Origin of the sequence: Acinetobacter sp. 102 (genome assembly GCF_037028485.1) — a bacterium.
GTDB lineage: Bacteria > Pseudomonadota > Gammaproteobacteria > Pseudomonadales > Moraxellaceae > Acinetobacter > Acinetobacter higginsii.
Window position 1 is genome coordinate 1 of record NZ_JAZEZK010000016.1, and the last position, 57,671, is coordinate 57,671.

Sequence of the window (57,671 nt, forward strand, 5' to 3'; positions counted from 1 at the left end):
CTGAATGTCGAATAAAAATCACTTTTAACTCTTTCTTTAGCAAAGACACTTTCACAATCTTGAAACTTTCCTTGAAATGATAAGTTTTTTTATAGAAATGATAATTTTTTTATTGAATTTTAAAGTAGATTCTGAGCATTATCTGTGACTAATATCACAAAAAATGGATTTTTTTGCCGCATTAGTTTGAACATGAAAAACTGGATTATCGTTAATTTTTAAGATTGATTAAATAATGTACTTGCATAACTGGTTTTTGATTCCTTCTCTGAGGTGGGCTTTTGGATATGATATGAGTGGGTAGAAATGGTTTTGAGTAATCCTAATCAGGTTAAATTAGTATCTAGTTCGATGCTCAATTTATTGCTTTATTTTTGTGTGGAAAATAATCTTAAAAATGCAAAATATTTGAGTGATTATAAAACAAACGAACTGATCCCAATTGGGGAGTGGACAGAATTATTGGAGGAAATTAATCAAAAAAAACCTAAACCTACACTTGGACTGGAAATATCAAAATATACTCAGCCTAAACACCTTGGTATTTTAGGTTATATTGCTTCATCATGCGAAAATATATTAGAGGTTTTGAATCTTTTTATAAAATACCAAAGACTTTTTTGTGAAACAAAACCTGCAAAAATGTCTATTTCTGATCAATTTATTATCATTAGTTGGGGGGTAGATCCTTATATTAAGAATAATCAATTGGTAGATGAATTATTAATGGGTGTTTTTTATACATTTTTAGGTCAATTAGTTCACCCCAATAAAGTCGAAGTACATAAAGTAAGTTTTAGCTCAGAGAAAACAAAATTTTTTTATAACTATGAAAGTTTTTTTGGATGTCCTGTCGAATTTGAAAGCGAGGATGTTGAGATATATATTCCAATGACGAGTCTTGATCTCGAAGTTTCAAATGCTGATCCTGTATTGAATGATATTTTAATCAAACAAGCAAATCTATTGTTATCAAGACGTCCTAAACTTGATCTTTTTGATGAGCTAATTCAGAAAACCATTATTCAAGCGGTGAGTAAGGGAAATATCAGTGTAGATTATGTTGCAAATAAATTAGGCTTACCCGCCCGCATATTCCAACTTAAATTAAAGCAGCAAGGATATACCTTCAAAGAAAGATTGAATCAGGTTCGTAGAGATTTAGCTTTTGATTATCTTGCCGATCTCAATTTGAGCATTCTGGACATTTCAATGTTATTGGCGTACCAAGAACAGACCTCTTTTATCCGGGCATTCAAGTCATGGACTGGCATGAGTCCGTTACAATATCGGAAGAAAAAAATTTTAAATCATCGTTCGTGATTCTGGCATGTTCCTACTGCAATGTTGCTATGCACGAGGTTCAACTTTAGCTCATCTAGCCAATGCTTGTACCAATCATCATTTATTGGCTATATATCAAGATCATTATAAGTGAGGCATGGATCAAATTCTGAAAATATTCAATCTCTACTTCAATGATTGAAACAAAAACAATTGCAGTACAATACGGATGAGAGCGTTTTAGATGTCTTAAAATTTTTAAGCATCCATTTACATTTATCTAAATGTAAATGATAATTAATATTATTTGTGTAATTTTGCCTAATTAAATGAGATATGTTCCTTCTATCCTCCCAGACAGCAGTTGATTCTGTATTGTTATCTCCCTGTGACTATGCCGTGCTGCTGTCAGACGCTAGTCAATTATATTTGTAGTCTGAATGATTTGGCGTTTGCTGCAAGCGCTTTATTGAAGCTTAATTTTTATTATTTTTTATATCGTTAAAACGTCGATTATTTTAGGACCTTGTTTAGGTTACTGATGATTTTTATCTTCTGGTGAAGTTTATGCCCCAATCTCCCTCTCAAACAAAGGTGATTAAGCCTCTGGTACTGGCTATTGCTTTATCTATGTACACTGTAACCACGCCTGCCTATGCAGATAATACCAAGGTTGTTCTGGCAAACACCGTCACAAAAGTACCGACCGTACAAGACACATTGTCTAAGGCCAATGCTCAGAATCAAATTTATCAAATGACGCCAATTGTCGTGCAGGCAGATAAGGAAGATACCATCCAGTTTGGTCAGAGTGTGTTAAATCAAAAGGCCATAGACCGTTATCAAGCCAACAATGTTGCACAATTGCTGGACCATATGCCAAGTGTGGGTTCGGCAGGTTCACCGCGACCAGGTGGGCAAACCATTAATATCCTTGGTATGGGCGGGGTTGAGGATGTTCCGATTACTTTGGATGACTCGGTCAAAAGTTTTGATAAATATCGACAAGGTTCAGTTTTTATTGAACCTGAACTGTTAAAGAAAATTACGGTCGATAAAGGTCCACATAATGTTGAGGTTGGAAATGGTGGTTTTGGAGGGAAAGTCACCTTAGAAACCAAAGATGCCACTGATTTATTGGTTGATGATAAAAATATTGGGGCTTTTTTGAAATATTCGCGATTTTCCAATAATTCACAAAATACCTATACAGGTGCTGTGTATGGAAAGAGTGAAAATGGTGTCGTTGATGGGATGTTCTACTATACCAATCGAGATAGTGGCGATGTTCAACGCCCTGATGGCAGCAAGTTTTTGTATTCTGCGCAGCAGCAGGATACTTATTTGGCCAAACTCAATTTTCATCCGACAGACAGCCAAAAAATTAGTTTGAATGCGATGCAAAGTGGGCATAAAGGCTGGGAACCATTTGCGGCAATGCGTGATCAAGATGCTGTTCCAACAGAAGCGGATATTAAAAAATATGGATATGAGGAGGCATGGAAACGTCGTTTGGTCTATCGCGATCAAAACGATAGCAGCTATTCAGTCGGATATGAATTAAATCCTGAATCAAACCCCTATGTAAATTTAAAGGCTACAGCATCGTATTCAAAGACCGATCAACATGATCAGAGATTACCGAGCGTGACTGGATCGGCGGCTACACTGGGCAATGAAAGCTGGGTAACTTATACCAATACAGCGTTTAAGCTCAGTAATATCAGTGATATTGTAACTGATTATGGTACGCATAAATTAAAGGTTGGGGCTCAATATCAGAAGATGGAGCAGAACTCTCTCATTTATGATAAGAACAACACCAAAAAACCAGACTATAATTTTGGTTATTATGAGCCAAATTATATGCCTTCAGGCAAACAGCAAATGTTGAGTACCTTTGTGGAAGATCAATACCAGATTGATAATTTCACGATTACACCATCGCTTCGCTATGATCATGTTACCAATACAGGTCATCCAAACCGAGCATCACGTTATAATGATCCGAGCGCAGGGCATGATTATTCCAGCAAGACCTATGCAGGCTGGTCACCACGTTTGGCCTTGGCGTGGAAGCAAGCAGATTATCTCACCTGGTTTGCCAATATCAGTAAAACATGGCGTGCTCCTCGTGTCGACGAGCAATATTATGTGCAATCGGCAATAACCTCTGTACCATCAACCAGTCGTTATTTATTGCCTGAAAAAATGCGCGCAATTCGCCTCGGCAATGAGATGAATTTTGATGATGTTTTTTCAGAACAAGACCATCTACAAGTTCGGTTGACTTATCACCATAATCGGGGTGGCGATGAAATTTTCCGAAATCGATCAACCTTCTGTAAGGCACAAGCGGAAAATAATGCCAATGGTGGAAATGGCAGCATTAATGATTGTAATGGAAACTATAAGCATGGCTTTTATCGTAATGTCACTGACTATACCATCAAAGCCTATGAGACCGAGATTTTCTACAATCAGCCGACTTGGTTCACAGGTTTAACCTATTCTTATATCCGTGGCCAACGCGACAATTCACCTGTAAACCCATGGTTTGAACAAAAAACATGGATGACGGATATCCCTCCGAGAAAAGCAACAGCAACCTTAGGCGTGAATGTGCCTGAACATCATTTAACGATGGGCTGGCGAGGGATCTTTGTTGCTAAACAGGATCGTAGCTTGTCTGATAACGATAAATCGATTGCAGCATCCTCTTTTTCTTTACCCAAAACCAAGGGCTATTCACTGCATGGAGTTTATGCGGATTGGCAACCTGTTGGAGAAAAAGGGCCTACTTTAAATTTCTCAATCGACAATCTATTTAATCGAGACTATAAAATGTATTTAGGTGAATATATGACCGGCACAGGTCGTGATTATAAACTCAGTATTTCACAGCGATTCTAGTGGTCGTGCAGTGTCGTATTTAGCGTAAATTTTTAGCATTTATCCAGCGGGTACAGATGTGAATGGGGATCTAAGCATCTGTACTTCCCCTTAAGAATATAAACATGTCCTGATATGATTAAATATTTAAATTTTCACTAAATGATAATTTTTTAATGCTTTGCTGTTAATTTTTTAATGCCTGCTTTTTATACAATAAAGGGAGCTTTTTGCAGAGCATTGATAATGAAAAAATGGATTTGCTTGACCTGTGGAAAGTACAAAAAAATTGACCCAGATAATTTGAAAACAGGCCAAATTGTTTTCTTTTATCAGTTTAAAATTGATGCAGAAGAAATTCAGAAAATAATAAAACACGGCATTATCTTAAAACGGAAAAACAAAATTTTAACCATATTGGATGAAGGAGAAATTTTCTACTTACTTGATCGGGATGTATATCCGATCGATGCACCTGTTGACTTTATTTATAATATGTTCGGAAAATGTAGCTGTTCCCTATATGACAAATAAGAATAATAGTATTTTGATATTAAATAACATTATTTGGGATGACTGGATTCAGAAAAAGAACTACCTAGTCGCTTAATGCTGGATGTAGTCTGTGCCGTAATCGCGGAATTGAAAAATCTAAAAAGAGTTTTGTTGCCAATAAAATATTTTCTCGTGTTGGTATAAGTGCATTCACTAAAGATGCTTGAGGTGACCATGGCGAATCAGGTTTAAAGACATTTACAAATTGGCCAGAATTCAGTTCATGAGCACATAAATACCAGGGCAGAACAGCAGCTCCCATGCCTTGTTGCACAGCCGATTTGAGTACCGACATATTGCCACAACTGATATAAGGCTCGAGCAATACTGTATTTAAGTCATTATTTTGACTGGTGAATATCTGAGAAATCAGGTTTTTTTGCACGCCTAAAGCAATAAAACTTAACTGTTTGAGTTGTTCTGGAAACTCAATTTTTTCTTTATCACTCATATAATCCTGACTGGCAACCAGTATCATCGGTAAATCGCAGACAGGGCGAATAATTAAACTCGAGTCAGTGAGGAGCTTGGAGGAGATTCGAAAAACCAGATCGACTTGCGCACTGATCAAATCAATATTGTGATCTGATGTGTTGATGATCAGGCGTATCTTAGGATATTTTTGTAAGAACAAATCAAGAATAGGCAGCAATGCTTCTTGTGCAAAGGTTGAGGAACATCCGATTCTTAATGTTCCTTTTGGGTCACCAGCAAGGTCTGTTGCAACCGCAAAAGCATTTTGTGCGGCCTGTTTTAATGCTTTTGCATGAATATAGACTTCTTCACCTGCTGGCGTCAGAACAACATTGCGTGTATTGCGATGCAATAAACGAACACCAATTCTATTTTCCAGTTCTGCAATATGTCGACTGAGTTTAGAGCGCTGTACGCCTAAATCACGTGCCGCAGCTGAAAATCCAGCATGCTCGACCACCTCAACGAATAATAAGAGATCATCCAGTTTTTGCATGGCGGCCCAATCCATTATTGTTGCTAATTTTAGGACAGTATATTGTGGATTTTGTGGGTTTTGTCAGAGGCCTGAACTTGTTAGATTGATCTCCGTGAAATCTATGCAGGGTTTGTCGGTGAGCACGTTTAAAAATCAAATAATTAGGGCATTTTTGAGCTATAAATTTTTTGTAGCATTATTGCTGTCATTGCCTCTAAGCCCTGTTTTTGCGAAAGATAATGGGATTGCCGTAGATCAATCGATCTATCGGAATCGTGCTGTGTTAGCGGATTTTACCGCGGCATCCTGTCCAGATAATCCAAGAAGCTTAACGCAAGTCAGAGGCAATCTGTACCGACATACTACGGGTGCAGGCTTAGCTGTACATAGCGGTTTAGTTTTGATCACTAAAGAAGGTGCTTTGGTGATTGATCCAGCGATGACCTGCACATCGACATGGCTAAAAGATGAAATCAAGAAACGTTTTGATGTGCCTGTAAAATATGTGGTCTATACCCATGCACATGCGGACCATATCAGTGGTGGGCAGATCTTTAAAGCGGATGGGGCAACTATTGTTGCCAATCAACGTAGTCTTGAACCGATCGTGGGGGAAAAGTTAGCCACAGCATTACCAGATCGCGTTTTTGATCAGGACATGAAAATTAGCTTAGGGGGTGAGGAGGTTTTATTACATTACGTTGCACCGAGCCATTCAGACAGTATGGTCATGGTACTGTTTCCAAAATATAAAGCACTGCAATGTACCGATGTGTGTGAAAGTAAAAGCATGCCATACAATGACTTTTTAGATTTTTATTACACTGGCTGGATTGATAGCTTGGATTGGGTGATCAAGCAAGATGTCGATTTTATTGATGTTGGACATTATAGCCCTGCCACACGTGAAGATCAGATCGCATTGCGTCATTATATTGTCGACTTGCATCAACAAGTTTTGGATTTGGTTCGTGCAGGACAGTCGTGGGATCAGCTCTATCGTAATGTCAAATTTAGCCCCGAAGTTCAGAACTGGATTGGTTTCAGTACGATGAAAATACCGAATATTCAAGGCATGTATCGTTGGGTAGCCAATCATCGTCGGGGGAACTGGTAGACCATTTGACCAGATAAAATAATGGCTTTTCTGTTGAGATAGAGCAGCAGCCACTTATATCAAGTTGATGATTTCGTATGAAAGGGCAAATTCATGTGATGCATTATGTTGAAATGTAAAACCAGTGATGGAATTGATTTGGAACGCGTCTGAACAACAGATGAATGAGTATTAAAGTGTTAGAAATTAAAGATTTAGAAACGTTTATATATGCTGTTGAAAACTCTTCTTTAACTGTAACTTCAGAAAAGCTAGGTATTGATCAATCTACGGTAACCAAACGCATCAATAATATTGAGAAAAAACTAAAAGGAAAGCTATTCAATCGTAAAAGCCGACCTTTGCAGCTTACGCATTTGGGAGAGCAAGTATATTTTAAAGGTCGTTATATCCTCGAACAAATGGAACAATTAGAGTATTTTCATCAGCAAGAGGTTCTTCCAAATCAAGAAAAAATGAGCATCGGGGTTCCAATTACCTTGGTGGATGATCTCTCGGAGTATATTTATGAAAGGTATAAGCACGACCATTATTTGGCAGGGGTAGAAATACAAAGTGGTTGGGGGCGAAGTCTAATTCAGCGAGTCGCTGAGAGTGAGTTACCGCTTGCAATTGTAATGATTCCTTCCAATATTAATCTTGCGAACCATTTATTTTTCTTGAGCATTGGGACTTTACCTTTGGTTGTGGTTTCGGCCAGAACTGGCGTGAAAGAACATACTAGTTTGGAGCGATGCAGTAAGAAAGGTTGGGTGATCCACCCTGAAGGATGTTGCTTTAGAGAATGCTTAAATAAAGAACTAAAGGAACGAAAGTTGTTCCTATATGCCAATAAAGAAATCTTCGGGATAGAACCGCAGTTACACAGTATTTTAAATGGAGATGGTTTGGGGATTTTCCCAAAGCCTTTTATCGATCAGCACTCGGCATTTAACTCTGACCTTGAAATTGTGGCGCTCGAAGATTTTAATGTTAGTGTTAATGTAGGCATTATTTATGCTGATCAGCGTCATTTAAATGAAGTGAATTATTTCGCAAAAATTGTGAAAGAGCGGTACTTCTAGCCAGTTAGCATGGCAAAGATTGGACTTGCTCTTTAAAAAAAAAGCTCAAATGCTGCAAATTGGGGGATAAGATTTAACGTAATAAGCGTGAGTACACATGTTAAGATAAAGCATCAAAATTCAAAACAAGCTAGGGCTTGAGCATGAGAAGAACATTAGGTTTGATGTCTGTTCTGATCGCATCAACGGGGATTTTTGCAACTGAACTACCAGTGGAACAGCAGAGTGAGCGAGTTGCTCCTATTAATTCAGCATTACAAAAAAGCAAGGATTCTTTGATTAAACAGTCTACGAAAAAAGCAGATATTGATGAAGAAGTTGATACTCAGGCTTTGAAATTAGGTGGGATTCATCGTCGAGAAGATGCCAGACAATACCTTGAGTTAAAAAATGAAATAGAAGAGAGCCGTGAACAGCCCGGTGATAAAACCAAAAATCAGAAAGAAATATCTAATGTGGTGACACAGAAGTAGATTTTATTTGATGTTTGGGGACAAATTAATTCTGTAGCTATCACGCTGTTCGCGCCAGTGCCATAATCACCAGATAATTTTTCATTTCGCTGATGCTGGAGTGTCCGATTAGCGCTGAGAAGGAACTCTAATGAGCAGAAATTATTGGGAAGAAGTGTATCAATCCAAACAAGCTGACCAAGTCAGTTGGTATCAACAGCAGCCAAGTCAAACACTTACTTTTATTGAGTCTCTAAATTTACCGCTTGATGCCAAGCTGATTGATGTGGGCAGTGGCGCCTCTCTTTTGATTGATCATCTGCTTGAAGCCGGCTATCAATATTTGCATGTACTTGATTTATCTGAAACTGCATTAGATATAACCCGAGCAAGGTTAACTGCAAAGAGCTTAGACAGTCGCCATGTGCATTGGTTAGTTGCAGATGTGTGTACGGTTGCGCTTGCGTCTCAATTTTTTGATGTGTGGCATGATCGTGCGGTATTTCATTTTATGCTGACAGAGGGGCAACAGGAACAATATCTACACAATGTACGTCAAACATTAAAGCCAAGCGGATATCTGATTTTGTCTACTTTTGCTGAAGATGGGCCAACACAATGCAGTGGCTTAATGGTAGAGCGTTATAGTTTGGCTAAGTTGAGTCACAAACTGGACAAAGATTTTATATTGTTGCGCCATGAGTTTGAGCTACATATTACCCCTTGGGGCACAGAGCAAAAATTTCTCAATACAATCTGGCAATTCAGAAACTAATATTTTTAAAAAATCTGCCTCTCATTTAAATCATAAAGAGAGGTGAATTATTTTGAAACGTTTTAAGCGTTAATGTAACTCGATGGTTAATTAAATATTAACGAAATTTATAAATTAAAAGTTAATTTCAATGGCTTAGCGGTTTAAACAATAAAAAGATAATACTTATAACTCTTGTTACAACGATTTTATCGACAAGTTATCGAAAATTTCCCATAGTCCTATGAACCTATAGATATTGGGAGAACTGTTATGGATAAGATTACAGTCATCGTCAAGGACCAAGAAGAAAACGAATCGATTGTCGTTGCACAGCTGAATGATTTAGAAGACCGTGATATTCCTTTTTTTAAACGGGTTGAACATATTGAAGTAGAAGGAAATATCATTTTTCCGAATATTGACTTATTGTTTGAAAGTGGTACTGACGGTAAAATTTATAAGTTGGTTGCACCTGTGAATGACAAAAGATTTATCTGAATTTAAACCGATGATTCAACCTTATAAAAAGGCCCACTGATGCGATTGCAATCTGTGGGTTTTTTATTTGAGAGTATTAAAATAATGTACAAGTTGAAGCGTATTTAAGTTGAAAATAAAGAGCTTGTTGAGTGAGATCATGGTACAAGCTCTTTTTATAGCGCAAGGTCATATTGAATCGATATGTTTTTATCAATGAATGGGGTTAAGACCTTTAACAATGTCATTAAACTCTGAACCATTTAACCAAAAAGATTTCTTTAAAAAAAGTGTGGTCATAATACTTTCTGCGGCTTCACTATTTTGGTTGTCACAAAATAGTCCGTAGCTATCACCTAACACAGTATTGTTCTCGATCAGGCGAATAAAGAAAGCATGTTGTTCGTCAGCATAACCAAGAATAGCATCACGTCGATTGTTCATTTTTCATGTCTCCACATCAAAAATATTTGAATAAAACCTAACTGCTGAGAGATCAAATAGATTAATGAATTAGATCAATGGCTTAACATTTTTGAACTGAGTAAAAATAAGATAAGTCATTCATTTAAAACATTAATTTTAGTTTGTCTTATACATCCTTGTCTAAGTTAAACAAGCTAAAATCTGATCTATGGATTCATTGTTATGCAAAATTAATTGTACGTCAACTTGAATTTGTAACTTTTTCAAGTTAAATTATTTGAAAGTATTTTAAGCTTGGGTAGGGGGAAGTTATGTCCAAAAAAACTGAATTTGAACATGGGGGGGCAAGAAGCAATGCAGGGCGGAAGGCACAGTTCACTGAGCCAACCAAAGTCATCCGTGTTCCCGAATCTCAAGTCGATTTCATCAAAAATTGGTTACTGAATAATGTCAAAACGGGTAATCAAACTGATTTGACGACATCAATGAAAATACAGAATGTCCAAGCTAAGAATGATCGACTTTATCACATTCCACTGGCAACGGAACGTGTTGCCGCTGGTTTTCCGTCGCCTGCCCAAGACCATGTTGAACAAGCTTTAGATTTAAATGAATTTTTAATTCGTAACGAAAATTCTACTTTCATTGTGAAAGCAAATTCACTTTCAATGTTAGATGCAGGCATTGATATCGATGATCCTTTGGTGGTAGATCGTAGTCTTCCTGCCAAATCTGGGGATATTGTAATTGCCTTGATTGACAATGATTTTACCGTGAAGCGTTTAATGGTTGATCACCATTTCAGCCCACCTAAAGTGTGGTTAAAAGCAGAGAATCCTGACTACCAGAATATTTATATTAGCGAGGGACAAGAGTTACTAATCTGGGGTGTTGTGACCTATAACTTGAAACCAATGAGATAAGCCTATGAGCCTGCCTCAACGTATTTTTGCTTTGATTGACGTGAATAACTGCTATGTCAGTTGTGAGCGTGTGTTTAATCCAAAGCTGGAAAATCGTCCTGTGGTGGTGTTGTCCAATAACGATGGTTGTGTGGTTTCTCGTTCCTATGAGGCGAAACAGCTTGGTATTCGGATGGCGGTGCCTTTTTTTCAGATTGAAGAGATTATTCAACGGCATCAAGTTGAAGTTTTTTCAAGTAATTATGCCTTGTATGCGGAAATGTCGCGCCGTTTCATGAATATATTGGGCAGCTTTGTCGATCCATGCGAGCAGGAAGTATATTCGATTGATGAATGCTTTCTAGAGTTAACCGCCTATCAACAAAGTTATGATTTGACTGCGTACGCTCATCAGATTTTAGATACCGTCAAAAACTGGTTAGGCTTGCCGTGCTGTATCGGCATTGGTTATTCCAAAACTCAGGCCAAACTTGCCAATAATCTCGCCAAAACCAATGCCTGTTTTAATAGTGTCTGTAATATTGTTGCGGAAGATCCCTGCGTGATTGAAGATTTGTTGCAGCATATGCCCGTAGGGGAAGTGTGGGGTGTGGGCCGTAAGATTAGACAACGCCTAGAAAAAATGAATGTCTACTCGGTGATGGATTTGCTGCAAGCAGATGCGAAAATGATGGGAAAGTATTTTTCAGTGCTGATGGAAAATACCGTCAAAGAATTACAAGGTATGGCTTGCTTAGAACTTGAGGATGTTGTGACAGACCGTCAACAGGTGTTGAGTAGTCGTTCATTTGGACAGCCGATTCAGGAGAAAAGTGATTTAAGTGGCGCACTGACTGAATTTAGTTTACGTGCCATAGAGCGCTTACGCCATCAGAAATTATTATGTAAGGCGGTTGGTGTAAGTATTCGTACCAACCGCTTTAATAAGGACCAGTATTACCGACCTTATACAGTGGTGTATTTGCCTGACTACAGTGATGATCGTTTAGAGATTATCAAAGCGGTACAGCAGGGGCTTGATCGAATTTATCAAGCTGGACATCGTTATAAAAAAGCGGAAGTGATTTTGTTAGACATCATTCCGCAACATAGTCATGCTGTTGATTTATTCCATGATACTGATGAACTGATTGCTCGAAGAAATCTTTCGATAGCATTTGATGGAATTAATGAAAAGTTCGGACGCGACACTATGACGTTGGGGCGTTTAATCACACCTCATGGGCGGGCATGGCGTATGACGCAAAATCATAAATCACCAAGTTATTTGACTAACTGGGATCAAGTTTTAAAGATCGGATAAGCTGGCTATTTACTGTTAATCATTACTAAACCCTTATTTACTCATTTTGAGCTGCATGATAAATCTTGAGTCAGTGCATTTTATTGAAGCGAAAAGTGTATTTGATCCTATAGGCTAATGTTTTATTATCAATGAATTGCTTCTATTTTTAAACTTCATCGGGATAAATAAATTTGCTATGGCGACCTCTGTTGAAAGAAATGTAAGTATGGATCAGTTGACTCAGGTAGTTTCGAATTTTGCTGAGCAATCTGGTGATCACATTTCTGCGATTCCTCAACTTTCGTTTCACAGTCGAATGCATCCGACTGACAGTACGCATTGTATTTATAACTTGGGAATTGGCATTATTTTGCAGGGGCAAAAACAAGTTGTAATTGGTGATCAAGTCTATCAATGCGTTGAAGGGCAAAGTATGTTGACCACCATTGATTTACCCGTCACCTCGCATATCGTGCAAGCATCACCACAGAAACCATTTTTAGCGGTTCTATTATTGCTTGATTTACAAATGGTGAATCAGGTTGTGGCAGAAATGCCTACACAAAACAGCACGGCTGTAGAAGATATACATCATTCTTTTACGGTGGAAGCTGTTGATACACCTTTGATTGATGCTTTTTTAAGATTGATTAAGGTATTAGATGAACCGCTGATGTTGCCTCATTTAGCACCTTTGATTCAGAAAGAAATTATTGTCCGTGTGCTCAATGGTCCGCATGGCACATATTTACGTCAGTTGGTGAAATCGGGTTCGGCCAATCAAAAGATCCACCAAGTGGTGAATTGGTTAAAGCATAATTATGTGCAGCCAATGCGTATGGACGATCTAGCCAATCAAGCATTTATGAGTCCATCGACATTTAGGCAACATTTCCGTGCCGTAACGGGGATGAGTCCGTTGCAATACCAAAAGCAGTTACGTTTACAGGAAGCACGGCATTTGATGTTTAACCAAAATGTTGATGCAGGGCGAGCCGCTGGTTTGGTCGGTTATGAAAGTGCCTCACAGTTTAGCCGTGAATATAGCCGTTTATTTGGTGAGTCTCCGCAACGCGACATCCAACGTATGCGACAAGGTTTATAAACGGCTCTTTTGTATGAAGGCAGATGTGGGATTAGATAGGTTGAGTTATGTATGCATCAGATCAAACAAAAGATTTGGTTAAAATATTAGCTGATAAGGTTGATGGGCTTATCCATGCTGATGACTTCTCAACTGAAATCACAGGTTTTTCTTTACATCGACGTACAGCCAAACAGTCTATTCATTGCATTTATGGACTTGGTCTAGGCATTGTTTTACAAGGACAAAAAGAGGTTCTTATTCGGGATAAAGTATATCGCTATGGTGCTGGTCAAAGCATGCTAACCACTATTGATTTGCCCGCCATTAGTCGAGTGACACAGGCATCTTATCAAGAACCTTTTCTCGGAATGATGCTGTCACTGGACTTGAACTTGATTATTGAAACTGTACAGGCATTAGATGACAAGATTAAGCTAAAAAATCTGCCTGCATTTTCAATTGAGTATCTCGATAGCGCTCTGGTGAATACATTGACTCGTTTGGTGGATTTAATCGAAGAACCCACAATGATTGAGCAACTGGCACCGATCATCAAGCAAGAAATTATTCTTCGTTTACTGGTCGGACAACACGGTGTTTATTTGCGTAATTTAGTCAAGGCAAGTGTCTCGGATCAAAATATTTTTACCTTGATTCAATGGTTGAGACATCATTTTCTTCAGGAAAATTGCATACAAGATGCCTTTGAACAGGCCAATATGAGTGCTGCGACATTAAGAAATCATTTCAAACAAATCACGGGTATGACTCCGCTGCAGTATCAAAAACAGTTGCGCTTACAAGAGGCCAGAAAGCTGATCTTATCCCAAGCAATGAATATGCAGCAGATTGCCGATTTGGTTGGTTATGAGAGTCAGTCGCAATTTACTCGCGAATATTCACGATTATTTGGCAGTACGCCCAGTCGAGATTTACAACAATAAAACCTCAGAATAGGCAAACTATTTTTAAAAATAGGCAACTTTGATTTGCAGCGAGTCTCTAAACTGATGTTATCAGCAAAGAGATCTTTGCTTACTCTTTCCTACATTCAAGAGGTGAAGAAATGGAAGCAGTCAAAATCAAAAATACCTATTGGGATATTGCCGCAGATTTATATTTTCCACCTGAATTTGATCAAACTAAAAAATATCCAACCATTATTAGCGCACATCCGATTGGTAGTTGCAAAGAACAGACCTCAGGCAATGTTTATGGTGAAGCACTCGCTAAAGCGGGTTTTGTGGTGATTGCATTCGATGCCAGTTTCCAAGGCGAAAGTGGAGGAGAACCACGTTATATTGAAGATCCATCACTCCGTGTTGAAGACTTTCGCGTTGTGGTTGATTATCTGGTCACACTCAATTATGTCGATGAAAATCGAATTGGCGTCTTGGGCATCTGTGGGGGTGGAGGTTACTCGATCAATGCAGCCATGACTGAACGCCGTATTAAAGCTGTAGGAACCATTACAGGTGCGAACTATGGACGGGTCATGCGTGAAGCCAGTGGCGGTAATCCGATTGCATTCTTAGAAGCCATTGCTGCTCAAAGAACAGCTGAAGCAAGAGGTGCAGCACTTCGGGTTGATCAAGGTCTATATCCAACGGTAGAAGCAGCAAAAGCCGATCATGCCGATATCGACCCATTAGAAGCAACCGAATATTACCGTACAGCACGTGGCGAAAAGCCGAATGGTGTTAATAAAACAGTGTTCTCTCACAATGCTGTTGCTGTGGGTTGGGATGCTTTCCACTTGGCCGAAATCCTATTAACTCAGCCCCTGATGATTATTGTGGGGAGTAAACCTGGTGGTTTCGGTGCTTATCGTGATGGTTTTGAAATCATCAATCGTGCTGCATCAAAAAATAAAGAGTTGGTGGTTGTCGAAGGGTGGTCTCATTACGATCTATATGACAAAGCCGAGCCAGTCAAAATTGCTTTAGATAAGCTCATTCCATTCTATCAAGCCAATCTTTAATTCTGACTTGTTGTTCAAAAAACGGTGTTTTTGAGTTGGTCAGGTGACTGATCAACTTTCTATTTTTGCAAAATCTCCTGTTGGAGGTGAATCATGGTGTGTTCAGTGAATCCTAAATTATTCCAGTCTTTTCAATTAACCCCAGATTTGAGTTTACGGAATCGAATCGTCATGGCGCCAATGACCACTTGGTCAGCAAATGAAGACGGCACGATTTCAGCTCAGGAGCTTGAGTACATGCGTAAGCGTGTGAAAGAGGTTGGCTTGGTGATCACAGGTTGTACCCATGTGCAAGAAAATGGGATTGGCTTTACCCGCGAGTTTGCTGGCTTTGATGATCGCTTTATACCCAGTCTGACCCAATTGGCTCAAGCCGCTAAAAGTGGCGGAGCGCCTGCAATCCTACAAATTTTTCATGCAGGTATCAAAGCGATTCCAAACTTGATTGCTGATGCAGATGTTGTCAGTGCAAGTCGCTTGGCAATTACTGCGGGTCCGTTTAAGGCTGAACAACTTTCCAGTCGAGCATTATCTCACGATGAAGTTTTGCAGTTGATTGATGATTTTGGTGAAGCAACCCGTCGAGCGATTGAAGCTGGATTTGATGGGGTTGAGTTGCATGGTGCACATGGCTTTATCATTCAAAACTTTTTTTCACCTTTATATAACCAACGTGATGATGCATGGGGCGGTTCACTCGAAAAACGAATGGCATTTCCGTTAGCCGTGGTCGCGGAAGTGCAGCGTGTTATTCAACAACATGCGCAAGGTCCTTTTGCATTGGGTTATCGTATTTCTGTTGAAGAGTACGAAGACAATGGTTTGTCTATTGCAGACAGTCTGGAGCTGATTGATCAGTTAATTGCAACTGAGATTGACTATTTACATGTGTCTTTAGCCGATGTACTGCATTCGGTGCCTAAACATGATCTTCAGCAGCAGCTTAGTATTCAACATGTATTAAAACGGGTGGCAGATCGAATTCCTGTGATTGCTGCAGGTTTGTTACGCACACCTCAACAGGCTGAACAAGCTTTAGGTCTCGGGTTACCGCTGATTGCCATTGGTAAAGCCTTGGTGATGAATCCGAACTGGGTCGCGTTGGCACAGCTTGGACAATTCGATGAGATTGCCCTTGAACTAAATCCTGCTGATGTTCCTGAATTGAGTATTCCTGAGCATCTCTGGCAGGAAATACAAGTCAGGGAAGGTTGGTTCAAACTACGTAGCACTGAAACGATTTAAGCCACTCGAGAGGATCAAACGATGATTGCAGAAAACACCCGTGATGTAATCGCCTTATTATCAAATAGCGTAAATCGTCTGATTCAAACCGATGGCGATCATCAAACAGCGATTCCTGCCTTATCTTTACATCGCCGTTCAGCAGCCAGTGCGACACATTGTATCTATAACTTGGGGCTGGGGATTGTATTACAGGGTGAAAAGCAGATTATGATTGGGGACCAGATTTTGACCTATAGCGCAGGTCAATCCATGTTGACCACAATCGATATTCCTGTGATTAGCCATACACGTCAAACTAGTCACCACCAGCCTTTTTTAGGTTTAATGTTGTTACTTGATGTGCCGATGATTACTGCCATGGTTGGCGAGATGGGGCAGATCCATTTGAAAGAAAAAGTTCAGCCCTCATTTGGTATTCAAACAATGGATTACACACTGCTTGAAGCGATGAGTCGATTGGTAAATTTACTGGATGAACCCGTGTTATTGCCACAGCTTGCGCCAATCTTGCAACAAGAGATCATGATTCGTTTATTGACTGGGCCGAATGGGGTGTATCTGCGTCAATTGATTAAAACTGGTTCAGTCAGTCAAAAAATTGCGAAGGCTGTCGCTTGGTTAAAGCACAATTTCGTACAGGTAATTCGTATGGATGATTTGGCTGAGCAGGTCTATATGAGCCCCTCAACCTTTAGGCAGCATTTTCGTGAAATTACAGGTATGAGCCCGTTGCAGTATCAAAAGCAACTTCGTTTACAGGAGGCTCGACATTTAATGCTGAATCAACACTTTGATGTCGGGCATGCCGCGGGCTTGGTTGGTTATGAAAGTGCATCACAATTTAGCCGTGAATACTCACGTTTATTTGGTACTGCACCGCAACGAGATATTCAGGAATTACAACTCATTTAAATGTTTTATCTTTTATAAAGATTTAGCCTGATTTCTTATGGGGAGATAGGCTTTTTATTTTATATGTAATTGAAAAATATTGTTAAAATCTTAATAAATATGAATAAACAAAATAGGCAAAATTCCTGTTGGAATAGGCAATTCAATCACATTCGATCCTCCTATACTGAGTACATAGAAAGATAGAAATCCAAGCTGAAACGGATTGTCATCATGCATAATTTACGAGTGAGGTACTCAGTATGCAAACTGTGAAATATAAAAACCTAGCATGGGAGTCGGCAGCTAATATCCTGTTCCCAAATGATTTCGATAAAAGCAAAAAGTATCCTGCCATTGTCAGTGTTCACCCAATTGGAAGCTGTAAAGAACAAACTTCAGGCAATATTTATGGTCAAGCCTTAGCGGATGCAGGCTTTGTGGTACTGGCCATCGATGCATCATTCCAAGGTGAAAGTGGTGGTGAACCACGTTTTATCGAAAATCCATATCATCGCGTTGAAGATATTCGTTATGCCGTCGATTATTTGGTCACTCAAGATTTTGTCGATGAAAATCGTATTGGTGCTTTAGGTGTCTGTGGTGGAGGTGCTTATGTACTCAACACGGCGATGACCGAGAAACGGATCAAAGCCGTGACCTCAATCACGGGCGTGAACTTTGGCCGTATGACCCGTGAAGGTTATGGTGGCACAGGTGAAGCTTTAATTGCAGGGCTTGAAGCCATTGCCCAACAACGTACTGCTGAAGCTCGTGGTGCAGCATTGTTGGTGAATGATTTACTGCCACCATCCGTAGAGGAAGGCAAAAAAGCGGGAATTACCGATATTGATCCACTCGAAGCGACTGAATACTACAAAACTGCGCGTGGTCAGCAACCGAATGGTGCAACCAGTGCCTTATTCTCCCGCATGAGTGTGGCTTTGGGCTGGGATGCATTTCATTTGGCTGAAGTCTTATTAACTCAACCGATTTTAGTCGTGATCGGTGACAAACCAGGTGCATTCGGTGCTTATCGTGATGGCCATGAAATTGTACGTCGTGCAGCATCGACGCAAAAAGAGTTGTTTGTTTTAGAAAATACCTCGCATTACCAATTATACGATCAAGCTGAGCCTGTTGCTAAAGCACTGGCAAAAGTAATCCCATTTTTTAAAGCACATCTTTAAGTTTGAAACACAAAAAATCTCAATAGAGGAATATGAAAATGTCAAAAGAAATCAGTATCCAAAATCATAATGGTCAAGGGATTACCCTTGCAGCAGTGATCAACTTCCCCGAAGGTTTTGATGAAACTAAAACCTATCCTGCAGTGGTGGTGAGTCATCCTGGTGGTGGTGTCAAAGAGCAAACGGCTGGTTTATATGCGCGTAAGCTGGCTGAACATGGCTTTGTAACAATTGCCTACGATGCTTCATATCAAGGTGCGAGTACAGGTTTACCACGTCAGTTAGAAAACCCGTATATCCGTACTGAAGATGTTAGTGCCGTGATTGATTATTTAACAACACTGCCTTATGTCGACAATAACCGTATTGGTGCGATGGGGATTTGTGCGGGTGCAGGTTATACCGCAAATGCAGCCATCAATGATCGTCGTATTAAAGCGGTGGGTATGGTGAGTGCCGTTAACATTGGTCAAATGTTCCGTAATGGCTGGGAGAACAATGTTAAAGATGCAGATGCGATCCCTTATATCCAAGCAGGTACAGATGCTCGAACTTCAGATGCCAGTGGTGCCGAAATTGCAACGATTCCGCTTGCGCCATTGAGAGAAGAAGATGCACCGAATGAGGAATTGCGTGAAGCATGGGAATATTACCATACCCCACGTGCGGAACATCCCAATGCACCAGGTTTTGCCACTGCACGCAGTTTAACTCAAATCATTACTTACGATGCCTATAACAAAGCTGAAGCATTTTTTACTCAACCTTTATTGGCCATTGCAGGCAGTGTAGCAGGCAGTAAATGGATGAGTGAGGACTTGATCAATCGTGCAGCAAGTACCGATAAGCAACTTTATGTAGTAGTCGGAGCCAACCATATGTCTCTCTACGACAAACTAAATTTTGTTGATGAAGCGGTAGGCCAATTGGTTCCATTCTTTAGCACAAAACTTTAATCACACGCATTTAAAGTATTCCAACAGGTCACTTTAAAGTGGCCTGTTTTTTTTCGAGATATTGGAGTAGCACAATGAAACGTATTTGGTTTGTGACAGGTGCAACACGTGGAATGGGTGTTGAAATTGTTAAAGCAGCGATTCAGCAAGGGGACTCAGTGATTGCGACAGGGAGAAGTTTAAGCAAACTCAAAGCGATTTATTCAAATTTACCGAGTGATCAGATTGAGTTGGTGGAACTTGATATTCGCGATGAACAGCAGGTTAAAACTGCTGTAGAGATTGGTCTAAAGCGTTTTGGACAGATAGATGTTCTAGTCAATAACGCTGGTTATCCATTACTCGGACGTTTTGAAGAGGTGACCGCAGCACAAATTGAACGGCAATTTGCCACTAATGTCTTTGGCACATCCAACGTACTTCGTGCGGTGTTACCGATTATGCGTGAGCAACGCTCAGGTCATATCATCAATACGTCTTCAATTGCTGGAGTAAAAGCAGTGGCGAATGCCGTGTTTTATTCAGCTTCAAAGTTTGCAGTCGAAGCGATTAGTTTGGCCTTATTAGATGAGGTTGCACCATTTGGAATTAAGGTTACTGCGATTGAGCCCGGCTTTTTCCGTACTGAGTTCTTAAGTGAGCATTCAACAGAATACGGGATGCAGTTACATGACGATTATGAAGTATTGGGTAATACCAAGTCTTTGATGTCGGCTGCAGATGGACAGCAACAGGGCAGTCCTGCCAAATTGGCACAGGTGGTGATGCAAGTCGCCGCAATGAACAATCCACCGAAACAGCTATTGATTGGCAATGATGCGATTGACTATGTGATACCAACCTTAACGGCTCATTTAGATGAAATTAAGCAGCACGAAGCTTTAACTCGAAGTACTGATTATTAATTCAATAGGTAAGACTTAAAATGAAAACAGCATTAATTACAGGTGCCAGTGCGGGTATCGGTAAAGCACTTGCTTATCAATTCGCTCAACAAGGTTTCAATTTGATCTTAGTTGCACGTCGCAGTGAAGCTTTAGAGCAAATGAAGCAGGATTTAGAAAACCGTTATTCCATTCAAGTCGAAAATCAGATCTTTGATTTAGCTGTATCTGGGCAAACGGCTGCGTTATATGACACCGTCAAACATCATAAAATTGATGTACTGATTAATAATGCAGGCTTTGGTGACTATGACTTAGCTTGGGATGCAGATCTAAACAAAGTGATGAATATGGTGGATTTGAATGTTCGTGCATTAACAGACTTATCTTTGCGTTATATCAAAGACTATGTGGATGAAGATGCGGTATTAATCAATGTGTCATCTGTAGGGGGGTACGCTGAAGTTGATGTCGCGATTCCTTACTGTGCCACTAAATTCTATGTCTCTTCATTTACAGAGGGGATCGATTTTAGCCTGCGAACGCAGGGTAAAAATATGCGAGCAAAAGTGCTTGCCCCTGCTGGAACGCAAAGTGAGTTTCATAACGTTGCCGCAGATGGTAGTGGGATCGACATCAATAAATTGTATAACGGTGCAGTGTTGATGACGGCTGAACAACTTGCTGAAAGTGCTTATCAACTTTATTTAAGTGATAAAACCGTAGGGATAGTCAATCCTAACAATGAGTTCGAATTCAAAGATGCAATTTTCCCACAGCTTGCTTTATTGTAAGCAGAAAGAGATCGCGGTATTGAGATGAAGCAAAGGCTAAAGGAATTTAGCCTTTCTTTTTTCTCAGGAGATATTTCGATTGTTTGATAGGGTTGGCGGTAAATACTGAATGAGTTGATCAATTGCCAAACGTGTTTTTAATGGCATATAAGACAAACTCGGCCAGACCACATGGATTGGGAAGTCGACACTGGAAAACTCGGGTAAGACTTGAGCTAAACTGCCATCCTGTAGTTCTTTATGAATGAGCCAATCGGGAAGCCATGCGATACCATAATGTGACAACACGGTATTTTTAATCACCAGCATATCATTTAATAGCAATTTTGCTTGGGGTCGGATGGTATACAGTTGTTTGTGTTCATCTTGAAGATGCCATTTCGGTGGGGACCCAGAATAAGGATAAGCAATGGCCGTGTGCTGTTGTAGATCATCCAAGTCCTTCACTGTGCCTGATTGCTGTAGATATTCGGGTGTGGCACAGAGTAGCATCCGATGATCACCTAACTTTCTCGCAATCAAATGATGGCTATCTGGTAAAGCACCGATACGAATCGCTAAATCAAAACCATCTTCGACCAAATCGACAGTTCGATCATTAAATGAAAGTTCCACCTGCAAATCAGCATGCTGTTGTGCCAGTTCAATCATCATTGGGGCAACATAGAGTTGTCCAAACAGAACTGGGGCCGAAATTCTTAATAAGCCCGTTGCACTGATTTTACCCTGATCCAACAAGCTTTCAGCAGCATGGATTTCTGCAATAGCACGCTGACTGTGCTCATAAAACAGCGTACCTTCGGCTGTTAAGCTGAGGGTTCGAGTAGTACGTTTAAATAAAGTCACGCCCAAACGTTGTTCTAAACGCGCAATGCTTTTACTCACCGCCGAGCGGGTCAGATGTAGTTGTTCAGCAGCATTGCTAAAGCTTCCTGCCTCGACCACTGTCACAAAGATTGAAATCGTACTCAGCTCTGTTTGCATGATTGTAGAATTTTTGGAATCAATGGATTGAAATAGTATCACTACTGGCGATTAAAATGTAATAGTAAGATAGCTCCATCAAGATATGGAGAGCAAACATGGCGAAAGTGTTGGTATTGAAATCAAGCATTATGGGTGATCAATCACAGACGAGCCGTTTGATCGATGCATTTTTAAAACAACGTGCAGAAGCAGGCGTACAGGATGAAGTGATCATTCGTGATTTAACCACGCTTAACTTACCTGTACTGGATGCTGAAATTTTCCATGCGCTGCGTGGTGCAGAACACGTTGCAGCGCCGATACAAAAGATTGTCCAGTTATCGGATGAGTTGATTGCAGAACTTAAAGCAACGGATCTATTGTTGATCGGTGCGCCGATGTACAACCTGAATGTGCCAACACAGTTGAAGAACTGGTTCGATTTGGTCGCGCGTGCTCGCCATACTTTTAGATATACCGAAACTTATCCTCAAGGTCTGGTTGAAGGTGTCAAGGCAATTGTGATGAGCAGCCGTGGTGGTATTCACCTTGGGCAAGTGACGGATGCAGTAACGCCTTATCTACAGTCTGTTTTAGGCTTAATGGGTATCCATGACGTGCGCTTCGTTTATGCGGAAGGTCTGGATATTCCTGCTTTAAAGGTGGATGCATTAAAAGATGCGCATCTAAAAGCCCAACAGGTTGCTGTTTAAAAAAATACCCCTTACTACCGAGACTTGGTAGGATCGGACACGCAGGGTGCCTGTTTGTCCGATTTTTTCATATTTAGATGAAATAAGGTTGATCGGCATCTGAGTGTGGTTTATTGAGTCCTAAGTTTTTTCTAGAGGCTAATGCGGGTGTTTGAATAATTTTAACCACGAAGGCAGCGACACTTTTACGTGAAATGACCGTGCCTTTAAAATGCTCATGGCGTTCCGTTGTTTCATAGTCAATTTCATCTTCATCCATGAGCCACGCTGCACGTAAAATACTATAATCCAGATCAGAAGCTTCTAATAAATCCGCTGCTTTACGATATGGGCCAAGGTATTTGCCGATTTCATTGCGATTCCATTCACCAAACTTACCTGTGACTTCATCATATATTCCTAATGAGTTGATCAGAACAATACGTTTAACCCCTGCGCCGTGCATGGCGTCAATGATATTCCGTGTTTGCTGTTCTAATTCACCAGCAAGGTTGGCATAAACAATATCTTGCCCTTGTACAGCCTGCTTTAATTGCTCCAGATTCAAAACATCTGCTTCAATGACTTTTGCGTTGGGTGGCAAATCAGTGCCTAATTTTTTTGCATCACGGAGCAATAGCGTTTGAGTCAGTTCAGGCTCGTTGGCCAACATTTTAATGACCCATTGAGCAATTTGACCTGATGCGCCAAGAATTAATACATTTTTCATTTTTAACGACCTTTGTTTAAGATTCATCATTTAAGAAAAGGCATGTGGATGTCATTTTCTTGATCTTTGATGATTTTATTTAAGCTTAAAAATACGAAACGTATTGACCTGAAATGCTCAGTTGTTTGCCTAATTTGATGAGCTTGTCGATTTTTACAGTATCCATAAAAAAGCCCCATCGAAATGAGGCTGATATAACAATCATGCTTGAATTAGCGAATATTCTTCCACCACTGTTTAAACGGTTGCTGCTCATTATCCAGTTCAACCAATTCTCCAATCATCGGCGTCGCAAGGCGATATTTTCTGCTTTTTGAATATTCAACAATGCGGGTAATCGGTTCATACCAAGCATGCTTGGCCAAACTGAATTTTGAATGATGTACAGGAATCATATTACGTGCATTCAGTTCTTCAGTGGCTTGGGCAACCTCATCAGGATGGCAATGTACTGAACGCCAAGCGGCGTCATATTGCCCATTTTCCATCAAGGCCCAATCAAAGGGGCCGTATTTCTGTCCAATCTCAACAAAGTGCTTGTCATAACCACCATCACCGGTATAGAAAATCTTTTTATTCGGGGATTGAATCACGAAAGAAACCCATAAATTCTTTCCACCATCAAAGGCACGTCGTGAATCATGATGGGTGGTTTCAGTGATTATGCTAATCCCATCATCAAACTCGATTCGATCACCCCAATCTCGCTCGATCAGTTTATTTTTGGGATAACCCCAGTATTCAAAGTGTTCGCCGACGCCTAGACCAGTAATCACGTATTTAACTTTGTCTTTGAGTTTAAGTGCCGTTTCATAATCGAGGTGGTCATAGTGATCATGCGAAATCAGCAAATAATCAATCTCAGGTAAGTCCTCAACCCGATAGATATCAGTCCCTTTATAGGCGCGTGTGCCCCAAGGGAAAGGAGAGGCTTTGCCACTCATAACAGGGTCGATCAAAAAGGTTTTACCATGCAACTGCATAAATACCGATGAGTGTCCAAACCAGATGATGACATCTTGTTTCGGATCAAGAGCAAGTAGATTGGTTTTAATGGAGGGAATGGGATCAATCGGATTACGATGAGGAATGGTTTTAATAAAGGTTTTATAAAGTTCAACTGCAATACTAGAGCCTTCGCTCATACCTGATTTTTCAATTAAATTTCGAAATTGACCTTGGCGATAGTTGGGAGAGCTTTCAATGACTTGTAGTCGTTCACCAGAAGGGATTTTACCGAATAAGGGTTGTTGTGCATATATAACACTCGCTGCAATAAGCAGGGCCACGGCGATCGCAACAAAAAGAATAAGCATAAATGGAGTCAACCTTTTCATTTGAGCATTCGATACGATATTAATAAAAACTAAAAGCGACAAAATGATGAAATATTGTCTAAAAGTCGATGAGTGAAAACTTGCCTATTGTTATTGAATATTTGCCTAAACTAACGAGAATTGAATGTGTATTGATGTGATTGAGCAAAAGGAAGTCATTTAGAGGGGCTTGGTTTATGCTAGACTATGTACGGTTACAGTGTTGTAAATCACTGTGCATCAAGATAATGAGTAGGTAACATGATCGGGCAGCAAAGAAACATATTGGCAACTTTGGGGATTGATGTTTGGATTCCTAGAGAAGTGGTATGTCAAAAAAATACTGCACCGAGCTTATGGCGGGATCAAATTGTTGAAGAAACTTCACAGCCACTGACACCGATATTAGATGTCGTATCAACGCCACAAGAGATTCAAGTTGCATCGCGACCAACATTAGTGATCGCCGAAAAAGAAGTTCCTCAGCCTACAGAAATTATTGCCAAGCCTGTTGTTAAAGAAGTTGTTGTTGAAAAAGAACAGATTGTTATTACAACTCAGATTCAGGCATTTGAACTGCAAATGTATGTTTTAGAAAACTGTGCCATTTTGTTGGAAAGCAGTCAGCTCAGCGATGCACAACGGCAGCTCTGGCAAAATATTCAAAAGGCAAGATTGGGTCAATACGCAGAGTTGAAATGGCCATTTCCCTTGGCTGCATTTCAAGAGAGCAGAGGACTACCATCCTATATTCAAGGCTTTCTGGATGCTACGGCAAGCGGCAGAAAGATATTATGCTTAGGTCAACTGGACTTTATTCAGCATTCTAATATATTACATTTAGCGAGTTTAGAAGAAATGCTGGCTCAACCTGTCTTGAAAAGACGATTGTGGCAGCTCATGCAATAAAGAACGGAAATCGAATCATGAAGAAAGTCGTTGTATTCAGCCAAATAGATCAGGACGTGATAGCGCAGTTACAGCAAGATTATCAGGTGGTGGTACTCAATCCAAAGCTTGGTGATATCAATGAACAGATTCGGACCGAAGTGGTTGATGCCGATGCCATGATTGGTGCAGGGCGTTTACTCAATGAAAGCAATTTAGCACCTGCACAAAAACTTAAAATTATTTCGACCGTGTCGGTTGGCTACGACAACTACGATGTCGACTATCTCAATCAAAAGAAAATTTGGCTTGCCAATACGCCACACGTTTTAACTGAAACCACAGCCGATCTAGCCTTTAGCTTGTTACTGAGTGCCGCACGTAAGATTCCACAATTAGATGCTTGGACCAAGCAAGGGCAGTGGAAGCGTACTGTTGCGATGGAACAATTTGGGGTAGATGTTTTTGGCAAAACCCTAGGCATTATTGGACTGGGACATATCGGAGCCGCCATTGCCCGTCGTGGTTTTTATGGTTTCAATATGAATATTTTGTACCATAATCGCCGTGAAAAGATTGAGGTGGCTCAGGCCTTCAATGCGCAGTATCGTGATTTAGATCAGTTATTGCAGCAATCTGATTTTATTGTAGTGGCTGTTGACTTAAATAGTGAGTCAAAAGCATTGATTGGGGCCGAGCAATTTGATTTGATGCAAAAACATGCTGTCTTCGTCAATATCGCGCGTGGCTCGGTGGTGGATGAACATGCATTAATTGAAGCATTGCAGCAAAACAAAATCTTTGCAGCGGGTTTAGATGTATATGCCAAGGAACCACTACAAAGTTCTCCATTATTTGGGCTAGCAAATGCGGTGACTGCGCCACATATCGGTTCGGCAACTGCTGAAACACGTCAGAAGATGGTCAACCTTGCTTATCAGAACTTGATTGATGCATTAGAAGATCGCACACCTCGCTATTTAGTGAATCCGAAATTCGAATAATTGCTTACAATGCTGATCATTTAATTGCTGCATTATTGTGCGGGCCCATCTTTTTAAGTTGATTAATATTGGTACACTTGCGCCCTTTGTGACTTCGTCTTGGGGCGTCTGGTGTTTGAAAAATTAGCTGAACAAAGTTTGGGCTTAATGGGTTGGGAAATTGACAATCATTGGGATTTAAATATTGATCAATGTGTCATGATTGCTGCCCCGCATACCAGCAACTGGGATGCTTTATATGCGCGTTTGGCGTTAAAAGCCTTGGGTGTTAATGTGCGCCTAACCATCAAAGACAGTTATATGAAATTGCCATTTGGTCCCTTTGTGCGTGCCATGGGGGGGATCGGTATTGATCGTCGTGCCAAGCATGAAGGTCAAGAACGTCCAAGTATGGTTCAGCTGATGAGTGATTTATTTAAGACGCACCCTAAGTTAGTCATGCTAGTGACTCCAGAAGGAACGCGTGCTAAACAAGAGCAATGGAAAACTGGTTTTTATCATGTGGCAATAACAGCGGGTGTACCGATTGCACTTGCGTATATGGACTATGCCAAGAAAAAAACAGGTGTAGGAAAAATTGTTTATCCTACAGGGGATTATGAAAAGGATATGACCGAGATCATGTCTTTTTATGCCACGATCAATGCCAAATTCCCAGAGAAATTTAGTGTAGATCAGCGTTACGTTGCGGCAGAGTAATTCAGTTGATTTCAAAAATCATAAAGTAAGGCAGGATTTTCCTGCCTTTTATAACACTTTGTTGCAAATTTCTCCTTTTTTCAATGCTATATTAAATTTCTTTATTAAAATCATAGAGAAACCACTTGAGATCGTTCCTGCTCGCCTGTGGCCTTTTCGCCACAACTCAACTGAGTCACACTGAGGTTTTTTTGCCTGCGCATAGTGCTGGGCAAACAGAAGTGCCTGAAATTGGCAGCGGTATAGGTTTACTCGATCAGCAAAAAGAAAAATTTATCGGTGAAAAAGTCTATCGTGAAGTGCATCGTCAAATGCCAACGGTGCAAGATGCATGGTTGGAAGATCAGTTTTTACAGGTATTTTCAGGCATTTTAAGCCAGACCCAACTTGGCCAACCGATTGGTTTAGTCATTATCAAAGATCCCCAAATTAATGCCTTTGCTGTTCCTGGTGGTTTATTTGCCTTGAATACAGGTTTGATTACTTCAGCTAAGAATATGGATGAGATTGCAGGGGTCATGGCGCATGAGATTGCACATGTCGCTCAGCGTCATTACAGCCGTTCTCAAGAAGCATTTAAGGGCCAGGGCTTGCTCGCATTGGCGGGAATTCTTGTCGGGGCTGCCATCGCATCGCAAGCCGATGGCAATGCGGGTGCAGCGGTAATGATGGGGACTCAAGCAGCATTGATGGATAAGCAGTTGAGTTATAGCCGTAATCAGGAGCGTGAAGCGGATCGTATCGGCATGCAGTTTATGTATGCTGCAGGTTATAACCCACAGAGCATGGCAGATTATTTTGAAACCATGCATCGTGCCACCAGTCGTGTCAGTTTTTTACCAGACTTCTGGTTTACCCATCCTTTAACTACTGAACGGATGAGCGAAGCACGTTTACGTGCTAATCAATTACCGAAAGTGAAATCAAAAATTTACGATCTCGATTTTGAAATTTTAAAACTCTATACCTTAGTGGTTTCAAGTCAGGCCACTGAGCTTCAATTACAGTCACTGGCAAATCAGAAAAATACAGCTGCACAATTGGCATTGAGTAAGTTCTATCTTGAACAAGGTGACTACGCACAAGCACAAGCCAATTTGGATTTAGTGAAGCCGAAACTCAAGAATCATGTGCTGATTCCTTTGATCCAAACTGATATTTATTTGGGTCAAAATAAGTTAGATCAGGCCTATGCCACAATTAATCCGATTCAAAAGACCATGCCGGAGAATAGAGCCTTGTCCTATAAGTTGGCGGAAGTTCTGATTCGCCAAGGGCAAGTTGCACAGGCACAAACGTTGGTACAACGCTTTATCCACAAAAACCAGCGTGATATAGAAGGTTGGCAATTACTGCAACAAGCCACCAATTTAGATAAGAGTTCTCCATTACAAGCAGTCAATGTATTGGGTTATCGTGCAGAGGCTGAGTATTGGTCGGGTTACGAAGAAAATGCAATTAAATCGATGTTACACGCACAACGGTTGGCGAAAGGGAATCTAGCCATGTCAGCCAAGATTGATGCACGTTTAAAACAGATGCAAGATGAACGCCGTATGCGACTGTAATCGGCTTCCTTAGCTGATATTTACTGAGACGTATTCAGTTTAGAAAGAGTAATAACGATATGGAAATCAAACTAGAAAAATTTCATAGGCATGACTTTAAGCTTTATTACCAACTGGTTGGAAATGAAAAAGTTATGGCGATGATTACAGAAAGAGCGATTCCTGAAGAAGAGGCGATGAAAGATTTTCAGTTGCTTATCGTCAATAATCGATTACATCCGAACTTTGGTCATTTTAAAATATTAGATGTGAATACTAATGAATATATAGGCTTAGCGAAATTGGAAATCAAAAAATTGAATGACAATGAGGTTGAGTTGGGGTATATGCTTTTACCAAGTTATTGGGGAAAAGGTATAGCTCGTGAAGTTAGTCAACAGCTACTGAGTGATGCCAAAAAGCAAAATTCAATTCATCGGATATTTGCGATTATTGACCCTAACAATATCGCATCACGTAAAATTTTAACAAGTCAGGGATTCATTCATACAGCGTTCAAAGATTATGATGGGCTTGCTGGTGAAATACTTGAACTAAAGCAGAGCCTTATTTAACTTATATCAAACCATAAAACTTAAAGACGACTTATATTTATAAAACTGAGGGGAAAATTGTTATGATCAAAGGGCAATGTTTGTGTGGTGCTGTGCAGTATCAATATCATGCAGAAATTGAAAACAGCATTTTATGTTATTGCAGTCATTGCCAACAGGCACAAGGTTCAATTGCAGGGTGGAACAGCCCGATTGAGCAAAGCAAATTTGAGTTAATTTCTGGGCAAGAGCAACTGAAAGAATATTTTCATACAGTTAACAAGGCGCGTGTATTTTGTCAAAATTGTGCCAGTCCGCTCTATTCTTATCGAAAGGATTTGCCTGATGTAATTCGTTTACGCCTAGGCACTGTGATAGAAGGTAATATACCCGCACCGAAGGAAGAATTTTTTCTGGAGCATAAACCAAAATTTATTGAATTAAGATAAGATGACGTGCGTAAGCAATTGCTGAGAAGTTAGAACATTTATGAAGAAAATTTTAGTTTTTATTTTTGCGATCAGCAGTGTGGGGATCAGCTCAGCAGCATCGATTGAGCAATATGCAAACTCAGTGGATAAAATTCGTGGTGTATATGCACAGGATATCCGCAGCTTTTTACGAAGTCTGAATCCACAAACGTCACAATTTACGCCTGAGCAGCAAGCAAAGTACTGTCAGATTAATCAGCGTTATATTCAGGATATGTCTGATGCGATTGAACAAAATCGTTCATCATTACCAACGCAATATGCCAACATGAGCAAGCAGGATTTAATCAAGCAGGTGGTTGAATCAAAAGAAATGCAAATGCTTGCGAAATATAATGTTCAGTGTGATTTTAAATAATAAAAACACTTTGGGTTCATTATTGCAATGAATCCAATTTTTAATTGAATAGATGATATAAAGGGGAGAATTAAGCAGATTAGCTTAATTTTGCTTTAATTTTAGCAGATACTTGTGCAGGATCGGCACGCCCGGCTATGATCGGACGTAGAGAATTCATCACCTTACCCATATCTTTCATGCTAGTAGCTTCTTGAGCAGCAATCGTTTGCTCAATGATGGAATCAAGTTCTTCCTCAGTCATAGCTGCTGGTAGAAATTGAGAAATAACCTCAACTTCGGCTTGTTCCTTACTAGCTAAATCATCTCGACCAGCGCCAGAAAAGGCCTTGATCGATTCTTTACGTTGTTTAATTTGCTTTTCAATGACCGCAAGAACCTGAGCATCGTCAAGCTCAATGCGCTCATCGACTTCGATTTGCTTAATTGCTGCTTGTACACCACGAATAACCGTTACTGTTGCCATATCTTTGGCACGCATTGAATTTTTTAACACGTCAGTAATTTGGTTTTTTAAAGTATTCATAGTCTCTTCAGCAGTCAATCACAAATTAATTAGTAAAGGCGAGTAGTACGTACAGATTCGCGAGTCAATTTCTTTTGATAACGCTTAACTGCAGCAGCTTTTTTGCGCTTACGTTCTTGAGTTGGTTTCTCATAGAATTCGCGCTTACGAACGTCAGCTAAAACACCAGCTTTTTCGCATGAACGTTTGAAACGACGGATAGCTACGTCTACTGGTTCGCCTTCTTTCAACTTAACTTGTGGCATGTAAAATCCTCTAAGATGATGGATAAGATCTAACGCACTATTGCACTAGATCGCAAGTGAAGGTCAGTATTTTACTCATTTACAACTCAGATCACAAGTCTATAATAGCTCTGATATTACTTTTGATCGTTGTAAAGGCAGTTTAATGATTGTTTTGGGCTTAGAAACTTCGTGTGATGAAACTGGGTTAGCACTCTATGATAGCGAGCTCGGCTTACGTGGACAGGTTCTATATAGCCAGATCAAATTGCATGCCGAATATGGTGGCGTCGTTCCTGAATTGGCTTCACGTGACCATGTTCGCAAAATGATTCCTTTGATTAATCAACTGCTTGAGCAAAGTGGCGTCAAAAAGCAAGAGATTGATGCAGTTGCCTATACCCGTGGTCCAGGACTGATGGGGGCATTGATGACAGGTGCTTTATTTGGCCGCAGTTTAGCCTTTGCATTTAATAAACCTGCTATTGGTGTGCATCATATGGAAGGTCATATGCTGGCACCATTACTTTCGGAAAATCCACCGGAATTTCCGTTTGTGGCTTTATTGGTTTCAGGTGGGCATACCCAATTAATGGCGGCCTATGGCATCGGTCAATATGAATTGCTCGGTGAATCGATTGATGATGCAGCGGGTGAAGCCTTTGATAAAGTCGCAAAAATGATGAAACTGCCTTATCCGGGCGGTCCAAATATTGCGAAGTTAGCCTTGCAAGGTGATGCCAAAGCATTTGAATTCCCAAGACCAATCTTACATCAAGGTTTGGATTTTTCTTTTAGTGGTCTTAAAACTGCAGTTTCAGTACAACTGAAAAAGTTAGGTGAAGAAAATCGTGATGCGGATGTGGCTGCATCTTTCCAAGAGGCAGTTGTCGATACGCTGGCAAAAAAATCAGTGAAAGCTTTAAAACAAACGGGTTTAAAACGTTTGGTGATTGCTGGCGGTGTCAGTGCAAATCTGCGTTTGCGTGAACAATTAGAAACTTCACTGGCAAAGATCAAGGCACATGTTTATTATGCCGAGCCCGCATTGTGTACAGACAATGGCGCCATGATTGCCTTTGCTGGATATCAACGTTTAAAAGCTGGGCAACATGATGGTTTGGCGGTGACGACAACACCAAGATGGCCAATGACTGAGTTACAACCGACCTAAAATGGAGCTTATCATTTTTGTAGGTGGGCAAGCTTCAGGTAAATCAACATTCTTTAAGCAATGTTTCTCTGACACGCATATTCGTCTCAATCTTGATATGTTGAAAACCAGACATCGTGAGAAAATATTGTTTCAGGCTTGTTTGGACGCAAAACAGAAGGTTGTTGTTGATAATACCAATCCGACTAAACTAGATCGAAAGATATATGTTCAAGATGCAAAAAATGCTCACTTCAAAGTGATTGCTTACTATTTTGATAGTAGTCTGGATGATGCTCTTTTGCGGAATGAACAACGAGAAGGTAAGGCGAAAATTCCTAGGGTTGGTGTTATTTCTACGTTTAAAAAGTTAGAAATCCCTGAGCTTAATGAAGGTTTTGATGAAATTTACAGCGTTTCAATTGATCGAGAAAATGATTTTAATGTGAGCTTGCTGTATCAAAGAGAACAATAATGAGATTTGAAGATTTAGATACAAGACTAAGAAAATATGAGACGGCTTACGATTTCTGTATTCCACCAGAAAATTATATTGTCGTCAGATTGGATGGTCGTGGATTTACACGCTTAACCAAAGAGATTTGGCAATTCGAAGCGCCATTTGATGTACATTTTAGAGATTTAATGGTAGAAACCACAACCCATTTATTACAGTGTGGTTTTAATATCATCTATGGTTATACCCAGAGCGATGAAATTTCTCTTTTATTCCATTATCGTGATGAAAGTTTTAACCGCAAGGAACGTAAAATTCTTTCTATTTTAGCTGGTGAAGCTAGTGCAAAATTCTCTGTTATGCATGGCCAAATTGCTACTTTTGATGCTCGAGTTTGTGTTTTACCCAATTCGCAATTGGTAGATGACTACTTCCGTTGGCGACAAGAGGATGCTCATCGAAATGCATTAAATGCACACTGTTATTGGATGTTAAGAAAATCGGGTCATGCAGTAGCAGAAGCAACGGAACAAGTTAAAGGGTTAAATCGTCAAGAAAAGCATGATTTACTCTTTTCACAGCAGATTAATTTTAATGAACTCCCTGCATGGCAAAAACGTGGCACAGGTGTTTATTGGAAAGACGTTGAAAAAACGGGTCTGAATCCGAAAACTGGTGAAATTACACAAACGACAAGAAGGCAGTTAGTTGCTGATTTTGATTTGCCTTTAAATGAATTCTATAGTGAATTTATAGGTCAAAATTTTTTTTGAAAATATTTTTATGAACTACCGTTCATAATGGAGTTGTAAGTTGAAAATTTCTTATATTTTTACATGTGGCCGATTAGAGTCTTTATTTAAGATTCTCTGCCTCACTCAACAAGGTGAGAAAAAGGTCGAGTCAAAAGAAAAAGTCGTTGAACAATATAGAAAAGATATCGCTTTAGGGCGTCCTTTTGAAGAAACTGAACTTTATCAAATAATTGAAAAAAGTGAAGAAAAAATTGTTATTAATCGCTTGAGTAATATTCTTCGAGAAAAACCTACTCAGCAGAAGAGTAGCTTTGATGCAGACGAATATAAGACAGGTGCATGGTCTGAGTTTAGTGATTATAAGCTGGCAGTTCGATTCTCAAATGCGAAAACTGAGTTAAGTGAAAAACACTTTGCGAAAACTGGTGAATATATGACCAGTCGTGGTATCGCAAAATTGACAGGTTTCAATCCAAGCAACATTAAGAATATGTTGCATCATAAAAGAAGTGTAGTGAGAAAAATGCTCACCACATTGGAAAAATTAGCCAGAGAGTATTGATCTTTAAATCTTGAAATGGATGCAGAGGAAATCTATTGCTCTGTATCTTTTATAATTAATATTTTAATTATCAAATAATTATATTGTATTTTTTTAATAATATATAAATAAAAAGGAGTGAATCATGTGGGTGGTTAAAGCAGCCAATGGCTGTGCATGGTTAAGTATTCTGCTTATTATTGCGGCTACAGGCTTTTCAATCTATGTTCTCAGTATTCCATGTACAACGGATCGAATCTGTGAAATGCCCCCAATTCATTTATTCTTTTTTTTGATACTGTTGGTCTCGACTGTTTGTAATCTTATCGGCATGGTACTGTCGGCGATAGCAAAGGAGGGCGAGCAACCCGTTAAAGAATCAGCAAAAGCAGCATTGTTCTTTAACGGGAAAGTGATTGCATTTAACTTGGTATGTACACTATTCCTACTTTTTATTTTAATGGTCTAGAACATCTTTTAGCTGATTTGCTTTGAACGATCTGCTTTTGACAATACTGCCAGACAAACAAAAATCAGAACCATACCAACCCAACCAATCGGGGCGAGTTTTTCACCGACTAATAATACTGCAAACAAAGCGGCAACCAGTGGTTCAAATAAGGTCAGTGTGGTCGCGGTACTGGCTGAAATGGTCTTTAAAGCATAACCAAATAACAGATAACCGAGAAACATCGGGATCAGCATCATATAACCGACAACATACAAATTTACAGACTCATCAAACAGGTTTGAACCCGTAAAAAATAAGGTAGGTAATAAGATTAAAGCACCGAAGCCAAAAATTAATCCCATCGAAGCTTTTGAGTCGACCCCACGGTCAATCATTTTCTTGGCAGCCCAAGAATATAACGAATAGGTCAGGGCAGCGATCAGTCCGAGAATAATGCCAATGCTTTTCTGGTCTGTCGCAATTGTATGTGCAGATGCTTGGGAATGTGATTCCCCTATAGAGAGCAATAAAACACCAGCGACACCAAAAATAAAGCTAATAAACCACTTACCTGAGAGTGCTTTTTTATCAAAGAACTTTTCCAGTAATGCGGTAAATAAGGGTGCTGAACCAATTGAGACGACCGTGCCAATGGTAATCCCCGCCATACGCATCGACGAATAGAAAGCCAGTGGATAAATCGCAACAGAGACCATGCCAATCAACAATAATGGATAGTAAGAGCGAATTTGAGGTAAATGACTGCGGATATTTTTATGGGCCAATAAAGCTTGTAATAAACCACCGCCACCCATTGCAATTGCGCCAATCGCTAAGGGACTTAGATTTGGAGCATAAGAAGCAGCTGTGCCTGTCGTTCCCCATAAAATAGAGGCAATGAGCACTGCAATAAAACCAGAATGAGCACTGAGGCTAAAAGAGGTACTACTCACTTTGAAACCTCTTGCGCTAATAGGTTCTGAACCATTTGTTTTGCAGCAAATACTTTGTCACTTGAACTTTCTAAACCTGCACGAGCAATCGAACCCTCCAAGATAAATGAAAGCAGTAGTGCCAGTTCTTTGACTCGTTGTGGGGTGCTGCTGAGCTGCTGTAAATGACCCGCTAAAATTGCTTCGATTTCATCTTTATGCTGTTTAACCGCCAAACGTTCAGGACTATGTGCAGGGAATTCTGCGGCTGCATTGAGTAGGCCACAACCACGAAAGCCTTTTTCATAAGCAAATTCTGCGTGATCCTGATAAGCATCAAAAACCGCCAAAATACCATCGATTGGTGTTTGGATTTGAGCTTTTCTCTTTTCATATAAATCTAGCCATTCTTGGTGGCGTGCTTCGATATAGCAGGTGATCAGATCGGATTTGGTGGCAAAATTATTATACAGCGACATTTTTGCCACATTGGCTTTCTCTGTAATGCTATTGATGCCTGTGTTGCTAATGCCATCGTTATAGAACAGGTTAGATGCTGCATCCAAGATTTTTTGTTTTGCTGATTTCGAGCTCATAAGAAAATATATTTATATATACCGACCTACCTAATTTTATTGAAAAGTAAATTATTTGCAAGGTGAAATTGGAATTTCATTGAATTTTGATGAACAGGATGGCATCGATTAAAACGCTGACATTGCGCTTTAATCGATAGATGGGTTATTCAACATTTTTCTTACTGTGGATAAAAGCCAATCCATACACAGGCCATTTCTTTTCTGATTTAAGGTTATTAACCAACCATGCCACCATAACGAGTGCAATTGAGCCTAATAACACGGGGAAAAATAAGAAACTCCATTGGTATTGAATGGTATTGGCGGTTAGCAAAATCACCAGCGGATTTGCGCCAGCAGGTGGATGAACACAACGCAGAAGTTGCATGGCTGCAATCGCACAACCGACAGAAAGTGCAATGCTCAAAGCCGATGTACCAAAAACTTTAAGAAACAGTAAGCCAATAAAAGCCGAGACAAAATGTCCCAAAATTACATTGCGAGGTTGAGCCAAAGGCGATTGCGATACGGCATACAAGATCACACAGGTTGCGCCAAAAGGAGCCATGATAAATAGATTGTGGGTGAATTTACTGAGCAGGATTAAGATCAAGATGCTTAATGTGCCGCCAATTAAACTTCTTATAATATCAATGGATTGGGGTAAGGGAGCAAGATGTTCTCTACCGTTGAATAAAGATAACATGGTGATCTCACGACTGGGTTGCTTTATGGCGATAATAGAACTAAAATTACAAATAGTACAGATCTGTACTATTTTAAATGAGTAAATCTTTATGTCGAAGTCTGCTGATAAAATTTTGCATACTGCAGAAAAATTATTTTATGAAAATAGTTTTGTTGGGGTCGGAGTTGACCTTATTCGAGATGAATCTGGCTGTTCAAAAACCACGATGTACACCTATTTCAAAAATAAAAATCAATTGGTGAAATCGGTCTTGGAAGCACGTGATGAAAAGTTTAGGCAGCGTTTATTGGACTATGTGGCGGAGGCAACAGGGCGAGAGGCATTGAACAGGTTGATCGATTGGCACTTATTATGGTTTCAAGAAGATAACTTTAAAGGATGTTTATTCGTTAGAGCTGTGGCTGAGTCGCATTTGGGTGATCAAGACATCATCTCAGTGTCAAAAGAACATAAAGTTTGGATTAGAAACTTGATTACGGAATATTTGCAATCTTATTCAAAAACAGAGATGTTGGTTGAAGTGACTTATACGCTGATTGAAGGGCTCATTAGCCGATTCTTGGTCGAAGGTTATGATGCAAACGTGGCAGCGGAGATTAAGGATTCAATCAATCAAATGATTGATACTTTGAACCCTCAGAGCAACTAGATTGCAAAGGGAAATGATGAGCCTTTGAAGTTTTAGCAAAGACTCATCAACGTGTTCAGTTCATTTAATTCTTAAATGCATTCTGATCTTCTACATCCACATATTCGATATAACCACGACCTTGAACAGGGGCAGTTAAATATTCGCCTGTGAAGGTATAAGCACTGGCATAACCAATGCCATGACCATAACGGAATGGACTATCAATTTCTGCGGTGATATCTAAAATTTTCTGATCAGCATCATCCTTGACAGACCAAGAGAATAATTGCGGTAAGCGCATTTTCTTACCACTTGGCGAAACATAATCATCAACTTGATGTGCAATCACCTTGAACTCGACATTGGTATAAACTTCAGCAGACTTGTCGGTATGTCGAACATGCAATGTATAGGCTGCTGGTTGACCCAAAATATCAGCTTTGGTGAGCAATAATTGAGTGCTATCCGTCAAATTGATAATTTGATAGGTAAAGAAATCGAGTGGTAATTTATAAGGTTCAGGCAACAACTTTTTTACTACGCCATGCGCACCTGTAGCGCGGGCATATTCATAGGTACATAAGCCTTCTGCAGGTGTGACTTTCCCTTGATACTCAAGCCGACCTTTGAAGTTAGCCAATAAACTAAAATGATCATAAATTGGGGTTTTGATAAACCATGAGATTTGATCGGTGACATCTAAATCAAATTCAAAGCTGAGTCCATGATAGGCACCTTTGAGATGAATATTCGGTAGAGTTCCTTGAATCGAAACTTCTTCACCGAGCTCAATAGTTGTTCCATTGTCTTGAATGTTGGTCTGTTCTGGAATGATATAAGCTTTGAGTAGATGCTCATCTACCGCAGCGGTACTAGAGAAAAACGTGGCAGTCTTTCTTGGGTCACCTAGGGTAATATCATCATGGTCAAACGCAAGTGCTCCTGGTGTACCCAGTAAGATCATAATATTTAAATAACGATGAGGCTCAGGCAGCAGAGGAAAGAAGATTCCATAATGTGTCCATGTATAAAAATTCCCATCAGTGCGTGGGCGAATGATGTCTGGTTCTGAAAATGGTGTTGTTGAATATTTTACGGCTTTATCAAGCGAGCCTTGTGCCAATAACAGGCTTTTACCCAAAATTTTGCTGGTCAGGGATGTCGGTGGCAATTGTTTCTTCATCTTGTTTCCTAAACTCAATCCATGCTGTGACAGCTAGATTATGAGAAACAATTGCCAATGCTAAGCGGAAATAAGGACAAAGCTACGGCTTTTCAGGACATTTATGCAGAGGCTTTGTTTGACAATTTTTCTAGATTTTGCGAGCCAATCCAGTGCTTTGAGAACTGATAGGCTGCACGTCCAGAACGCTGACCACGTGCTTGGCACCATTTCAAACTCTCGCCACGAACCAGATCGTTATAGTCCAAGCCTGCTTTCACAATGTAGTGCTCTACAATTTGTAAATACAACTGTTGATCCATTGGATAGAAGGAGAGCCACATCCCAAAACGATCCGAGAGCGAAATTTTTTCTTCAATTGCTTCTTGCGGATGTAACTCGGTGTATTGCGGTACATCAACCTTCCGTACTGGTGTATTTTCGTGCATAAACTCAGGCAGTAAATGACGACGGTTACTGGTTGCATAGATAATAAAATTGCTTGAGCCTGATTGTAGTGAACCATCTAAGACGCTTTTTAAACTACGATAATTTTCATCTTCGGCATTGAAGGCCAGATCATCGCAATAAACGATAAATTTTTCAGGACGATGTTCAATCAGCTTTTGAATTTTGGGTAAATCAGATAAATCATCACGCTCAATTTCAATCAAGCGTAAACCCTGAGTTGAATACTCGGTGAGAAGCGCACGTACAATCGATGATTTTCCAGTACCACGAGAACCTGTCAGTAAGACATCATTGGCAGGTAGGCCATTCAGGAACTGTAGGGTATTTTGAATGATCTTGTCTTTTTGGCGCTCAATGCCTTTTAAGTCTTCCAAATGCATTTTCTTAGGTTGTTGTATGGCGACAAGTTGCTGGTTTTCCCAACGGAATGCGATTGCTGAAAAGTCAGTGGGTTGCTTTGGTGCAGGGAGAACTTGCTGAAGCTGTGTTAAAACACTTGATAGCGATTGAAGAATAGATTCGGGTAAATCAAGGATAGCCATACATATAAACCAAACTCAATGATGAATAGGGATACTATCACTGCTATTACCGAAATAAAGAAAATATCATCAGAAATATCGAAATAAATCGATTTTACCCTTGATTGTTGTGGCTGCTTTTTGCATTGTATAGGTGCAAGAATATAAAAAATAAGCTGAAAATCAGGATCGCGAATGTTCAATAGAGTTCAAGAGAAAAAGAATACATATCAGACACATAGAGTTGATGTGTTGCAAGAACGCTTACGACATGCCAGTTCTTATGCCGAATGGAAAGAAATTGCACTTAAACTAGATGAAGAATCAGGTCATGAAGCATGGAAATATGACAATGAATCGCCTTATTATGACGCGGAAATTTTATCTAAACGCTATAACTTATTAAAAAAATATCGTATGCAGCATCGGACTTTAGATCTGATCTATGTGTTACGAGAAGGCTTGTCTTATGACTTTGCCAATATTGGGCATCCGATGTTGTTTGCACAGACCTATATTGGTACTAAAAAAATCATTGAAAACTATGTTGAGGAAATGAGTGACTGCCTACGTTACTTGGCTTCGAGTGAATGTATTACCTTTCAACTAAAAGAAAAAATTCAGTTTTTTGAAGAATGTCAAAAGGCCTATGGTCAACCCGCTGTGATGTTTTCTGGAGGCGCAACGCTAGGTTTATTTCATACTGGGGTGTGTAAAGCATTAATCGAACAAGATCTGATGCCTCAAGTTTTATCGGGTTCAAGTGCAGGGGCAATCATGACAGGAATGTTAGGCGTTTCTACGCCAGATCAAGTTCCTGAATTGCTGCAAGGGGAACATTTTTTTAGTGATGCCTTTAAATTTAGGAAAGTAACTGAATTATTGCGGGCGAATGGTGGTATTGCTGATGTGATGTATTTGAAAAAATTTCTGATGCAGAACTTGGGTGATGTTACGTTTGCAGAAGCTTATAAACAATCCAAACGTCATATTAATATCGTGATTGCACCCTATAACACAGCCCAAAATCCACGTATTATGAATGCACTGACCGCACCGAATGTATTGGTGTGGAGTGCAGTATTGGCTTCTTGTGCGGTGCCTGTGTTATTTCCACCTGTGCATCTGACCAGTAAGCGTTATGATGGGCAGCATACGCCATATCTCGCCAATACCAAGTGGGTGGATGGCAGTATGCGCAGTGATTTTCCGCAGGAAAAGATGGCTCGGCTCTATAATATTAATTACACTATTGCCAGTCAGGTCAATCCGCATATTGTGCCGTTTATGCAAAGTGACACCGAACGTTTTCGTAGAGATGTACTCAGTTGGCCTGAACGAATTGTTCGCCGTCAAGGTAAAGCCATTGCAATGGAAGTGATGGATTTAACGCGCAGTCATATGGGCAGTTTCTTCCCGATTCGTCGTGTACTGGATCATGGCTATGGTATTTTGGGGCAGCGTTATTATGGTGACGTCAATATTATTGCCAAATATGGACTCAGACATTATAGCTATATGCTGAAAAACCCACGGCCAAAACTGTTTAAAATCTTGCAGCAAGAAGGTGAGCGTGCCACATGGCCGAAAATTGCTTCTATTGAAATACATGCACGAATTGGAAAAACCATCGAGCATTGTCTAATATCGTTGCGGAAGCAGGAAGAAAAGCAGCAGAATGAGTTTTACTACGTGGATCTCTAATCCAAAGATTCAACTTAACGATCTAAACTTAGTGACCAAAGCGCAAAGTTATGCCTTTGGGCGGCGTGTCTACACCTTTCAAGTTGATCAACAACGTTACTGGCTGAAATTCCATAAAACCAATGATCAGCCTGTTTTGGCACAGGCTTTCCAACGAGAGTTAGCTTTTTATCAGCACTGTCAGCAGCAAGAACAAGCATTTTTATTACCATTCCAAATGATTCCATTGCGTCATCTTATAAATGAATTAGATCAGGATGGAATAGGAGTGATCACGGTTGATGCGCATGATTTTTTTGCTGAAGCTGCTATTTTCGAGAATATTGAGCAGATCAAACAAAAGCTATTTTTGGCCTTAGATGCGCTGGATGCATTGCACCAATTCGGGTGGGTGCATGGTGATTTGAAAGCAGAACATTTTCGTTTCTATGAAAACTCATGTCGGCTGATTGATTTTGAGCAATCTTTTCGGATAGGGCATCCGATTCACACTTTAGATGCAACACCACATTATATGGCGCCAGAGCTTTTTCAGGGGGCAGGGAAAAGCATTCAAAGTGATTTATATGCCTTGGGGGTTATTGTGTATGAATGGCTCACTCAATCTCGATTAAAGGCGAGTACTTATCACGATTGGGCAGTATTGCATTGCCAACAACTACACATTCGACTTCCATCTACATTGCAATGCTTTTTTCCTTTACTTAATGGCCTCACGCAAAAGCATATTAAACAACGCTTTAATTCAGTTTTAGAGGTAAAAGATTGCTTAAAACAACTTGATATGTTGTAAAAGTAAACATAAATGCGTGATTTGAATATTATCTGTTCATTTGAATGGTTTTTTTAATAGAAAGACTTGTCAGAGAGTATGTTTCTCACTAATATGCATACCCATCGGGGGCGTGGCGAAATTGGTAGACGCACTGGATTTAGGTTCCAGCGCCGCAAGGTGTAAGAGTTCGAGTCTCTTCGCCCCCACCATATTTAAAAAGCAAGAGTATCTTGCTTTTTTTATGATTAAACGAAATAGAGTTTAATCATGTGGTTATAGAGGATTGGTGTAATGGTAGCATGACGGTCTCCAAAACCGTTCGTCAAGGTTCGAGTCCTTGATCCTCTGCCAAATTCAAAGGAACTTTATATAAAGTTCCTTTTTTTGTGTCTGCTGTTTCTATCTGTATATTAAAAAAGCATTAGCTTTCATAAACATAGTTTTTTTATAAAAAGGGCTTGTCAGTAGAAAGGTTTATCTCTAATATACACACCCATCGGGGGCGTGGCGAAATTGGTAGACGCACTGGATTTAGGTTCCAGCGCCGCAAGGTGTAAGAGTTCGAGTCTCTTCGCCCCCACCATATTTAAGAAGGTAAGCATTTCTTATTTTCTTATGATTGAGTCAAATATGATTTAATCATGCAGTTTAGAGGATTGGTGTAATGGTAGCATGACGGTCTCCAAAACCGTTCGTCAAGGTTCGAGTCCTTGATCCTCTGCCAAATAAATAAAAAAGCCCTTGTGAAAACAAGGGCTTTTTTATGGTCTATTTCTTTTGGTATGCCAATTTTAAACTTAGAAGCGTACTGTGATTATCGCTAAAGCTTCCAACTAAATCACCATTCTGACGTTGTGCTTGAGCATCTCCAAGCCATAAATATCTTCCGCCAAGTGAAACTGCCCAGTTGGGTAGAAAATTATATTGGAAGCCGAGCCCGAATCCCCAGTAACCATTGACTGGTCCAAGAGCATTAGCTGGATCACCAAGACCTGAATCCCAACTGACAGATGTTGAGACTGAAAATTTATCAGTAAGTTTCTGCGCGATTCCAATTTGTGCTGACCATTGATCTTCTTCATAACTGAGTAGAGGAAGTCCTATTTTATCTAGACTGGCTGGAGCAGTTCGCTCTGCCAATTTGGCGGGTTTAAACTCAAAGTCTTTCCATGGCACCCAACGAATATTGGCATTGAGTAAGGTTTGTTTACTTAAGCCTGTTTGAAAATCAAAATTTACTGATTCTGGCGAAGTAAATGTAACAGGCAGCGTGTAAAGATCATTACTTAATGCTGAAAACTGCTCTGTGGTACGTGTTTTATGTTTTATTTCGGAGCGATAAGTTAGTGCTGCTTTTAGCCCAATCTCGGGTTTTTTCAGGCTGAATCCTGTTATCCAACCCATTGCATAATCAGAGTGCAGTTCGGCATTGTAATTGGCGCTACCTTTATAAATTTCTCCACGAAGTTTGATGTTACCTTTAATTTCTTCTAAGGCAGGACCTGCGTATACACTTAAATTTCTATTAATGTTCAAACCGATAAGCCCTGTCAAATTATGACTGTCTAGTTTGGCTTGAGTACCTTCAGCGGGTTTATTTTCAAATTGAGAAACAAAGTTGCTGTGCCCACGATGTTGAAGGTTAATATTGAAAGGTTGATCATAAATGAGCCCTAGGCTTATTTTTTCATTTAAATCTGTTTTTAAGCTGCCCCTTAAAGCGCTATTATTGGTGCTAATATTGGGGATGTTGTTGGGATTGCCTTGGCTACTCAAACCTTTATCTTGCCCACTCACATCTGGTATAGAATAATTATAAGAGAGGGATGCATAGGTTCCCTTTTGAAAAAAATCAGTAATGGATTGCCCTGAGCGATCAAGGCCTGCGCTGTACCCAGTACTAATGATAAATGGTGTTGTGACTAAAGCTGATAAGGTGTGATGTCTGATACGTGAATACATTGGAGCCTCCAAATTCCTTTTGGGGCATACAACACACAAGTTTTTATTATGTTCTTGGGTGTTGTATGGATTGGTTCTATTGATTATTTAAGGCAGGGATTAAAAATTTCGACTTGATTTGGCATCAGATAGTTGGTTTTTGGCAGGTATTCTCCCATCACCGAAGCTAAATCTTTTTGCTGTTCGACATTAGCAATGGTGTTTTTAAAACTGCTTGATGCAAGCATGTGTCTGATCTGGACAATAGTCATATCTGGGTCAACAGCACCGTCTCCATCTTCTGCCATAGGTAACCAACCGATACCACATTCTGGTTTGGCATTGCGCGGGCGGTCAGCGACTCGACTTACAACAACGGTGTAATAACCATTTTGATCAACTGGGATTTCTTCATCAAATAAGCAATCATTGACGCGTGTATTGGCAAAACCTTGATTTGAACAGATTGACCAATAACGCAAATCGCCCTGCGTCAAAAGCCCATTATTGTTGAAGGTCTTAGAAACAGTCGGTGCTTTTCCACGAAGGACAAAGACTTTGCCATATTTTCTATTCACAACTGTTCTGATGTATTGATTATCTAAGTTGGGATAAAAGCCACCTTCAGAGCGTCTTGCTTGTTCATTGATCTTGCCGGTAAAGATCCCTAATAGGCTTTCTCGATCAAGTTGAATAAACCATTGTGCAGGATTCTGTGCTGGCCATGTATCTGGCTTTCCTGCTTGGTGGATCAACTGGCGATATTGATTGGAAGGAATGCTGACCGCAGCAGAAGTCAGTTGTAATGGTTGATTGGTTTTGAGTTGTGCACAGGCTTGATCACCCTCTAATACGCGACCATCTGCAAGAGTTAATTGAGGTGTTGGTAAACTGACGCCTCCTGTGACGCTTTGTCCGTTATCAGGTAAATAGATTCGATATAAAATCATTTGCTGATTTTTGCCGTAAGCAGGCGCATAGAGTTGATTAACACTTTGTGGCTGACTCAATTGGCCAACCTTGCGCTGTGCTGTCACAGGGGTGGCAGATACATTTAAGCTGTACTCACGTTGTGATGGACTCCGTTGTTGCCCATAAACGAAGGGATTACCAGAATTTTTATTTGGCTTGATTAAATAGTCTGCAACGGACTCAACTGGTTTCCCAGCTTCGTCATAACTAATAAAAGACATATAGCGTGAACGTGGAAATTCACCTTTGAGTTTAAGACTTGCTCCTTGAGGGATGGTGAAAGTACCTGCCCAATAATAAACATTGGCATCTGGGTAAGCGATATTGATATATGGATCAGCACTGACAGGACCACGAGCCCAAAAACAAGAGCGAGGACCAGGAATAGCCTCGAGTGTTTGAGGAGTCGCTTGAGCTGTGGTTTCTTGTGCTTGTGTTGCAAACGGGGTGGAAATCACGACGCTGCTGATCAGTAGCGGAATTAAAGTGTGTTTCATTTTACATCCTTGCTCATATGACTTTAATTTCTGAATCGAAACAGAACGGATTAAAGGTGCTTAATCTAGAAGCAGCATAGGAAGTTTGAGTTATATTGTGTAATGGATTTTTTGTATGAAAGTTATAGCTTTTAGATATACCTAATAGCGTCTAAAATAATAAAATTAAGGTATATTTTTAGGCAAAGGTGAATGGAAGTGCTTTTTTAATATATTTATGAATCACAATAAAATATTCAGGGATGAGAAATGATTAAACCAAGACATCTACAGCAAATTATGGTGTTAACTGAAATTGGAACGATCAATCAAGCGGCTGAGGCACTTTGTATGACTCAGCCATCGTTAACCAACAGTATTAAAAAATTAGAACATGACTTGGGTGTGACCTTGTTTGAGCGAACCAGTAAAGGCGTTAAACCGACTTTATATACCGAACATATTCTAAAACAAGCTCCACAAATTTTGCAGCAGTTAGATACCTTACATAAGGAGATTAAACTCCTTTCGAGTGGTCAAGTTGGAGAAATACACATCGGGACAGGGCCTGTGATTATTCATGGGTTGATGAAAGATGTGATCCCCTTATTTACTAAGCAATATCCTGAAATTGAAGTACATCTATATGTTGATCATCCTAAAACTATTATTGAGAAAATAGAACATGGCATTCTAGATCTAGGGATATTAAGTACAGAGTATGTTGATCTTACTGATGAGTTTATCTCGATTCCATTGCTGCAAGATCCAACCGTTTTTGTCGTGCGAACTGGACATCCTTTGTTGGAAATAGAAGATCTTAAGTTTGAACATTTAATTGATTACCCATTTGCTTTACCAAGAGTTGCCAAACAAAAAGTGCAATGGTTAAAGGGCCAAACACATGACGGACGTACAGCTCATATTAGCTTAACTGTGAATGACTACGATTTATTGATTCATCATGTTATGCATAGTGATGCGATTACTGCTGGACCAAGCCATTTATTCCAGTCTTTGCTAGAAAGTCGGGATATTGCTGTCTTAGATTATCAAAATCCTACTTTTTTATGGCATGCATGTGCAGTTTATAAATCCATTAGTATTCACTCAATGGGGATGAAGCTGTTTTTAGAGATGATTCAGGAATGGTTTGAACAAAAGAAATAATATTGATTACTTAATAATATATTTTAAACAGTATTGAAATTATGAATTAATGACATGTAATTATGAATTAATGACATGTAATTATGAATATATTCATCAGAAATAATAATTAGGAAAATTAAGATTATGAAAAATAAGGATTAAAAACTTGGCATACTCATTGCAATATTCTGGTGGGAATAAGTAATAAGGGACTATGAATATGTCAATTCATTTATTTAAATCGGTTAGTAAGCTGGTTACAGGTATTGGGGCTTCTGAGGAACTCATTCATCATATCCATCGGTTGAAAATGTCAAAAATTTTGGTCTTAACTGATAAAGGAGTGTTAAATTCTGTAGCAGTAGAAAAAATAAAACAAAATTTAATCAATAATAATGTTGAATATACGATTTATTCAGATATTACACCAGAACCTGAAATTGATGTTGTACTCAAAACAAAACAATTTTTTGAGCGAGATCAATACAATGGCATTGTCGCTATAGGTGGTGGAAGTGTTATCGATACTGCCAAATGTGTTGCAATATACGGAAATAATAATGTGCCTTTGGATAGTTTGTTTGGCGAAAATAAAGTAGAGCAGAAAGGATTACCTTTAATTGTACTGCCAACAACGGCAGGAACAGGTTCCGAGGTAACCAATATCGCTATTTTATCTGATACTGTAAATCAGGTAAAAAAAGGAATTGTTAGTGATTATCTATTGCCAGATGTCGCCATTATTGCTCCAGAAATGACAGTGAGTTGCCCCCCGTCAATTACCGCTGCAAGTGGCGTAGATGCGTTGGTCCACGCAATAGAATCGTTTATCTCAGTGAATGCATCTCCATTAACAGATGCCTTCGCAATTCAGGCAATGACTTTAATCATGAAATCACTACCTGCTGCCTACGCAAATCCAGAAAATATGCAAGCACGGGAAGATTTAGCCAATGCAAGCTTAATGGCCGGTCTTGCATTTGGTAATGCAGGAGTCGGAGCAGTGCATGCTTTGGCTTATCCATTGGGAGGCCGTTTCCATATTGCACACGGAGTAAGTAATGCGCTGTTGTTACCTTATGTCATGGAATATAACAAGGTCGCATGTTTAGATAAGTTTAGGGTCATCGCACAGTGTTTTGATGAACCTATTGTTGGTTGTAACTCGATTCAAATCGCAAGCAAAGTAATCGATCGATTATATCTTTTATGTGAAATGGTTAATATCCCGAAGGGATTGAATCATTTCAATATACCCAAAGAGGTTATTCCTGAGTTGGCAGCTGAAGCAATTAAAATTGAAAGATTGCTACGGAATAATCCAAGAAAGCTGAATCTTCAAGAGATTGAAAAAATCTATGAGGCGGCTTACTAAAATCAAAGGAATGAAGTAAATGGATTGGGTAGATTTTCTATTAAATCGTGATCTCAATGAAATAGGCATTTCAAAAAAAATGTTTATTTCAATTGTTGATGCTATCGATGATGGTGTTTTCATTACAGATGAAAAGGGAATTATCTTATTTGTGAATAATGGATATTTACAGCTCACAGGTTTGAGCCGAGAAAATCTGTTAAATACCCCAATCCAAAGCTTAGTAAAACAAGGTGTTATTTCTCGATCTGTTTCTCTGGATGTGATTAAAACACATCAAGAGAAAACATTGCTTCAATCCTTAAAAAATGGGAAAGAATTATTGGTTACTGGGCATCCAGTATTTAATGAGAAAAAGAAGTTAATTGCGGTTATTACCTCTGTAAGAGACATTACGGCATTAACAGAAGCACAGAATGCACAAAGAGAGCTGGAGGATATTAAAAATACACAGAAAAAATATTCAGGCTTAAAATCAACTACAGGTTTTTTAGAGCATTTAAGTGATTCGACCAATCGTACTTATAAAAAAGCCGAAAGAATAGCATCTTCTGATATTAAAATTTTAATACAAGGTAATACTGGGACGGGAAAAACTGTTTTAGCACGTCATATTCATAAATGTAGTGAACGTCGAGATAAACCTTTTTTAGAAATAAACTGTGCCACGATGCCTGAAGGATTGTTGGAATCAGAGCTTTTTGGCTATGTGCCAGGTGCATTTACTGGGGCGTTACAGAAAGGAAAAAAAGGATTGTTTGAAGCGGTGAATGGCGGAACACTATTCCTGGATGAAATTGGTGATTTACCGCTCGCGTTACAAGCCAAAATTTTGAAGGTTTTGGAAGACAATCGTTTTATTCCAGTAGGCGGTTTTGAATATATTTATACCGATGTTCGTATTATTTCTGCGACACATCATGACTTATTGGGCTTGGTTGAAAAAGGATTGTTCAGAAACGATTTGTATTACCGCGTCTGCGTCGCCACTTTGCATCTTGATGATTTAAAAGATCGCCTAAATGAATTGGGTCCATTACTAGAACTTTATTTAGAAATTTTCAATAAAAAATACAAATTGAATAAACGTTATGCAATGGAAACAATTGAGTTAATCAAAAAATATGCATGGCCAGGAAATATAAGAGAGCTGACCAACTTTGTCGAACAGACAGTCGTCATGAGTGAAATGGATCTTATTCAACCGATAGATATTCCAGCAAATATTCAGCAATCAATTCAAAAAGGACATACGTCTTCTACAGATCAAAGTCTCAAAAGACAGGTCGATGAATTTGAATACAACATAATTTCTCAGGCTTTAGAGCGATATAAAACGACGCAAAAAGCCGCACAAATTTTAGGGATTGATCAATCCACCCTTGTGAAAAAGCGACAACGCTATTTAGAACGTTACTAAGGATTAAATATGGATATTCTTCATTTAGACGCATTTAAAAATTTGGCTTATATCAACGGAAATTGGATTGAATCCTCCAATCATCAGTCGATTGAGGTCTTTAATCCTGCAAATAATGATCTTATTTCAACCATTCCAGCGTTGGCTGTTGAACAAGTTCATGAGGCAATTCAAGCCGCTTCGGATGCCTTGCAGGCTTGGAAAATGAAAAGTGTCAAAGAACGGTCTGACCTTTTGAAAAACTGGGCGCGATTGGTGTTGGATTATAAAGATCAACTGGCCACCATTATGACCATTGAACAGGGCAAACCTCTGAATGAGGCAAAAGGTGAGATTAGCTATGCAGCCAGTTTTATTGACTGGTTTGCAGAAGAGGGACGTCGCATGTACGGCGATACCATTCCTGCACCGACAAATGATAAACGGTTAAAAACGATTCGTGAGCCAGTTGGGGTTTGTGTTGCGATTACGCCTTGGAATTTCCCAACAGCGATGATTACACGTAAAGCTGCTCCGGCCTTGGTTGCAGGTTGTACCATGATTGTGAAGCCTTCTGAAGAGACACCTTTTAGTGCTTTGGCATTGGCCTATTTGGCAGAAAAGGCTGGAATACCAAGCGGGGTTTTGAATGTGGTTACAGGTCACGCACAAGAAATTGCACCCGTTTTAACGGCGAGCAGTATTGTAAAGAAAGTGAGTTTTACGGGCTCTACGCCGATAGGTGCTTTGTTAATGCAGCAATCAGCATCGACACTAAAAAAAATGTCACTTGAGTTAGGTGGAAATGCACCTTTGATTGTTTTTGATGATGCTGATTTAGATTTGGCGGTACAGGGCACGATCGATAGTAAATTTAGAAACGCAGGGCAAACCTGTGTGTGTAGCAATCGTATTTTCGTTCATGAATCTATTCATGATGCATTTGTAGAAAAACTAAAAATTAAAGTTTCTCAATTAAAGCTCGGAAATGGTTTGCAAGAAGGCGTTGATCTTGGCCCTTTAATTAACCAAAAAGCAGTGAACAAAATCGTTTCACATATTGATGATGCACTTGATTTGGGTGCTGAGCTGATTTTTGGAGGCCAAAAGTCAGCAATAGGAACTCACTTTTTTGAACCCACAATTGTCATCAATGCCAATGATCAAATGTTGTGTTTTAAAGAAGAAACCTTTGCTCCGCTCGCACCTATTTTTAAATTTAAGACGGATCAAGAAGTCATTCAGCGTGCAAACAATACCGAGTATGGCTTGGCCTCATACATTTTTACGGAGAGCTTAAAGCGTAGCATCCGAGTTTCCGAAGCTTTGGAATATGGAATGGTGGGAATTAATACCGGCTTAATTTCGACAACGGAGGCGCCATTTGGCGGGATTAAATCTTCAGGATTTGGTCGTGAAGGGTCTAAGTATGGTTTGGATGAATATACCGAGTTGAAATATATCTGCACGGGAGGTTTGTGAATAAAGCAGCCAAAAGGTTGTTTGGTTTTTTGAAAGCGTAACGTTAAAAAGGAACTTTGAAATGGAAGAAGTGAAATTATATGCCATGACATGTGGCTGGATCACAATGCCTTATGGTTTTTTTATGGCTGGAGAAACAGGGAGCTTGGCGATTCCTGTTCCATGTTATTTGATTGAGCATCCGAAAGGGACGGTGTTATTTGATACTGGATTGGAATTGCCGCTGCAGTCAGAAGATGAATCTGTGGTTAAAAAGGCTTTAGGGGGATTTTCAGATTTAACCACTGTAGATTTTGTTCCAGGTGAAGATGTTGCGAAACGCTTGGAAGCATTTGGTGTCGATCCGTTAAAAATTAATTTCATCATTAATTCTCATCTACATTTTGACCATTGTGGTGGCAATGCCTGCATTCCCAATGCACGTCTCATTATTCAAAAACGTGAATGGCAGGCTGCTAAGAACGAAGAAAATATTGAAAAAGAAATCTATGTACCGCGTCATTACGATTTAGGACATGATCGACTTGAGGTTGATGGTGAGCATGATTTATTCGGCGATGGTTCCGTGATGTTAATCCCGAGTTTTGGTCACACACCAGGACATCAATCTCTTAAAGTCAAAATAGAAGGTAAAGATGTGCTGATTACCGCAGATGCTTGTTATTTAAAAGCTTCTCTTCAAAAGATGACGCTGCCAGATGCCATGGTGGTGAATGATGCTCAGGCAATGTTAAATAATTTTAATTTATTTAAGCAGCTACAGTCCAAGGGTGCTTTTGTTTTATATGGACATGATCCAGAACAATCGAAATTGCTGACTGATGGATCAATTCGCAGAATTACCTCAGAGACTTTAGCGAGTCTGTAATCATATATGTCATTTGTCATAGAGCATTTGATATTGGAAAGGGCTTGAATGCTTCAAGTCTATATAAATAGCAATCTGCTTTTCTCATGATTCAAAACAGATTGTAAAAATGGATTTTATCTCAAGGAATAAATTATGAAATCTTTCGTTAAAGCATCTACATTATTGGCTGCAGGCATTTTAACTTCACAGCTTTTTACCGTTTCGGCTCAAGCAGCATTGCCAGACAGTTGTGCAAAAGATGCAAATGGCCGCTATAGCCCACAATTTGAAGTGCCATGTAAGGCATTAGATGATTTTTTAACTACATTTAACGCTAAAGATGAACTTGCATGGGCAAAAACGTTGAACTATCCACATGTGCGTATGTCGGGTAATCAAGTAACTGTTTGGCAAACACCAGAGGCGTATGCCAAAGATCAGGATTTGCAAAAACTTGCAAAATCGATTGGTTGGGAAAATACCCGTTGGGATTATCGTTACGTTGTGCAATCAGGTAGTGATGGTAAAAATAATCCGAATAAATATCATGTTGCCTTATCTTTTACCCGTTTAGATAAGGCAGGTAAACCGATCCCAGGTCATACCTTTGATTCTTTTTATATTATTACGAATGTAGATGGTAAGTGGGGAACACAATTCCGTTCAAGTATGGCAGGATCATTACATGGTAAATCAGCATATTAATGTTGATTTAAAGTCTCCTAGCTAAGCCCTAAGCCTTGGTTAGGTGAAAATCAAAAAAAGCAAAGCTTCGGCTTTGCTTTTTTTATTATTGGACTTTATTTTTTTCTCAGCTGTTAATTTAAAATGATTGCTGGGACTTCTCCATCATTTATAAAACCAAACTAGCATGGATAGGTTTGTCCGTATTGAAGTAGAGAAAAGTCTCAATTCCCATTTTAGACTGATCCTTAGATCTTTCATATTGTCACTGTCAATCAATAAAATGCTAAAAAACAGCTCATTTTTTGCTTAATTTTAAATTTTTTGTGCCAATTAGTTTTTGAATAATAGAGTGATCAGCAGAGCTGTTAATCAATTTAGATTATTGAATTTAGATTTCAGCTTGATGAAAGAAGTCACAAAAGACTTAGATAAATAAAGCCAGCTCGGCCATCAATGAGCTAGCGCTAGGGAAAAATTTAAGAATTAAGGAATAACACATGTCGGGATTGTGCATGGTTCAGCATAGAAAAAATGAATTGGATGTCTTACTCAAGAGCACAATCAGCTCAGCCTGTGTCTCGTTTGTTCTGATTGAAAATAAGGGGGAATAGACATGATGATGATTCGTTATATCAAACAAAAAGATATTCATGATCTTTACCACTTGGCACAAAAAGCAGGTTTCGGTTTAACTTCTTTACAACCAGATATGGAAATACTGGCCGCACGAATTGATCGGGCGATTAAAACGGTCGAAGGCAAACTGGATAAGTCGGAGCAGGGCTATTTATTTGTATTGGAAGATATCTCGCTGCATAAAGTGGTTGGTGTGTGCGGAATCGAGGTTGCCTTAGGTCTAAAAGAACCTTGGTATAATTTTCATATCGGCACACAAGTTCATTCTTCCGAACCTTTGAATGTTTATAAATCATTACCGACCTTGTATCTGAGTAATAACCACACCAACTGTAGTGAGTTATGTACCTTATTTTTAGATCCCGATTATCGTTTAAATAAGAATGGTAAGTTTTTGTCTAAGGTTCGGTTTTTGTTCTTATCGGCATTTAGGCAGTATTTTGAAGAAACCATTGTGGCTGAAATGCGGGGCTTTTCAGACGAAAATGGTCGTTCACCGTTTTGGGATGCAGTCGGTCATAAATTCTTTGATATGGAATTTACCAAAGCAGATTATCTAAGCGGTACAGGCAAAAAAGCCTTTATTGCAGAATTGATGCCACGACATCCACTCTATGTCGATATGTTGCCTGATGAAGCGAAGGCCGTAATTGGAGCAGTTCATCCCAATACTGAACCAGCCTATAACCTTTTGATTGAAGAAGGGCTGCGTTATAAGGGCTATGTCGATATCTTTGATGCCGGTGCTACTTTACAGGCTGATATTGAAAATTTAAGAGCCATTAAAGACAGCCATGTGCTCACCGTCCATATTGAACAATCTGATTGTATTACTCTAGGTGATGAGCCTTATATTGTTGCTAATGACGATTATGAAAATTATCGCGCCATTCTGATCTATAGCCAGCCAGATGCAAATCAAGTGACCTTGACGACAGAACAAGCCCATCAGTTACATGTCAAAGACGGTGCTTCGGTACGTTTGCTCAATATCAATATTGCAAATCAGAACAAGCGTTGATGGATTGTCTTTCAGCATGAAATTCAAATATTTAGATCTTAATTCACAACACTTTTACTGTATTTTTTAGCCATATTTTTATTTATATCGATGCATAATTTTTTACTATCCTCGATATTCATATCTTTCTCAGATGGAATGAGATTGAGATAATAGAGTATATTTCATGTTAATTGGGTAATAATTAAGCAGAAATGGAAAGCATCATCTTTAACTCGTTTGGGGATGAGATATGATGCTTGCGGCTAAGATACTTTTGATCAATAAGAACAGGTTTTAGTACGTAGAACAGAGATCTAATACGAACTATTTACAAGTGAGGTGGGTTAATTAAGCTATTAATTTCAAAATAATTTTAGAAAAATGGAACTTTTAAATTAAAGCATTTTAAAAATATTTTATTTTTATTAAGCATTTATAACGGTTGCTGCAAACTGGAGTAAGGATGACATGAGTCAGAATAAAGGAACGCAACTTCTGGATGAAGATTTGCAGGAAAGTTCGCAAGACGAAGAAAAATTACAACGCTCGCTGACCAATCGTCATATTCAAATGATTGCAATTGGCGGTGCAATTGGTACAGGCTTATTTATGGGTTCTGGGAAGACCTTAAGTATTTCAGGTACTTCAATTGTTTTAACTTATTTAATTATTGGTTTTTTCTTTTTCTTTGTTATGCGGGCAATGGGCGAGCTGCTGCTAGCAAATACCAACTTTAAAACATTTGCCGATTTTGCGACGGCCTATATCGGTCCTTGGGCAGGTTTTTTCCTCGGTTGGTCTTATTGGTGTAACTGGATTATTACTGCGATAGCCGATGTCATCGTGATTGGGGGATATATGCAGTTCTGGTATCCCGATATTCCTGTCTGGATCCCTGCATTTACCTCGTTGGCTATTCTGACCATACTGAACTTTGTTGCTGTTCGAATGTTTGGTGAGCTGGAGTTTTGGTTTTCGTTGATTAAGATCTCCGCCATTATTCTGTTTATCCTTGCGGGTATCTATTTAATCAGTACCGGCTTTACTTCACCCAATGGTGTTAAAGCATCGATGAGCCATGTGTTTGAAACTCAATCGATGTTTCCTTATGGCATCACCGGCTTTTTAGCAGGTTTCCAAATTGCGATTTTTGCTTTTGTCGGAATTGAATTGGTCGGAACCACAGCTGCTGAAACGAAAGATCCGCATAAATCTCTGCCTAAAGCGATTAACTCAATCCCATTACGTATTTTACTGTTCTATGTTGGCGCATTGATATGCATTATCGCGGTCACGTCTTGGGCAAAAATTTCACCTGAAAAAAGCCCATTTGTTGAAATGTTCACGTTGATTGGTTTGCCGATTGCTGCTGGCCTGGTTAATTTTGTCGTTGCAACCTCAGCCTTATCTTCTGCAAATAGTGGTATCTTTGCGACCAGTCGTATGCTCTATGGTTTGGCGTTGGATAATGATGCACCAAAGAGCTTTAGTAAATTATCGAAGAAAAAAGTACCAATTCGAGGTCTGATTTTCTCAATGACTTGCGTCACCATTGGAACCTCTATTTTGTTCATTGTGCCGAATGTGATGACAGCATTTACGATTATCTCAGCATTGACCTCAATTCTATGTGTATTTACCTTTATGCTGATTATTCTGTCGTATATTGGCTATCGTAAGAAATTTCCAGAGTTACATTTACAGTCGAAGTTTAAAATGCCAGGTGGTTTGGTGATGGCATGGCTGACGATGCTATTTTTGGTATTTACAATTGTGATTCTTGCTTTAGACCACGATACCCTTATTGCATTGGGGCTTTCACCAGTGTGGTTTATTGGCCTATTGATCGCTTATCGTTATAAAAAGAAAAAAATGTTAGAACTGGATATCTTAAAGGCAAGTAGGGCTGATTATGTTTAAGTGGAATTAATCTACGGCTACATTCTGACTCATATTAAATAAAGCAGAGCTTCGGCTTTGCTTTTTTACATTATTTTTAGAGTTAGAGTATTTGAAGAATGTTTTATATCTATGAATATAAAAAGTATTATTTTAAACCAAGAAATAATGGTGACGAAAAATGTCATAAACAGACAATACTGTATAGACAGATGCATATTGCTATCGGTAAAATGCCGTAAATTTAAGCAAAAAAATCTATAAAAATGTTCTTTGTACACGACAAAAAAAGATAACTCATTGAAATAATGGCATAATACTTGTTTTCTGACGACGAATATGATGACACATTTCAATGAGTTACATCTCATCTTAAACAAATATCTAAAGTGGAACAAGTCACATGCAAAATGTTTTACACTGATTATGCTTGCATTAATTGTAAAACAGACATGTAATCTTTCTTCTGCATCTAAAGCCTTACCCATCAAGTGCTTACCACAATCATTTTATCGACGTATACAACGCTTCTTTGCAGATCAGTATTTCGATTATCGTCAAATTTCTCAGTTAATTTTCAATATATTTTCATTCGATAAAGTCCAATTAACTTTGGATAGAACCAACTGGAAATGGGGAAAACGAGATATCAATATCTTGATGTTAGCCATCGTCTATCGTGGAATAGCGATACCTATTGTTTGGACATTGCTCAATAAACGTGGCAATTCAGATACAAAAGAGCGTATTGCTTTGATTCAACGCTTTATCTCCATTTTTGGTAAAGATCGTATTGTGAATGTGTTCGCAGACAGAGAATTTATCGGTGAGAAATGGTTTACATGGTTAATTGAAAATGACATTCACTTCTGTATACGTGTTAAAAAAACTTTATTGTGACCAATCACTTAGCCAAGAATCATAAAATTAGTGATTTATTTCGTCATCTTCAAGTTGGTCAAACAGAATGTCGTAAACGACGTATTTGGGTTGGTCGAGTGAAACTGTATATTAGTGCGCTACGATTAGAAGATGGAGAACTTTTACTTGTTGTTTCTCCTATGTTTAATGCTTCTGCTATTCGTGATTATGCATTACGCTGGGAAATCGAAACCTTATTTAGTTGTCTCAAAGGACGTGGATTCAATCTTGAAAATACTCGTTTAACAGACCCTAGACGAGTTAAGAAATTGATAGCAGTGCTAGCTATCGGTTTCTGTTGGTGCTATTTAACAGGTGAATGGCAACATGATCGAAAAAAAGCGATAAAAATAAAGAAGCATGGACGACTTTCAATAAGTTTATTTCGCTACGGTTTGGACTATGTTCAAATGGTTATTCTACGTTTGATTGGTTTTGGAAAAAAAGAAGAATTTAAGAAAGTGCTCGCAATTTTAAGAAAGAAAAAGCCTGATAGAACAAGGGCCCTATGAAATTTGTCGTGTACAGAGAAAAATGTTGAACAACATCTTTCAAGCGTTAGAGAGCCTCGGCCTTACAGCACAAAAACGTGCGATTCATATTCAATTTTCTAATCAAAATTTAAATTCGCAGGTTTTTCTGCAACGTATTGATGGTCAGCATCAACTGAATGATGGATTTAAGGCAGAATTGATCTGCCTATCGACCAATGCCACTATTCCACTAAAACAATTTATTGGTAGCCAAGCGGCGGTTGATAGCGTGACTGATCAAGGTCAATTGACCCGTGTCACAGGTATTATCACTCAAGCCTTACAGGGACAATCC

General features: G+C 39.4%; 59 protein-coding genes and 4 tRNA genes (1 of these 63 running past the window's edge). 49 read left to right on the forward strand and 14 right to left on the reverse strand.

What is annotated here, in order from left to right:
• Positions 1-306: 306 nt before the first annotated feature.
• From WA352_RS15420 to WA352_RS15430, 3 genes are all read left to right on the forward strand, one after another.
• Positions 307-1,323, forward strand: a complete 1,017-nt coding sequence (locus WA352_RS15420; protein ID WP_004808393.1) for an AraC family transcriptional regulator — start codon at positions 307-309, stop codon at positions 1,321-1,323.
• A 528-nt stretch (positions 1,324-1,851) separates the two neighbouring features.
• Positions 1,852-4,197: a TonB-dependent hemoglobin/transferrin/lactoferrin family receptor gene (locus WA352_RS15425; RefSeq protein ID WP_336143108.1), complete on the forward strand. Its 2,346-nt coding sequence runs from the start codon at positions 1,852-1,854 to the stop codon at positions 4,195-4,197.
• 225 nt (positions 4,198-4,422) lie between these two features.
• A complete protein-coding gene (locus WA352_RS15430) occupies positions 4,423-4,710 on the forward strand; it encodes a hypothetical protein (protein WP_336143109.1) in 288 nt (95 codons plus the stop codon).
• A gap of 64 nt (positions 4,711-4,774) precedes the next feature.
• Here WA352_RS15430 and WA352_RS15435 read toward each other — a convergent pair whose 3' ends face one another.
• Positions 4,775-5,701 (reverse strand): LysR family transcriptional regulator, encoded by a 927-nt coding sequence (locus WA352_RS15435; RefSeq protein WP_336143110.1) that lies wholly within the window; start codon positions 5,699-5,701, stop codon positions 4,775-4,777.
• A gap of 118 nt (positions 5,702-5,819) precedes the next feature.
• Here WA352_RS15435 and WA352_RS15440 point away from each other — a divergent pair, with 118 nt between their 5' ends.
• The 5 genes from WA352_RS15440 to WA352_RS15460 all read left to right on the forward strand — a co-directional run bounded on the left by WA352_RS15440 (position 5,820) and on the right by WA352_RS15460 (position 9,571).
• Positions 5,820-6,800 carry an MBL fold metallo-hydrolase gene (locus WA352_RS15440; RefSeq protein WP_336143112.1) on the forward strand — a complete coding sequence of 327 codons (981 nt, stop codon included), beginning with the start codon at positions 5,820-5,822 and terminating at the stop codon, positions 6,798-6,800.
• 164 nt (positions 6,801-6,964) lie between these two features.
• Complete coding sequence (locus WA352_RS15445; protein WP_336143113.1) at positions 6,965-7,864, forward strand: LysR family transcriptional regulator; 900 nt, start codon at positions 6,965-6,967, stop codon at positions 7,862-7,864.
• Positions 7,865-8,007: 143 nt separating this feature from the next.
• Positions 8,008-8,337: a hypothetical protein gene (locus tag WA352_RS15450; RefSeq protein WP_004808382.1), complete on the forward strand. Its 330-nt coding sequence runs from the start codon at positions 8,008-8,010 to the stop codon at positions 8,335-8,337.
• Between the two features lie 130 nt (positions 8,338-8,467).
• Entirely contained in the window at positions 8,468-9,091 is a 624-nt protein-coding gene (locus WA352_RS15455; RefSeq protein WP_302924267.1) for a methyltransferase domain-containing protein, read from the forward strand.
• Positions 9,092-9,343: 252 nt separating this feature from the next.
• On the forward strand, positions 9,344-9,571 hold the full coding sequence (locus tag WA352_RS15460; RefSeq protein ID WP_004808378.1) for a hypothetical protein: 228 nt from the start codon (positions 9,344-9,346) through the stop codon (positions 9,569-9,571).
• A 192-nt stretch (positions 9,572-9,763) separates the two neighbouring features.
• Here the strand turns inward: WA352_RS15460 and WA352_RS15465 are convergent, their stop codons facing one another.
• Positions 9,764-9,994 carry a hypothetical protein gene (locus WA352_RS15465; protein WP_004652770.1) on the reverse strand — a complete coding sequence of 77 codons (231 nt, stop codon included), beginning with the start codon at positions 9,992-9,994 and terminating at the stop codon, positions 9,764-9,766.
• A gap of 293 nt (positions 9,995-10,287) precedes the next feature.
• On the opposite strand from WA352_RS15465, the gene WA352_RS15470 reads away from it, so the two are divergent.
• The 11 genes from WA352_RS15470 to WA352_RS15520 all read left to right on the forward strand — a co-directional run bounded on the left by WA352_RS15470 (position 10,288) and on the right by WA352_RS15520 (position 21,215).
• Positions 10,288-10,899, forward strand: coding sequence for a LexA family protein (locus tag WA352_RS15470; protein WP_004808375.1), 612 nt, complete (start codon positions 10,288-10,290; stop codon positions 10,897-10,899).
• A gap of 4 nt (positions 10,900-10,903) precedes the next feature.
• Positions 10,904-12,202 (forward strand): Y-family DNA polymerase, encoded by a 1,299-nt coding sequence (locus WA352_RS15475; RefSeq protein WP_336143117.1) that lies wholly within the window; start codon positions 10,904-10,906, stop codon positions 12,200-12,202.
• 178 nt (positions 12,203-12,380) lie between these two features.
• Positions 12,381-13,289 carry an AraC family transcriptional regulator gene (locus tag WA352_RS15480; protein ID WP_336143121.1) on the forward strand — a complete coding sequence of 303 codons (909 nt, stop codon included), beginning with the start codon at positions 12,381-12,383 and terminating at the stop codon, positions 13,287-13,289.
• A 47-nt stretch (positions 13,290-13,336) separates the two neighbouring features.
• Positions 13,337-14,215 (forward strand): AraC family transcriptional regulator, encoded by an 879-nt coding sequence (locus WA352_RS15485; protein ID WP_336143123.1) that lies wholly within the window; start codon positions 13,337-13,339, stop codon positions 14,213-14,215.
• A 122-nt stretch (positions 14,216-14,337) separates the two neighbouring features.
• On the forward strand, positions 14,338-15,252 hold the full coding sequence (locus tag WA352_RS15490) for an alpha/beta hydrolase (RefSeq protein ID WP_005213373.1): 915 nt from the start codon (positions 14,338-14,340) through the stop codon (positions 15,250-15,252).
• A gap of 93 nt (positions 15,253-15,345) precedes the next feature.
• Positions 15,346-16,497 carry an NADH-dependent flavin oxidoreductase gene (locus WA352_RS15495; RefSeq protein ID WP_336143125.1) on the forward strand — a complete coding sequence of 384 codons (1,152 nt, stop codon included), beginning with the start codon at positions 15,346-15,348 and terminating at the stop codon, positions 16,495-16,497.
• A 21-nt stretch (positions 16,498-16,518) separates the two neighbouring features.
• Positions 16,519-17,412, forward strand: a complete 894-nt coding sequence (locus WA352_RS15500; protein ID WP_336143127.1) for an AraC family transcriptional regulator — start codon at positions 16,519-16,521, stop codon at positions 17,410-17,412.
• A gap of 242 nt (positions 17,413-17,654) precedes the next feature.
• Positions 17,655-18,581: an alpha/beta hydrolase gene (locus tag WA352_RS15505; RefSeq protein WP_336143129.1), complete on the forward strand. Its 927-nt coding sequence runs from the start codon at positions 17,655-17,657 to the stop codon at positions 18,579-18,581.
• A 38-nt stretch (positions 18,582-18,619) separates the two neighbouring features.
• Entirely contained in the window at positions 18,620-19,537 is a 918-nt protein-coding gene (locus WA352_RS15510) for an alpha/beta hydrolase (protein WP_336143130.1), read from the forward strand.
• Positions 19,538-19,611: 74 nt separating this feature from the next.
• Positions 19,612-20,442, forward strand: a complete 831-nt coding sequence (locus WA352_RS15515) for an SDR family NAD(P)-dependent oxidoreductase (protein WP_336143132.1) — start codon at positions 19,612-19,614, stop codon at positions 20,440-20,442.
• A gap of 20 nt (positions 20,443-20,462) precedes the next feature.
• The gene (locus WA352_RS15520; protein ID WP_336143134.1) at positions 20,463-21,215 is read left to right on the forward strand and encodes an SDR family NAD(P)-dependent oxidoreductase; all 753 of its coding nucleotides are present in this window, start codon (positions 20,463-20,465) and stop codon (positions 21,213-21,215) included.
• A gap of 63 nt (positions 21,216-21,278) precedes the next feature.
• Here the strand turns inward: WA352_RS15520 and WA352_RS15525 are convergent, their stop codons facing one another.
• Positions 21,279-22,199 (reverse strand): LysR family transcriptional regulator, encoded by a 921-nt coding sequence (locus tag WA352_RS15525; protein WP_336143137.1) that lies wholly within the window; start codon positions 22,197-22,199, stop codon positions 21,279-21,281.
• Between the two features lie 98 nt (positions 22,200-22,297).
• On the opposite strand from WA352_RS15525, the gene WA352_RS15530 reads away from it, so the two are divergent.
• Positions 22,298-22,894 carry an FMN-dependent NADH-azoreductase gene (locus tag WA352_RS15530; protein ID WP_336143139.1) on the forward strand — a complete coding sequence of 199 codons (597 nt, stop codon included), beginning with the start codon at positions 22,298-22,300 and terminating at the stop codon, positions 22,892-22,894.
• 73 nt (positions 22,895-22,967) lie between these two features.
• Here WA352_RS15530 and WA352_RS15535 read toward each other — a convergent pair whose 3' ends face one another.
• Positions 22,968-23,603 carry an SDR family oxidoreductase gene (locus tag WA352_RS15535; protein WP_336143141.1) on the reverse strand — a complete coding sequence of 212 codons (636 nt, stop codon included), beginning with the start codon at positions 23,601-23,603 and terminating at the stop codon, positions 22,968-22,970.
• A gap of 212 nt (positions 23,604-23,815) precedes the next feature.
• Positions 23,816-24,919, reverse strand: coding sequence for an MBL fold metallo-hydrolase (locus tag WA352_RS15540; protein WP_336143142.1), 1,104 nt, complete (start codon positions 24,917-24,919; stop codon positions 23,816-23,818).
• A gap of 261 nt (positions 24,920-25,180) precedes the next feature.
• Between WA352_RS15540 and WA352_RS15545 the strand changes: the two genes are divergently transcribed.
• From WA352_RS15545 to WA352_RS15575, 7 genes are all read left to right on the forward strand, one after another.
• Complete coding sequence (locus tag WA352_RS15545; protein ID WP_336143143.1) at positions 25,181-25,828, forward strand: hypothetical protein; 648 nt, start codon at positions 25,181-25,183, stop codon at positions 25,826-25,828.
• A gap of 17 nt (positions 25,829-25,845) precedes the next feature.
• Positions 25,846-26,811 (forward strand): 2-hydroxyacid dehydrogenase, encoded by a 966-nt coding sequence (locus WA352_RS15550; RefSeq protein WP_336143144.1) that lies wholly within the window; start codon positions 25,846-25,848, stop codon positions 26,809-26,811.
• A 111-nt stretch (positions 26,812-26,922) separates the two neighbouring features.
• On the forward strand, positions 26,923-27,510 hold the full coding sequence (locus WA352_RS15555; protein WP_004808338.1) for a 1-acyl-sn-glycerol-3-phosphate acyltransferase: 588 nt from the start codon (positions 26,923-26,925) through the stop codon (positions 27,508-27,510).
• Positions 27,511-27,680: 170 nt separating this feature from the next.
• Positions 27,681-29,078, forward strand: a complete 1,398-nt coding sequence (locus WA352_RS15560; RefSeq protein ID WP_442892281.1) for a M48 family metalloprotease — start codon at positions 27,681-27,683, stop codon at positions 29,076-29,078.
• 59 nt (positions 29,079-29,137) lie between these two features.
• Positions 29,138-29,632, forward strand: a complete 495-nt coding sequence (locus WA352_RS15565) for a GNAT family N-acetyltransferase (RefSeq protein ID WP_336143146.1) — start codon at positions 29,138-29,140, stop codon at positions 29,630-29,632.
• Positions 29,633-29,694: 62 nt separating this feature from the next.
• Entirely contained in the window at positions 29,695-30,060 is a 366-nt protein-coding gene (locus WA352_RS15570) for a GFA family protein (protein ID WP_336143149.1), read from the forward strand.
• Positions 30,061-30,100: 40 nt separating this feature from the next.
• Entirely contained in the window at positions 30,101-30,460 is a 360-nt protein-coding gene (locus WA352_RS15575) for a hypothetical protein (RefSeq protein WP_005202584.1), read from the forward strand.
• A 79-nt stretch (positions 30,461-30,539) separates the two neighbouring features.
• Here WA352_RS15575 and WA352_RS15580 read toward each other — a convergent pair whose 3' ends face one another.
• Together WA352_RS15580 and rpsU are read right to left on the reverse strand one after the other, a co-directional pair.
• Entirely contained in the window at positions 30,540-30,986 is a 447-nt protein-coding gene (locus WA352_RS15580; RefSeq protein WP_004808327.1) for a GatB/YqeY domain-containing protein, read from the reverse strand.
• A 29-nt stretch (positions 30,987-31,015) separates the two neighbouring features.
• Entirely contained in the window at positions 31,016-31,231 is a 216-nt protein-coding gene (rpsU, locus tag WA352_RS15585; protein WP_004652785.1) for a 30S ribosomal protein S21, read from the reverse strand.
• 145 nt (positions 31,232-31,376) lie between these two features.
• Here rpsU and tsaD point away from each other — a divergent pair, with 145 nt between their 5' ends.
• From tsaD to WA352_RS15610, 5 genes are all read left to right on the forward strand, one after another.
• Entirely contained in the window at positions 31,377-32,384 is a 1,008-nt protein-coding gene (tsaD, locus tag WA352_RS15590) for a tRNA (adenosine(37)-N6)-threonylcarbamoyltransferase complex transferase subunit TsaD (protein WP_004808325.1), read from the forward strand.
• Between the two features lies 1 nt (position 32,385).
• Positions 32,386-32,838, forward strand: a complete 453-nt coding sequence (locus WA352_RS15595) for an AAA family ATPase (RefSeq protein ID WP_336143152.1) — start codon at positions 32,386-32,388, stop codon at positions 32,836-32,838.
• Complete coding sequence (locus WA352_RS15600; RefSeq protein WP_004652788.1) at positions 32,838-33,593, forward strand: tRNA(His) guanylyltransferase Thg1 family protein; 756 nt, start codon at positions 32,838-32,840, stop codon at positions 33,591-33,593. The genes WA352_RS15595 and WA352_RS15600 overlap by 1 nt, the downstream gene beginning before the upstream one ends.
• Before the next feature lie 40 nt (positions 33,594-33,633).
• On the forward strand, positions 33,634-34,137 hold the full coding sequence (locus WA352_RS15605; protein WP_016163174.1) for a hypothetical protein: 504 nt from the start codon (positions 33,634-33,636) through the stop codon (positions 34,135-34,137).
• A gap of 124 nt (positions 34,138-34,261) precedes the next feature.
• Entirely contained in the window at positions 34,262-34,585 is a 324-nt protein-coding gene (locus WA352_RS15610) for a hypothetical protein (RefSeq protein ID WP_241289061.1), read from the forward strand.
• 8 nt (positions 34,586-34,593) lie between these two features.
• Here WA352_RS15610 and WA352_RS15615 read toward each other — a convergent pair whose 3' ends face one another.
• The 3 genes from WA352_RS15615 to WA352_RS15625 all read right to left on the reverse strand — a co-directional run bounded on the left by WA352_RS15615 (position 34,594) and on the right by WA352_RS15625 (position 36,783).
• On the reverse strand, positions 34,594-35,520 hold the full coding sequence (locus WA352_RS15615) for a DMT family transporter (RefSeq protein WP_336143155.1): 927 nt from the start codon (positions 35,518-35,520) through the stop codon (positions 34,594-34,596).
• The gene (locus tag WA352_RS15620) at positions 35,517-36,095 is read right to left on the reverse strand and encodes a TetR/AcrR family transcriptional regulator (RefSeq protein ID WP_336143157.1); all 579 of its coding nucleotides are present in this window, start codon (positions 36,093-36,095) and stop codon (positions 35,517-35,519) included. Before WA352_RS15620 ends, WA352_RS15615 begins: the two co-directional genes overlap by 4 nt.
• 145 nt (positions 36,096-36,240) lie before the next feature.
• Complete coding sequence (locus WA352_RS15625) at positions 36,241-36,783, reverse strand: HPP family protein (protein WP_336143159.1); 543 nt, start codon at positions 36,781-36,783, stop codon at positions 36,241-36,243.
• Positions 36,784-36,874: 91 nt separating this feature from the next.
• Here WA352_RS15625 and WA352_RS15630 point away from each other — a divergent pair, with 91 nt between their 5' ends.
• Positions 36,875-37,435: a TetR/AcrR family transcriptional regulator gene (locus tag WA352_RS15630; protein WP_336143161.1), complete on the forward strand. Its 561-nt coding sequence runs from the start codon at positions 36,875-36,877 to the stop codon at positions 37,433-37,435.
• A 64-nt stretch (positions 37,436-37,499) separates the two neighbouring features.
• Here the strand turns inward: WA352_RS15630 and WA352_RS15635 are convergent, their stop codons facing one another.
• Together WA352_RS15635 and WA352_RS15640 are read right to left on the reverse strand one after the other, a co-directional pair.
• A complete protein-coding gene (locus WA352_RS15635; protein ID WP_336143163.1) occupies positions 37,500-38,600 on the reverse strand; it encodes a DUF6670 family protein in 1,101 nt (366 codons plus the stop codon).
• Between the two features lie 101 nt (positions 38,601-38,701).
• Positions 38,702-39,592, reverse strand: coding sequence for an ATP-binding protein (locus WA352_RS15640; protein WP_004808306.1), 891 nt, complete (start codon positions 39,590-39,592; stop codon positions 38,702-38,704).
• 174 nt (positions 39,593-39,766) lie between these two features.
• Between WA352_RS15640 and WA352_RS15645 the strand changes: the two genes are divergently transcribed.
• The 6 genes from WA352_RS15645 (at position 39,767) to WA352_RS15670 (ending at position 42,774) form a co-directional block, all read left to right on the forward strand.
• Entirely contained in the window at positions 39,767-41,275 is a 1,509-nt protein-coding gene (locus tag WA352_RS15645; RefSeq protein WP_241328063.1) for a DUF3336 domain-containing protein, read from the forward strand.
• Complete coding sequence (locus tag WA352_RS15650) at positions 41,250-42,068, forward strand: protein kinase domain-containing protein (RefSeq protein WP_336143166.1); 819 nt, start codon at positions 41,250-41,252, stop codon at positions 42,066-42,068. Before WA352_RS15645 ends, WA352_RS15650 begins: the two co-directional genes overlap by 26 nt.
• 106 nt (positions 42,069-42,174) lie before the next feature.
• Positions 42,175-42,259 (forward strand) — tRNA-Leu (locus WA352_RS15655).
• Between the two features lie 68 nt (positions 42,260-42,327).
• Positions 42,328-42,401, forward strand: a tRNA-Trp gene (locus WA352_RS15660).
• A 147-nt stretch (positions 42,402-42,548) separates the two neighbouring features.
• Positions 42,549-42,633 (forward strand) — tRNA-Leu (locus WA352_RS15665).
• 67 nt (positions 42,634-42,700) lie between these two features.
• A tRNA-Trp gene (locus WA352_RS15670) sits at positions 42,701-42,774 on the forward strand.
• 44 nt (positions 42,775-42,818) lie between these two features.
• Here WA352_RS15670 and WA352_RS15675 read toward each other — a convergent pair.
• Entirely contained in the window at positions 42,819-44,012 is a 1,194-nt protein-coding gene (locus WA352_RS15675) for an OmpP1/FadL family transporter (RefSeq protein WP_336143168.1), read from the reverse strand.
• An 83-nt stretch (positions 44,013-44,095) separates the two neighbouring features.
• Positions 44,096-45,460 carry a hypothetical protein gene (locus tag WA352_RS15680; RefSeq protein WP_336143170.1) on the reverse strand — a complete coding sequence of 455 codons (1,365 nt, stop codon included), beginning with the start codon at positions 45,458-45,460 and terminating at the stop codon, positions 44,096-44,098.
• Between the two features lie 249 nt (positions 45,461-45,709).
• On the opposite strand from WA352_RS15680, the gene WA352_RS15685 reads away from it, so the two are divergent.
• From WA352_RS15685 to WA352_RS15730, 10 genes are all read left to right on the forward strand, one after another.
• Positions 45,710-46,609: a LysR family transcriptional regulator gene (locus WA352_RS15685; protein WP_336143172.1), complete on the forward strand. Its 900-nt coding sequence runs from the start codon at positions 45,710-45,712 to the stop codon at positions 46,607-46,609.
• 202 nt (positions 46,610-46,811) lie between these two features.
• Positions 46,812-47,966 carry an iron-containing alcohol dehydrogenase gene (locus WA352_RS15690; RefSeq protein WP_336143174.1) on the forward strand — a complete coding sequence of 385 codons (1,155 nt, stop codon included), beginning with the start codon at positions 46,812-46,814 and terminating at the stop codon, positions 47,964-47,966.
• 19 nt (positions 47,967-47,985) lie between these two features.
• Positions 47,986-49,386, forward strand: coding sequence for a sigma-54 interaction domain-containing protein (locus WA352_RS15695; RefSeq protein WP_336143176.1), 1,401 nt, complete (start codon positions 47,986-47,988; stop codon positions 49,384-49,386).
• 9 nt (positions 49,387-49,395) lie between these two features.
• Positions 49,396-50,847, forward strand: a complete 1,452-nt coding sequence (locus WA352_RS15700; protein WP_336143178.1) for an NAD-dependent succinate-semialdehyde dehydrogenase — start codon at positions 49,396-49,398, stop codon at positions 50,845-50,847.
• Between the two features lie 61 nt (positions 50,848-50,908).
• A complete protein-coding gene (locus tag WA352_RS15705; protein ID WP_336143180.1) occupies positions 50,909-51,715 on the forward strand; it encodes an N-acyl homoserine lactonase family protein in 807 nt (268 codons plus the stop codon).
• Between the two features lie 135 nt (positions 51,716-51,850).
• A complete protein-coding gene (locus tag WA352_RS15710) occupies positions 51,851-52,402 on the forward strand; it encodes a hypothetical protein (RefSeq protein WP_070076197.1) in 552 nt (183 codons plus the stop codon).
• A gap of 595 nt (positions 52,403-52,997) precedes the next feature.
• Complete coding sequence (astA, locus tag WA352_RS15715; protein ID WP_336143183.1) at positions 52,998-54,041, forward strand: arginine N-succinyltransferase; 1,044 nt, start codon at positions 52,998-53,000, stop codon at positions 54,039-54,041.
• Between the two features lie 450 nt (positions 54,042-54,491).
• The gene (locus tag WA352_RS15720) at positions 54,492-55,943 is read left to right on the forward strand and encodes an amino acid permease (protein WP_241350677.1); all 1,452 of its coding nucleotides are present in this window, start codon (positions 54,492-54,494) and stop codon (positions 55,941-55,943) included.
• 321 nt (positions 55,944-56,264) lie between these two features.
• Positions 56,265-57,355, forward strand: a protein-coding gene (locus WA352_RS15725) for an IS4-like element ISAba33 family transposase (RefSeq protein ID WP_108565324.1) whose coding sequence is annotated in 2 segments (ribosomal slippage) — positions 56,265-56,805 and positions 56,805-57,355 — 1,092 coding nt in all. Because the reading frame shifts where the segments join, the coding sequence is not laid out codon by codon here.
• A gap of 22 nt (positions 57,356-57,377) precedes the next feature.
• Positions 57,378-57,671 carry the beginning of a type VI secretion system Vgr family protein gene (locus WA352_RS15730; protein ID WP_336143187.1) on the forward strand. Its footprint extends 2,466 nt past the window's final position, so only the first 294 of its 2,760 coding nucleotides appear in the window; its start codon is at positions 57,378-57,380; its stop codon lies off the right edge, out of view.

Bases quoted from the DNA above. Each gene is read 5' to 3' on its own strand.
- WA352_RS15455 (WP_302924267.1), top strand. From the start codon at position 8,468: ATGAGCAGAAATTATTGGGAAGAAGTGTATCAATCCAAACAAGCTGAC.
- WA352_RS15470 (WP_004808375.1), top strand. From the start codon at position 10,288: ATGTCCAAAAAAACTGAATTTGAACATGGGGGGGCAAGAAGCAATGCA.
- WA352_RS15595 (WP_336143152.1), top strand. From the start codon at position 32,386: ATGGAGCTTATCATTTTTGTAGGTGGGCAAGCTTCAGGTAAATCAACA.
- WA352_RS15515 (WP_336143132.1), top strand. From the start codon at position 19,612: ATGAAACGTATTTGGTTTGTGACAGGTGCAACACGTGGAATGGGTGTT.
- WA352_RS15480 (WP_336143121.1), top strand. From the start codon at position 12,381: ATGGCGACCTCTGTTGAAAGAAATGTAAGTATGGATCAGTTGACTCAG.
- WA352_RS15720 (WP_241350677.1), top strand. From the start codon at position 54,492: ATGAGTCAGAATAAAGGAACGCAACTTCTGGATGAAGATTTGCAGGAA.
- WA352_RS15630 (WP_336143161.1), top strand. From the start codon at position 36,875: ATGTCGAAGTCTGCTGATAAAATTTTGCATACTGCAGAAAAATTATTT.
- WA352_RS15710 (WP_070076197.1), top strand. From the start codon at position 51,851: ATGAAATCTTTCGTTAAAGCATCTACATTATTGGCTGCAGGCATTTTA.
- WA352_RS15485 (WP_336143123.1), top strand. From the start codon at position 13,337: ATGTATGCATCAGATCAAACAAAAGATTTGGTTAAAATATTAGCTGAT.
- WA352_RS15445 (WP_336143113.1), top strand. From the start codon at position 6,965: ATGAGTATTAAAGTGTTAGAAATTAAAGATTTAGAAACGTTTATATAT.
- WA352_RS15510 (WP_336143130.1), top strand. From the start codon at position 18,620: ATGTCAAAAGAAATCAGTATCCAAAATCATAATGGTCAAGGGATTACC.
- tsaD (WP_004808325.1), top strand. From the start codon at position 31,377: ATGATTGTTTTGGGCTTAGAAACTTCGTGTGATGAAACTGGGTTAGCA.
- WA352_RS15575 (WP_005202584.1), top strand. From the start codon at position 30,101: ATGAAGAAAATTTTAGTTTTTATTTTTGCGATCAGCAGTGTGGGGATC.
- WA352_RS15520 (WP_336143134.1), top strand. From the start codon at position 20,463: ATGAAAACAGCATTAATTACAGGTGCCAGTGCGGGTATCGGTAAAGCA.
- WA352_RS15495 (WP_336143125.1), top strand. From the start codon at position 15,346: ATGGTGTGTTCAGTGAATCCTAAATTATTCCAGTCTTTTCAATTAACC.
- WA352_RS15620 (WP_336143157.1), bottom strand. From the start codon at position 36,095: ATGAGCTCGAAATCAGCAAAACAAAAAATCTTGGATGCAGCATCTAAC.
- WA352_RS15645 (WP_241328063.1), top strand. From the start codon at position 39,767: ATGTTCAATAGAGTTCAAGAGAAAAAGAATACATATCAGACACATAGA.
- WA352_RS15625 (WP_336143159.1), bottom strand. From the start codon at position 36,783: ATGTTATCTTTATTCAACGGTAGAGAACATCTTGCTCCCTTACCCCAA.
- WA352_RS15685 (WP_336143172.1), top strand. From the start codon at position 45,710: ATGATTAAACCAAGACATCTACAGCAAATTATGGTGTTAACTGAAATT.
- WA352_RS15680 (WP_336143170.1), bottom strand. From the start codon at position 45,460: ATGAAACACACTTTAATTCCGCTACTGATCAGCAGCGTCGTGATTTCC.
- WA352_RS15420 (WP_004808393.1), top strand. From the start codon at position 307: ATGGTTTTGAGTAATCCTAATCAGGTTAAATTAGTATCTAGTTCGATG.
- WA352_RS15635 (WP_336143163.1), bottom strand. From the start codon at position 38,600: ATGAAGAAACAATTGCCACCGACATCCCTGACCAGCAAAATTTTGGGT.
- WA352_RS15505 (WP_336143129.1), top strand. From the start codon at position 17,655: ATGCAAACTGTGAAATATAAAAACCTAGCATGGGAGTCGGCAGCTAAT.
- WA352_RS15490 (WP_005213373.1), top strand. From the start codon at position 14,338: ATGGAAGCAGTCAAAATCAAAAATACCTATTGGGATATTGCCGCAGAT.
- astA (WP_336143183.1), top strand. From the start codon at position 52,998: ATGATGATGATTCGTTATATCAAACAAAAAGATATTCATGATCTTTAC.
- WA352_RS15640 (WP_004808306.1), bottom strand. From the start codon at position 39,592: ATGGCTATCCTTGATTTACCCGAATCTATTCTTCAATCGCTATCAAGT.
- WA352_RS15530 (WP_336143139.1), top strand. From the start codon at position 22,298: ATGGCGAAAGTGTTGGTATTGAAATCAAGCATTATGGGTGATCAATCA.
- WA352_RS15580 (WP_004808327.1), bottom strand. From the start codon at position 30,986: ATGAATACTTTAAAAAACCAAATTACTGACGTGTTAAAAAATTCAATG.
- WA352_RS15550 (WP_336143144.1), top strand. From the start codon at position 25,846: ATGAAGAAAGTCGTTGTATTCAGCCAAATAGATCAGGACGTGATAGCG.
- WA352_RS15475 (WP_336143117.1), top strand. From the start codon at position 10,904: ATGAGCCTGCCTCAACGTATTTTTGCTTTGATTGACGTGAATAACTGC.
- WA352_RS15675 (WP_336143168.1), bottom strand. From the start codon at position 44,012: ATGTATTCACGTATCAGACATCACACCTTATCAGCTTTAGTCACAACA.
- WA352_RS15540 (WP_336143142.1), bottom strand. From the start codon at position 24,919: ATGCTTATTCTTTTTGTTGCGATCGCCGTGGCCCTGCTTATTGCAGCG.
- WA352_RS15690 (WP_336143174.1), top strand. From the start codon at position 46,812: ATGTCAATTCATTTATTTAAATCGGTTAGTAAGCTGGTTACAGGTATT.
- WA352_RS15525 (WP_336143137.1), bottom strand. From the start codon at position 22,199: ATGCAAACAGAGCTGAGTACGATTTCAATCTTTGTGACAGTGGTCGAG.
- WA352_RS15435 (WP_336143110.1), bottom strand. From the start codon at position 5,701: ATGCAAAAACTGGATGATCTCTTATTATTCGTTGAGGTGGTCGAGCAT.
- WA352_RS15650 (WP_336143166.1), top strand. From the start codon at position 41,250: ATGAGTTTTACTACGTGGATCTCTAATCCAAAGATTCAACTTAACGAT.
- WA352_RS15460 (WP_004808378.1), top strand. From the start codon at position 9,344: ATGGATAAGATTACAGTCATCGTCAAGGACCAAGAAGAAAACGAATCG.
- WA352_RS15535 (WP_336143141.1), bottom strand. From the start codon at position 23,603: ATGAAAAATGTATTAATTCTTGGCGCATCAGGTCAAATTGCTCAATGG.
- WA352_RS15705 (WP_336143180.1), top strand. From the start codon at position 50,909: ATGGAAGAAGTGAAATTATATGCCATGACATGTGGCTGGATCACAATG.
- WA352_RS15465 (WP_004652770.1), bottom strand. From the start codon at position 9,994: ATGAACAATCGACGTGATGCTATTCTTGGTTATGCTGACGAACAACAT.
- WA352_RS15430 (WP_336143109.1), top strand. From the start codon at position 4,423: ATGAAAAAATGGATTTGCTTGACCTGTGGAAAGTACAAAAAAATTGAC.
- WA352_RS15695 (WP_336143176.1), top strand. From the start codon at position 47,986: ATGGATTGGGTAGATTTTCTATTAAATCGTGATCTCAATGAAATAGGC.
- WA352_RS15610 (WP_241289061.1), top strand. From the start codon at position 34,262: ATGTGGGTGGTTAAAGCAGCCAATGGCTGTGCATGGTTAAGTATTCTG.
- WA352_RS15600 (WP_004652788.1), top strand. From the start codon at position 32,838: ATGAGATTTGAAGATTTAGATACAAGACTAAGAAAATATGAGACGGCT.
- WA352_RS15565 (WP_336143146.1), top strand. From the start codon at position 29,138: ATGGAAATCAAACTAGAAAAATTTCATAGGCATGACTTTAAGCTTTAT.
- WA352_RS15545 (WP_336143143.1), top strand. From the start codon at position 25,181: ATGATCGGGCAGCAAAGAAACATATTGGCAACTTTGGGGATTGATGTT.
- rpsU (WP_004652785.1), bottom strand. From the start codon at position 31,231: ATGCCACAAGTTAAGTTGAAAGAAGGCGAACCAGTAGACGTAGCTATC.
- WA352_RS15450 (WP_004808382.1), top strand. From the start codon at position 8,008: ATGAGAAGAACATTAGGTTTGATGTCTGTTCTGATCGCATCAACGGGG.
- WA352_RS15500 (WP_336143127.1), top strand. From the start codon at position 16,519: ATGATTGCAGAAAACACCCGTGATGTAATCGCCTTATTATCAAATAGC.
- WA352_RS15425 (WP_336143108.1), top strand. From the start codon at position 1,852: ATGCCCCAATCTCCCTCTCAAACAAAGGTGATTAAGCCTCTGGTACTG.
- WA352_RS15700 (WP_336143178.1), top strand. From the start codon at position 49,396: ATGGATATTCTTCATTTAGACGCATTTAAAAATTTGGCTTATATCAAC.
- WA352_RS15570 (WP_336143149.1), top strand. From the start codon at position 29,695: ATGATCAAAGGGCAATGTTTGTGTGGTGCTGTGCAGTATCAATATCAT.